59 protein-coding genes and 1 riboswitch (1 of these 60 running past the window's edge) are annotated in these 57,671 nt (G+C 42.4%); of the genes, 20 read left to right on the plus strand and 39 right to left on the minus strand.

What is annotated here, in order from left to right; translation table 11 throughout:
• Positions 1-230 precede the first annotated feature (230 nt).
• The 3 genes from JOC94_RS09650 to JOC94_RS09660 form a co-directional block, all read right to left on the minus strand.
• Positions 231-1,007 (minus strand): enoyl-CoA hydratase-related protein, encoded by a 777-nt coding sequence (locus tag JOC94_RS09650; protein WP_077112325.1) that lies wholly within the window; start codon positions 1,005-1,007, stop codon positions 231-233.
• A 76-nt stretch (positions 1,008-1,083) separates the two neighbouring features.
• Positions 1,084-2,073 (minus strand): lipoate--protein ligase, encoded by a 990-nt coding sequence (locus tag JOC94_RS09655; protein ID WP_077112323.1) that lies wholly within the window; start codon positions 2,071-2,073, stop codon positions 1,084-1,086.
• Between the two features lie 25 nt (positions 2,074-2,098).
• Positions 2,099-2,833: an MBL fold metallo-hydrolase gene (locus JOC94_RS09660; protein WP_077112321.1), complete on the minus strand. Its 735-nt coding sequence runs from the start codon at positions 2,831-2,833 to the stop codon at positions 2,099-2,101.
• 156 nt (positions 2,834-2,989) lie between these two features.
• On the opposite strand from JOC94_RS09660, the gene yhfH reads away from it, so the two are divergent.
• A complete protein-coding gene (gene yhfH, locus JOC94_RS09665; RefSeq protein ID WP_077112319.1) occupies positions 2,990-3,118 on the plus strand; it encodes a protein YhfH in 129 nt (42 codons plus the stop codon).
• An 86-nt stretch (positions 3,119-3,204) separates the two neighbouring features.
• Here yhfH and JOC94_RS09670 read toward each other — a convergent pair whose 3' ends face one another.
• Together JOC94_RS09670 and JOC94_RS09675 are read right to left on the minus strand one after the other, a co-directional pair.
• Complete coding sequence (locus JOC94_RS09670) at positions 3,205-4,197, minus strand: ABC transporter substrate-binding protein (protein WP_077112317.1); 993 nt, start codon at positions 4,195-4,197, stop codon at positions 3,205-3,207.
• Between the two features lie 164 nt (positions 4,198-4,361).
• Complete coding sequence (locus JOC94_RS09675; protein ID WP_077112315.1) at positions 4,362-5,447, minus strand: quinone-dependent dihydroorotate dehydrogenase; 1,086 nt, start codon at positions 5,445-5,447, stop codon at positions 4,362-4,364.
• A gap of 214 nt (positions 5,448-5,661) precedes the next feature.
• On the opposite strand from JOC94_RS09675, the gene JOC94_RS09680 reads away from it, so the two are divergent.
• Positions 5,662-6,204: an SCO family protein gene (locus tag JOC94_RS09680; protein ID WP_236017052.1), complete on the plus strand. Its 543-nt coding sequence runs from the start codon at positions 5,662-5,664 to the stop codon at positions 6,202-6,204.
• Positions 6,205-6,285: 81 nt separating this feature from the next.
• Here the strand turns inward: JOC94_RS09680 and hemY are convergent, their stop codons facing one another.
• From hemY to hemE, 3 genes are read right to left on the minus strand one after another with little or no spacing between them, the layout of a single operon-like run.
• Positions 6,286-7,701, minus strand: coding sequence for a protoporphyrinogen oxidase (gene hemY / locus JOC94_RS09685; protein ID WP_077112311.1), 1,416 nt, complete (start codon positions 7,699-7,701; stop codon positions 6,286-6,288).
• A 24-nt stretch (positions 7,702-7,725) separates the two neighbouring features.
• Positions 7,726-8,664: a ferrochelatase gene (gene hemH / locus JOC94_RS09690; RefSeq protein WP_077112310.1), complete on the minus strand. Its 939-nt coding sequence runs from the start codon at positions 8,662-8,664 to the stop codon at positions 7,726-7,728.
• Between the two features lie 16 nt (positions 8,665-8,680).
• Positions 8,681-9,733: a uroporphyrinogen decarboxylase gene (hemE, locus tag JOC94_RS09695; protein WP_077112308.1), complete on the minus strand. Its 1,053-nt coding sequence runs from the start codon at positions 9,731-9,733 to the stop codon at positions 8,681-8,683.
• 253 nt (positions 9,734-9,986) lie between these two features.
• Here hemE and JOC94_RS09700 point away from each other — a divergent pair, with 253 nt between their 5' ends.
• Both JOC94_RS09700 and JOC94_RS09705 read left to right on the plus strand, forming a co-directional pair.
• A complete protein-coding gene (locus tag JOC94_RS09700; protein ID WP_083717581.1) occupies positions 9,987-10,484 on the plus strand; it encodes an antibiotic biosynthesis monooxygenase family protein in 498 nt (165 codons plus the stop codon).
• A gap of 509 nt (positions 10,485-10,993) precedes the next feature.
• Entirely contained in the window at positions 10,994-12,196 is a 1,203-nt protein-coding gene (locus JOC94_RS09705; protein WP_077112304.1) for a M20 family metallopeptidase, read from the plus strand.
• Positions 12,197-12,812: 616 nt separating this feature from the next.
• Here JOC94_RS09705 and JOC94_RS09710 read toward each other — a convergent pair.
• Positions 12,813-14,036 (minus strand): ABC transporter permease, encoded by a 1,224-nt coding sequence (locus JOC94_RS09710; protein ID WP_077112302.1) that lies wholly within the window; start codon positions 14,034-14,036, stop codon positions 12,813-12,815.
• The gene (locus JOC94_RS09715) at positions 14,023-14,769 is read right to left on the minus strand and encodes an ABC transporter ATP-binding protein (RefSeq protein ID WP_077112300.1); all 747 of its coding nucleotides are present in this window, start codon (positions 14,767-14,769) and stop codon (positions 14,023-14,025) included. Before JOC94_RS09715 ends, JOC94_RS09710 begins: the two co-directional genes overlap by 14 nt.
• 472 nt (positions 14,770-15,241) lie before the next feature.
• Here JOC94_RS09715 and JOC94_RS09720 point away from each other — a divergent pair, with 472 nt between their 5' ends.
• On the plus strand, positions 15,242-15,664 hold the full coding sequence (locus JOC94_RS09720) for an HIT family protein (RefSeq protein WP_077112298.1): 423 nt from the start codon (positions 15,242-15,244) through the stop codon (positions 15,662-15,664).
• A gap of 143 nt (positions 15,665-15,807) precedes the next feature.
• On the plus strand, positions 15,808-16,329 hold the full coding sequence (locus JOC94_RS09725) for a tryptophan transporter (RefSeq protein WP_077112297.1): 522 nt from the start codon (positions 15,808-15,810) through the stop codon (positions 16,327-16,329).
• A 34-nt stretch (positions 16,330-16,363) separates the two neighbouring features.
• Here JOC94_RS09725 and JOC94_RS09730 read toward each other — a convergent pair whose 3' ends face one another.
• On the minus strand, positions 16,364-16,543 hold the full coding sequence (locus tag JOC94_RS09730; protein ID WP_077112293.1) for a hypothetical protein: 180 nt from the start codon (positions 16,541-16,543) through the stop codon (positions 16,364-16,366).
• Positions 16,544-16,682: 139 nt separating this feature from the next.
• Here JOC94_RS09730 and JOC94_RS09735 point away from each other — a divergent pair, with 139 nt between their 5' ends.
• Both JOC94_RS09735 and JOC94_RS09740 read left to right on the plus strand, forming a co-directional pair.
• The gene (locus JOC94_RS09735; protein ID WP_077112291.1) at positions 16,683-17,060 is read left to right on the plus strand and encodes a YtxH domain-containing protein; all 378 of its coding nucleotides are present in this window, start codon (positions 16,683-16,685) and stop codon (positions 17,058-17,060) included.
• A 135-nt stretch (positions 17,061-17,195) separates the two neighbouring features.
• Positions 17,196-17,765 carry an HTH-type transcriptional regulator Hpr gene (locus tag JOC94_RS09740; RefSeq protein WP_077112289.1) on the plus strand — a complete coding sequence of 190 codons (570 nt, stop codon included), beginning with the start codon at positions 17,196-17,198 and terminating at the stop codon, positions 17,763-17,765.
• A gap of 6 nt (positions 17,766-17,771) precedes the next feature.
• Here the strand turns inward: JOC94_RS09740 and JOC94_RS09745 are convergent, their stop codons facing one another.
• The gene (locus JOC94_RS09745; RefSeq protein ID WP_236017051.1) at positions 17,772-18,110 is read right to left on the minus strand and encodes a DUF1878 family protein; all 339 of its coding nucleotides are present in this window, start codon (positions 18,108-18,110) and stop codon (positions 17,772-17,774) included.
• 128 nt (positions 18,111-18,238) lie between these two features.
• On the opposite strand from JOC94_RS09745, the gene JOC94_RS09750 reads away from it, so the two are divergent.
• Positions 18,239-18,781, plus strand: coding sequence for a DUF3267 domain-containing protein (locus JOC94_RS09750; RefSeq protein WP_077112287.1), 543 nt, complete (start codon positions 18,239-18,241; stop codon positions 18,779-18,781).
• An 87-nt stretch (positions 18,782-18,868) separates the two neighbouring features.
• The gene (locus JOC94_RS22915; protein WP_077112285.1) at positions 18,869-19,048 is read left to right on the plus strand and encodes a hypothetical protein; all 180 of its coding nucleotides are present in this window, start codon (positions 18,869-18,871) and stop codon (positions 19,046-19,048) included.
• 89 nt (positions 19,049-19,137) lie between these two features.
• Here the strand turns inward: JOC94_RS22915 and JOC94_RS22685 are convergent, their stop codons facing one another.
• Together JOC94_RS22685 and JOC94_RS09760 are read right to left on the minus strand one after the other, a co-directional pair.
• Complete coding sequence (locus JOC94_RS22685) at positions 19,138-19,230, minus strand: YjcZ family sporulation protein (RefSeq protein ID WP_077112283.1); 93 nt, start codon at positions 19,228-19,230, stop codon at positions 19,138-19,140.
• 86 nt (positions 19,231-19,316) lie between these two features.
• Positions 19,317-19,403 (minus strand): YjcZ family sporulation protein, encoded by an 87-nt coding sequence (locus tag JOC94_RS09760; RefSeq protein WP_077112281.1) that lies wholly within the window; start codon positions 19,401-19,403, stop codon positions 19,317-19,319.
• Positions 19,404-19,578: 175 nt separating this feature from the next.
• On the opposite strand from JOC94_RS09760, the gene JOC94_RS09765 reads away from it, so the two are divergent.
• The gene (locus JOC94_RS09765) at positions 19,579-20,499 is read left to right on the plus strand and encodes a peptidylprolyl isomerase (protein WP_077112279.1); all 921 of its coding nucleotides are present in this window, start codon (positions 19,579-19,581) and stop codon (positions 20,497-20,499) included.
• A 529-nt stretch (positions 20,500-21,028) separates the two neighbouring features.
• Here JOC94_RS09765 and JOC94_RS09770 read toward each other — a convergent pair.
• The 4 genes from JOC94_RS09770 to JOC94_RS09785 all read right to left on the minus strand — a co-directional run bounded on the left by JOC94_RS09770 (position 21,029) and on the right by JOC94_RS09785 (position 26,764).
• Positions 21,029-21,220 (minus strand): sporulation YhaL family protein, encoded by a 192-nt coding sequence (locus tag JOC94_RS09770; protein ID WP_077112277.1) that lies wholly within the window; start codon positions 21,218-21,220, stop codon positions 21,029-21,031.
• Positions 21,221-21,543: 323 nt separating this feature from the next.
• The gene (gene yhaM / locus JOC94_RS09775) at positions 21,544-22,488 is read right to left on the minus strand and encodes a 3'-5' exoribonuclease YhaM (protein ID WP_077112276.1); all 945 of its coding nucleotides are present in this window, start codon (positions 22,486-22,488) and stop codon (positions 21,544-21,546) included.
• Positions 22,489-22,538: 50 nt separating this feature from the next.
• Entirely contained in the window at positions 22,539-25,520 is a 2,982-nt protein-coding gene (locus JOC94_RS09780; protein ID WP_205179242.1) for an ATP-binding protein, read from the minus strand.
• Between the two features lie 14 nt (positions 25,521-25,534).
• Positions 25,535-26,764: a metallophosphoesterase family protein gene (locus tag JOC94_RS09785; protein ID WP_205179244.1), complete on the minus strand. Its 1,230-nt coding sequence runs from the start codon at positions 26,762-26,764 to the stop codon at positions 25,535-25,537.
• A 130-nt stretch (positions 26,765-26,894) separates the two neighbouring features.
• Between JOC94_RS09785 and JOC94_RS09790 the strand changes: the two genes are divergently transcribed.
• Entirely contained in the window at positions 26,895-27,080 is a 186-nt protein-coding gene (locus JOC94_RS09790; protein WP_077112270.1) for a YhzD family protein, read from the plus strand.
• A gap of 56 nt (positions 27,081-27,136) precedes the next feature.
• On the opposite strand, the gene JOC94_RS09795 is transcribed toward JOC94_RS09790, so the two are convergent.
• The 3 genes from JOC94_RS09795 to JOC94_RS09805 all read right to left on the minus strand — a co-directional run bounded on the left by JOC94_RS09795 (position 27,137) and on the right by JOC94_RS09805 (position 30,042).
• Positions 27,137-28,003, minus strand: coding sequence for a Cof-type HAD-IIB family hydrolase (locus tag JOC94_RS09795; RefSeq protein WP_077112268.1), 867 nt, complete (start codon positions 28,001-28,003; stop codon positions 27,137-27,139).
• A gap of 511 nt (positions 28,004-28,514) precedes the next feature.
• Complete coding sequence (locus tag JOC94_RS09800; RefSeq protein ID WP_077112266.1) at positions 28,515-28,868, minus strand: YlbF family regulator; 354 nt, start codon at positions 28,866-28,868, stop codon at positions 28,515-28,517.
• 31 nt (positions 28,869-28,899) lie between these two features.
• A complete protein-coding gene (locus JOC94_RS09805) occupies positions 28,900-30,042 on the minus strand; it encodes a DUF445 domain-containing protein (RefSeq protein WP_205179246.1) in 1,143 nt (380 codons plus the stop codon).
• A 421-nt stretch (positions 30,043-30,463) separates the two neighbouring features.
• Between JOC94_RS09805 and JOC94_RS09810 the strand changes: the two genes are divergently transcribed.
• From JOC94_RS09810 to JOC94_RS09820, 3 genes are all read left to right on the plus strand, one after another.
• Positions 30,464-31,789, plus strand: a complete 1,326-nt coding sequence (locus tag JOC94_RS09810; RefSeq protein ID WP_205179248.1) for a YheC/YheD family protein — start codon at positions 30,464-30,466, stop codon at positions 31,787-31,789.
• Between the two features lie 14 nt (positions 31,790-31,803).
• Positions 31,804-32,019 (plus strand): YheE family protein, encoded by a 216-nt coding sequence (locus tag JOC94_RS09815; RefSeq protein WP_077112260.1) that lies wholly within the window; start codon positions 31,804-31,806, stop codon positions 32,017-32,019.
• A 75-nt stretch (positions 32,020-32,094) separates the two neighbouring features.
• Positions 32,095-32,292 carry a hypothetical protein gene (locus tag JOC94_RS09820; RefSeq protein WP_205179250.1) on the plus strand — a complete coding sequence of 66 codons (198 nt, stop codon included), beginning with the start codon at positions 32,095-32,097 and terminating at the stop codon, positions 32,290-32,292.
• A 25-nt stretch (positions 32,293-32,317) separates the two neighbouring features.
• Here JOC94_RS09820 and JOC94_RS09825 read toward each other — a convergent pair whose 3' ends face one another.
• Entirely contained in the window at positions 32,318-32,563 is a 246-nt protein-coding gene (locus JOC94_RS09825) for a hypothetical protein (RefSeq protein ID WP_205179252.1), read from the minus strand.
• A gap of 215 nt (positions 32,564-32,778) precedes the next feature.
• On the opposite strand from JOC94_RS09825, the gene JOC94_RS09830 reads away from it, so the two are divergent.
• Positions 32,779-32,985: an alpha/beta-type small acid-soluble spore protein gene (locus JOC94_RS09830; protein WP_077112254.1), complete on the plus strand. Its 207-nt coding sequence runs from the start codon at positions 32,779-32,781 to the stop codon at positions 32,983-32,985.
• Between the two features lie 66 nt (positions 32,986-33,051).
• Here the strand turns inward: JOC94_RS09830 and fumC are convergent, their stop codons facing one another.
• The 3 genes from fumC to JOC94_RS09845 all read right to left on the minus strand — a co-directional run bounded on the left by fumC (position 33,052) and on the right by JOC94_RS09845 (position 37,279).
• Positions 33,052-34,437, minus strand: coding sequence for a class II fumarate hydratase (gene fumC, locus JOC94_RS09835; RefSeq protein WP_205179253.1), 1,386 nt, complete (start codon positions 34,435-34,437; stop codon positions 33,052-33,054).
• Positions 34,438-34,540: 103 nt separating this feature from the next.
• Positions 34,541-36,622, minus strand: coding sequence for a transglycosylase domain-containing protein (locus JOC94_RS09840; RefSeq protein ID WP_205179254.1), 2,082 nt, complete (start codon positions 36,620-36,622; stop codon positions 34,541-34,543).
• A 456-nt stretch (positions 36,623-37,078) separates the two neighbouring features.
• Entirely contained in the window at positions 37,079-37,279 is a 201-nt protein-coding gene (locus JOC94_RS09845; RefSeq protein ID WP_205179255.1) for a hypothetical protein, read from the minus strand.
• Between the two features lie 357 nt (positions 37,280-37,636).
• Between JOC94_RS09845 and JOC94_RS09850 the strand changes: the two genes are divergently transcribed.
• Positions 37,637-38,776, plus strand: coding sequence for an ATP-binding protein (locus JOC94_RS09850; protein ID WP_077112248.1), 1,140 nt, complete (start codon positions 37,637-37,639; stop codon positions 38,774-38,776).
• A 106-nt stretch (positions 38,777-38,882) separates the two neighbouring features.
• Here the strand turns inward: JOC94_RS09850 and JOC94_RS09855 are convergent, their stop codons facing one another.
• Entirely contained in the window at positions 38,883-39,005 is a 123-nt protein-coding gene (locus tag JOC94_RS09855) for a YjcZ family sporulation protein (protein ID WP_077112246.1), read from the minus strand.
• Positions 39,006-39,174: 169 nt separating this feature from the next.
• On the opposite strand from JOC94_RS09855, the gene JOC94_RS09860 reads away from it, so the two are divergent.
• On the plus strand, positions 39,175-41,268 hold the full coding sequence (locus tag JOC94_RS09860; RefSeq protein WP_205179256.1) for a DNA topoisomerase III: 2,094 nt from the start codon (positions 39,175-39,177) through the stop codon (positions 41,266-41,268).
• Between the two features lie 95 nt (positions 41,269-41,363).
• Here JOC94_RS09860 and ribH read toward each other — a convergent pair whose 3' ends face one another.
• From ribH to ribD, 4 genes are all read right to left on the minus strand, one after another.
• Positions 41,364-41,834 (minus strand): 6,7-dimethyl-8-ribityllumazine synthase, encoded by a 471-nt coding sequence (gene ribH, locus JOC94_RS09865; RefSeq protein ID WP_077112243.1) that lies wholly within the window; start codon positions 41,832-41,834, stop codon positions 41,364-41,366.
• Positions 41,835-41,852: 18 nt separating this feature from the next.
• Positions 41,853-43,046, minus strand: coding sequence for a bifunctional 3,4-dihydroxy-2-butanone-4-phosphate synthase/GTP cyclohydrolase II (locus JOC94_RS09870; protein WP_205179257.1), 1,194 nt, complete (start codon positions 43,044-43,046; stop codon positions 41,853-41,855).
• 472 nt (positions 43,047-43,518) lie between these two features.
• Positions 43,519-44,163: a riboflavin synthase gene (gene ribE, locus JOC94_RS09875; RefSeq protein WP_205179264.1), complete on the minus strand. Its 645-nt coding sequence runs from the start codon at positions 44,161-44,163 to the stop codon at positions 43,519-43,521.
• Positions 44,144-45,262, minus strand: coding sequence for a bifunctional diaminohydroxyphosphoribosylaminopyrimidine deaminase/5-amino-6-(5-phosphoribosylamino)uracil reductase RibD (gene ribD / locus JOC94_RS09880; RefSeq protein WP_205179258.1), 1,119 nt, complete (start codon positions 45,260-45,262; stop codon positions 44,144-44,146). Before ribD ends, ribE begins: the two co-directional genes overlap by 20 nt.
• A 149-nt stretch (positions 45,263-45,411) precedes the next feature.
• A riboswitch (FMN riboswitch) is annotated at positions 45,412-45,553 on the minus strand.
• 696 nt (positions 45,554-46,249) lie between these two features.
• Between ribD and JOC94_RS09885 the strand changes: the two genes are divergently transcribed.
• Together JOC94_RS09885 and JOC94_RS23535 are read left to right on the plus strand one after the other, a co-directional pair.
• Positions 46,250-47,353 carry a nitric oxide synthase oxygenase gene (locus tag JOC94_RS09885; protein WP_205179260.1) on the plus strand — a complete coding sequence of 368 codons (1,104 nt, stop codon included), beginning with the start codon at positions 46,250-46,252 and terminating at the stop codon, positions 47,351-47,353.
• A 572-nt stretch (positions 47,354-47,925) separates the two neighbouring features.
• Complete coding sequence (locus JOC94_RS23535; RefSeq protein WP_139345660.1) at positions 47,926-48,012, plus strand: putative holin-like toxin; 87 nt, start codon at positions 47,926-47,928, stop codon at positions 48,010-48,012.
• Between the two features lie 234 nt (positions 48,013-48,246).
• Here the strand turns inward: JOC94_RS23535 and aceA are convergent, their stop codons facing one another.
• From aceA to JOC94_RS09930, 9 genes are all read right to left on the minus strand, one after another.
• Positions 48,247-49,521: an isocitrate lyase gene (gene aceA, locus JOC94_RS09890; RefSeq protein ID WP_077112235.1), complete on the minus strand. Its 1,275-nt coding sequence runs from the start codon at positions 49,519-49,521 to the stop codon at positions 48,247-48,249.
• A 135-nt stretch (positions 49,522-49,656) separates the two neighbouring features.
• Complete coding sequence (locus tag JOC94_RS09895) at positions 49,657-49,944, minus strand: hypothetical protein (RefSeq protein WP_077112234.1); 288 nt, start codon at positions 49,942-49,944, stop codon at positions 49,657-49,659.
• A gap of 131 nt (positions 49,945-50,075) precedes the next feature.
• Positions 50,076-52,259, minus strand: coding sequence for a malate synthase G (locus JOC94_RS09900; RefSeq protein ID WP_077112232.1), 2,184 nt, complete (start codon positions 52,257-52,259; stop codon positions 50,076-50,078).
• 223 nt (positions 52,260-52,482) lie between these two features.
• The gene (gene tatC / locus JOC94_RS09905; RefSeq protein WP_077112230.1) at positions 52,483-53,313 is read right to left on the minus strand and encodes a twin-arginine translocase subunit TatC; all 831 of its coding nucleotides are present in this window, start codon (positions 53,311-53,313) and stop codon (positions 52,483-52,485) included.
• Positions 53,314-53,330: 17 nt separating this feature from the next.
• Positions 53,331-53,522, minus strand: a complete 192-nt coding sequence (tatA, locus tag JOC94_RS09910; RefSeq protein WP_077112228.1) for a twin-arginine translocase TatA/TatE family subunit — start codon at positions 53,520-53,522, stop codon at positions 53,331-53,333.
• An 18-nt stretch (positions 53,523-53,540) separates the two neighbouring features.
• On the minus strand, positions 53,541-55,250 hold the full coding sequence (locus JOC94_RS09915; RefSeq protein WP_077112226.1) for a GMC family oxidoreductase: 1,710 nt from the start codon (positions 55,248-55,250) through the stop codon (positions 53,541-53,543).
• Between the two features lie 14 nt (positions 55,251-55,264).
• Complete coding sequence (locus JOC94_RS09920) at positions 55,265-56,011, minus strand: gluconate 2-dehydrogenase subunit 3 family protein (RefSeq protein ID WP_077112225.1); 747 nt, start codon at positions 56,009-56,011, stop codon at positions 55,265-55,267.
• A gap of 128 nt (positions 56,012-56,139) precedes the next feature.
• Positions 56,140-57,078: a dipeptidase gene (locus JOC94_RS09925; protein WP_077112223.1), complete on the minus strand. Its 939-nt coding sequence runs from the start codon at positions 57,076-57,078 to the stop codon at positions 56,140-56,142.
• Between the two features lie 128 nt (positions 57,079-57,206).
• Positions 57,207-57,671 carry the 3' portion of a heavy metal translocating P-type ATPase gene (locus JOC94_RS09930; RefSeq protein ID WP_321189683.1) on the minus strand. Its footprint extends 1,926 nt past the window's final position, so the window shows 465 of its 2,391 coding nt (coding positions 1,927-2,391); the start codon falls outside the window, past its right edge; it ends in the stop codon at positions 57,207-57,209.

Raw genomic sequence — 57,671 nt, forward strand, 5'->3', positions numbered from 1 at the left:
ATTTTACCTTGAACTCTTGGAGTGGGGGCTTACTGCCAGTTAATGCGGGATAAAGTGAAACTTCAATCAGAGGAATTTTTTGTCCGCTGATTGTTAGTTGAACCAATCGGGCGTTTACTGGCAGTTGCTCACCCCGCCACATCTTCGTTTTATTTTTTTGAATCGAGTGTCTTGCTGCCGATTCAGGCGGGAAAGTTGAAACGAGTTACTCGTTCATCCAGTTCAGCTTGTTATTTTCCTTGGTATACAGGCTTTCTTTTTTCACTGAATGCCTGAAGGGCTTCCAGTCTGTCTTCTGTCGGGATCGTCAATTCATAGGCTTTTCTCTCGATTTCAAGCCCGGTGGCAAGATCGGCATTCATCCCCGTTTTAACGGCATATTTCGCCTGCTGGACGGCAATCGGGCCATTAGCCAAAATCGCATTTGCCAATTCTCTTGCGGCTTCCATAACCCTTTCCTTTTCCACCGCTTTCGTTACCACTCCATATGTAACAGCATCTTCACCCGAAAATCTTTTCGCCGTCAAAATTAATTCGAGCGCCTTTGCTTCACCAATCAGACGCGGCAGCCGCTGTGTCCCGCCGGCCCCCGGTATGATGGCAAGGCTTGTTTCCGTCAGACCCATCAACGCCTCTTTGGCAGCGATCCGGAAATCGCAAGCAAGCGCCAGCTCCATCCCTCCGCCAAATGCATGTCCATTCATGGCGGCAATGGTCGGCTGTGGAAGTTGTTCAACCGCCTGAAACACTTTTCCTATTTTATAGACATTGCGGCGCACTTGCTCTTCTGAGAGTGTTTTTCTTTCTTTCAAATCTGCTCCAACGCTGAATGCTTTGTCACCTGCTCCCCGAAACACAATGACTCTGGCGTCCTTGTCCATTCTCAATGATTCAATTGTTTCTTCAAGCTGGCACAGCGTTTCATAATTAAATGCGTTCAAAGAATCCGGCCGGTTAATCGTAATGGTTGCGATAAAGTTCTCCACATGACAAACAATATTTCCCATTTTATTCCTCTCCTTTGGAAGATCTTTTAGCATTTTTTATTTTTAGGAACAAATTTAAAGCATCTATCATCAAAAGCTAATAAATTAAATTGACGATTTCCTCTTTCGTCACATTTCCGAAATAATGGGAGACATCGATCCCCGCCAGCGCTCTTTCGATATCGGCTCGTTCATAGCGTGTTCCGATCAAACGGCTTTCTATTTCGGCTACATCTCCAACACCGAAAAAGTCGCCAAATATTTTACATTGCGAGATGACTCCTTTCGTTACATCGAGGCGGAATTCAACCAGGCCAACCGGGAATCTGCGGGAATGCTGGATATTACACTGAGGGGACTTTCCAAAGTTCCAATCCCAACTCTTGTAGCGTTTTTCAGAGATTTCATGGATCTTTTGCCAGTCATCCTCGGTTAGCTTATATTCCGGAATCTCGTCTACCCCTTCAAAAATATGCCGAAGCAGTAATTGCCTAAACGCTTCAATCGTCATTTCTTCCGTTAAGAACTCAGAGATGTTGGCCACCCGGCTTCGAATCGACTTAATGCCTTTGGATTCTATTTTATCTTTTCTTACTTTTAAAGCCGATACGACGTTTTCAATTTCCGAGTCAAACATAAGCGTTCCATGGCTGAACATCCTGCCCCTGGTTGCGAATTGGGCATTTCCCGAGACTTTTCTCCCCTCAACGAGAATATCATTTCTTCCTTTCATCTCCGCTTTCACCCCGATTTTATCCAGGGCCTGAATGACAGGCTGTACGAACTTTTGAAAGTTCATGAAGCTGTCGCCATCATCTTTTGTAATAAAGCTGAAGTTCAAATTGCCGAGATCGTGGTAAACGGCTCCTCCCCCGGATAGCCTGCGGACGACATGAATACCGTTTTTTTCTACATACTCCGTATTGATTTCCTCGATGGTATTTTGGTTTTTTCCAATAATGATGGAAGGTTCATTGATATAAAATAATAAATATGTATTGTCCGCATCCAAATGCTTGAGCGCATATTCCTCGATTGCCAAATTAATGCGCGGATCCGTAATCCCGTTGTTATCAATAAAAAGCATTTTTTCCTTTCCTTCCTTTCCAATTTTATAACGAAACAGTGAGTCCTTCTTGGGCGATGAGAATGTCCCCCCTGTATTGTTCCCCTGCTTCTGTTTTAAGTTGATTCAAGTTTCCATAGTGCGGAAGATGCGTCAAAATCAGCTTCCCCACTTTTGCCATGTTTGCCACACGTCCTGCCTCTTCACTCGTCATATGCCCCGCGGCTGTTCCATCCATCCCTTTATAAAAATTGGACTCCGCCAATAATACGTCGGCATCCTTGGAAAATTCGGCCAACTCTTCAAAAAATGCGGTGTCCCCCGTGTACACAAGCGTCTTTCCGCCAGCTTCAATCCTCATGCCATAGCAAGGAACAGGGTGCTTCGTTTTAAAGAAGACAATGGAGAAGGGCCCAATATGCAATAGTTGATCCGATTCATAGGGAATGCCTTTCATGACATCTTTATAGGATAGCTTGTCAAATTCGGCCTCATTTTGGCCGTGCCCATAGACGGGAAGGCATCCGTCGTATTGATGAATGAATTTTGCAACGTAAAGTGCATGTTGGGTAACGCCGATATCCGCTATATGATCGGGATGATAGTGTGAAAGTACGATGGCATCCAGTTTCTCTGGCGGAATCATCATTTGCAACTTTGACAGGACGGCACTACCGCAATCAAGCAGCAAGTAATAGTTATCATACTTCAACAAATAGCCGGAGCTTGCTTCCCCCCCTTTCGGATAGCCGCCCCAGCAGCCCAATACAGACAGTTCCAATTGATTCACCACTTTTTTTATTTACCTTAACTATACTTGATTTCGAAAAATTTATCATGACAAAAAATTTTTATTGACAGGAAAAGCGCTGTTATAATACAATATTATTAAAGATGATCAGTTGTATAACAAAATGGAAGGAGAGGGAAACAAGTAATGCTTGATAACGTCGTAGAATTCTTTAAAAACCTGCCTCCAAAAAGATGTACGGAATGTGGAGAAACTGTATCAGAACAGCACGAGTGTTATGGAACAAAATGTGAAAAATGCCTTGATTTTAAATAATGATAGATAAAGAACTTATAAGATTTGATAACAGCAAAAAATCTCCTTTCATGCAGACATGAGATCGGAGATTTTTTTTCGTCCTTCTATTCCTCGTGAATCTCGGCGTTCCACTCCGGCTTGATTTCCATTCCGATTGTTTCAGCCACTTTTTTATTGACCATAAATAATAAGGTTTTGGGCGGCTGAGCCGGTATGTCCCCCGGATTTGCCTCCTCTGTTAATATTTTGACGGCCATTTTTCCTGCTTCATGGCCAACCTCAAAAAAGTCAACACCATATGCGGCAAAAGCACCGCGTGGAACCGAGGCCACATCGGCTGCCAGTAACGGCACTTTTTTATCCGATGTTACGTCAGCAACCGATTCAAAAGCGGAAACGACCGTATTATCCGTGATCACATAAAAAGCATCCACTTGATCGATGATCGACTCGGTTGCCTGTTTGACATCGGCGGTGGTTGAAACCGTCGCCTCCACTAATTCCAACCCGTAATCATCCATTTGTTTGATCAGCTTATCAATTTGGGCCCGCGCATTTTGTTCTCCTGAATTATAAACAGTTCCGATTTTCTTCGCGTTTAATTGTTCTTTAAAAAATGTTAACGTCTCCGGAATCGAATCAGGATGGTGATGGCTCGTCCCTGTTACATTCCCGCCCGGCTTTTCCATTGATTCTACTAATTCGGCGCCGACTGGATCAACGACAGAAGTAAACACAATCGGAATCTCGTTCGTTTTGCTTAATGCAGCCTGTGCGCTCGGCGTTGAATTGGCAAAAATCAGATCTACATTTGCACTGACAAAGTTGGTGGCAATCGTGTCATTGGCTGTGTTGTCGCCTTGGGCATTTTGAATGTCATATTCGACATCCAGTCCCGCTTCTTCCAGGGCTTTTTGAAACCCTTCAGTGGCAAGGTTCAAAGCAGGATGCTCTTGGACTTGTGTAATGCCAATCGTATATGTTTTCCCTTTTTCTTCATCTTTATTGGTATCTGGAGAAGCAGTGTCATTGTTGCACGCCCCTAAAATGAAGATAGCGCTCATAAAAACAAAAGCGCATTTTTTGAATGCGTTCATTTACATCCCCCCATAAACTCCCTTAATAATAACTTTAGAAAAATATTAATTTTCAAAAATTATAATGGAGGGAATATTGACTGTCAACCTATTTTGTGATTTGGTCGATCGCAACAACCAGATATAAATAGAAAGCCATCAAAAAAGACGGCTTTCATGTTTCGTTATTTTACATCGGCCCCAACCACTTCGGAAATATGGTGGATGCCGTCCCGGTCCATCAGTTCAATTAGCCTTGCGTTGATGTTTTTGGCAATGCTTGGCCCCTCATAGATCATTCCGGTATATACTTGAATAAGGCTCGCTCCCGCACGGATTTTTTCGTAAGCGTCCTCCCCGGTAAAAATACCGCCGACTCCAATAATCGGCAGTTCGTCCCCCACCTCTCGATAGATTTCTCTTATCCAGGCGGTTGAACGTTCTTTCAGCGGCAAGCCGCTTAAACCGCCGGCCTCGGAAGCTGTGTCCCGATTTCGCAGGCCTTCCCGCGACAATGTCGTGTTCGTGGCGATAATGCCGGAAAGTCCCTCCTCTTTGGCCAAGCGGATGACATCAGACATCTGTTCATCTGCCATATCAGGGGCGACTTTTAACATAATCGGTTTCTTTTGGGCACCATTGTGTTCCAAATCTCTTTTCTTGTTTTGAATGGACGCGATTAAATGTCGGAGACTCTCTGTTTCCTGCAAGTCCCGCAAGTTCGGCGTATTGGGGGAGCTGACATTGATGACAAAATAATGTCCGTACGGATAGAGGACTTCCAAACATTTTTCATAATCACTTGCCGCGTCTTCGTTCGGGGTAATTTTGTTTTTTCCGATGTTGATTCCAATCGGTATATGAGCTTTCTCAAAATCCCGCAAGTTCTCTTTGATCCGCTCTGCTCCTTCGTTATTAAAGCCCATTCGGTTAATGACTGCTTTGTCATCAGCAAGGCGAAATAAACGAGGTTTGTCATTCCCGGATTGAGCTTTGGGCGTAATCGTCCCTACTTCCACGAATCCGAAACCGAGTGCGGCCAGCCCGCCGTATACTTCCGCATTTTTATCAAAACCGGCAGCAAGCCCGACAGGATTGGGAAAGCTGATCCCCATTACGGTGGATGACAGCCGGTTGTCAGCCGCACCATATATTTTTTTTAGCAGTCCGCCCCCACCCATATTTTCAGCCAGCTTTAGCAGCGCCACCGTCTTATGATGGACATCCTCAGGGTCAAGCCGGAATAAATATTTTTTAATAAGAGGATAAATGGCTGTTCACACCTTTCTATTGTCTCGATGCTATGTACTTGAAGAGATTCTACCATTATACACAAAATTGCTCAATGACCTGTAATTGAATGTCTAAATTGAATAATTTCTGAACTCTTGCGTGACATAATCCTCTTTAAAAGAATCGTAGGTTATAATAAGGATAAGAAGTGCGTAAATGGAGGTATCTTTCTTGAGAAAATCGCTATATATCATGTTCCTGGCTGTGTTGCTCGCATTAGCTGCCTGTTCATCCGAAAAAAAAGGGACGCCGATCGCGGACTTTAACTTTACCGATCAGGATGGGAAGCCTTTCGGCCTGAAAGATTTGGAAGGAAAAGTGTGGGTGGCCGACTTTGTGTTTACAAATTGTACGACCGTTTGTCCGCCCATGAGTATGAATATGAGTGAACTGCAAAAAAGGGTGAAGGAAGAAAAACTGGATGACGTCCATTTTGTTTCTTTCAGTGTGGACCCTGAAGTCGATACGCCCGAAGCATTAAAAAAATACGGAGAATCTTTTAACGCGGACTTTTCCAGGTGGCATTTTTTAACAGGGTATACGCAAAAAGAAATTGAAGATTGGGTTCCGAAAAATTTTAAATCTGTTGTGAAGAAGCCTCGTGACGACAACCAAGTGATACATGGCGTCAGCTTTTACCTGATGAATAAAAATGGAGAAATTATCGGTGAATATCCCGGCGATAAGGATGTTCCATTCGATCAAATTATGAAAGACATTAAAAGAGCCTTGTAGCAGGAAAGGAGGTCCTCCTTCCTGCTTTTTTGAGGACATATATGTAGCACAACAAAAGCGGCCCATTTCCGGCCGCTTTTATTACGAGTTGATATAGGTTAACACTTTGTTCACTACCGCTTTCCCCTGGTCAATACAATCCGGAATCCCGAGTCCTTCAAACGAACTTCCTGCTATATATACCCCCGGCAAATCCTCGCTGACGATTTTGTTCATCTTTCCGACACGCTCTTTGTGCCCTATTGTGTATTGAGGCATCGCCTGTTTCCAGCGGGTAACGATCGTAAATTCGGGTTTGGCTTGTAAATCCATGATCCTTTTTAAATCATCCAATACAATCTGCTCAATTTCTTCATCCGGCAGATCAACAACGGTTTCTTCTCCGGCACGGCCAACATATGACCGTAAAAGCACTTTTCCGGCAGGTGTCGTATGCGGCCATTTCTTATGAGTCCATGTGCAGGCTGTGATCGTGTAATCACTGTTTCTGGAAACGACAAAGCCGGTTCCGTCCATGTGGTCCGCCACGTCATTTGCATCAAAGGCCATCGCCACTGTCGCAACCGACGTGGAAGGAACATGCTTAAAGCTGCCGAAAAAGTCGTATTGTGGAAATAGATCGGCCAATAACATATGCGGTACTGTACAAACGACACTATCCGCTTCTATATTTTTTCCGTTATTTAAATAAACGGTATAACCTTCTTCGTCTACTTTCCTTAAAACTTTCATGACCCGGGTCCCTTTTAGGATACTTGATGCGGGAAGCTTTTCTTCAATGGCACATACAATCGACTGAAGCCCGCCTTTCAGTGTTTGAAAAATCCCCTGGGTTTTCGGGTTCAATGTTTTTTTCGGCGCAGATGGCGTTGTGTTCTTCATCCCCAATATTAAGCTGCGATATTTCTTCTCCACCTCGTAAAATTGGGGAAAGGTGGATTGAAGGCTTAACTGGTCGATATCCCCGGCATAAATGCCCGATAAAAGGGGTTCAATCAGATTTTCAACGACTTCATCACCAAGCCGCCTTCTGAAAAATCTTCCCAAAGACTGGTCTCCCGAAACTTTGGAACGCGGGATGATAAAATCAGCAGCCGCTCTCATTTTTCCTTGAACCGAAAATAAATTAGTAGTGATAAAAGGGGTAATTTGTGTGGGTATCCCCATTACTGCCCCTTTCGGCATGGAATGAAGCTTATCGTTTACAAGCACGAATGACTTTCCCACTGTATTGTTGACAAGCTCTTCTTCCAATCCCACATCTTTTGCGAGTTCAGCGGCACTTTTCTTGCGTTCCAGAAATGAGTCCGGACCGCGTTCGATGATAAAACCGTCCTTATGGACTGTTTGAATTTTTCCTCCAAGCTTGTGGCTTGCTTCAACGAGTTTAATATCTATCGGGAGCTCTTGTTCATCAATAGCCCGCTGTAAATAATACGCTGCTGTCAAACCGGTGATGCCTCCGCCGATTACAACAACTGTTTTATGACTATCCAAAGCTATACCGCCTTCTTTTGCAAATTAATCAACTTGTTCCAGTTTCTTTAACACAACCGTGGCCATGGCATCAATAAAGTCCGGCTGGGCATCCGGCATGGCGGGACGGTAGTATGACGCACCAATCTCATCGGTGACAACCTTACATTCATAATCATTATCGTAAAGGACTTCCAAATGCGTCGAAACAAAACCAACAGGAATATATATATATGCCTTATATCCTTTACGTTTATGCAAATCCCTGGTTAAGTCCTGCACATCGGGGCCAAGCCATGGCTCAGGTGTATTTCCTTCACTTTGCCAGCCCACGGCATACTCTTTCACCCCTGCTCCCTCGGCAATCAAATCGGCTGTTTCTTCCAATTGCTTCGGATAAGGGTCATTCAATTGCAATATTTTCTCCGGGAGGCTATGAGCCGATACAATGAGACACGCCGAATGTTGCTCATCCTCAGGCATGTTTTCCAGTGTCTCTTTAACTTTCTCGACCCAATAATCGATAAACTTAGGTTCGTTGTACCAGCTTTCCACTGACGTAATGGCCGGACCGCCAAGCTTATCGGCTTTTTCTTTCGCGCGGCTGTTGTATGACTTGACGCTGAATGTTGAAAAATGTGGTGCCAATACGATTGAAACAGCTTCCTCAATACCGTCTTCCTTCATTTTTTCAACAGCATCTTCAATGAACGGTTCAATATGCTTAAGTCCAATGTAAGCCTTAAACTCAATATCTTGCTGAACTTCGTTTAACCGCTTCTCCAAACCAAAGGCCTGATCCTCGGTTATTTTGGCAAGAGGTGAAATACCTCCGATGGCCTCGTACCTTCTCCGCAAATCTTCCAATGCTTCTGGAGATGGCGGCCTGCCATGCCGAATATGTGTGTAATATCTTTCAATATCGTCTTCGGTGTATGGAGTGCCATATGCCATTACTAGCAAACCCATTTTTTTTCCTGCCACGTTTTTCGCTCCTTTTTTATTGGGACTGTTTCATTTTCATTGCGCTGTATTCGTGAATAAAAGCTGTCAGTTTTTTGAGTGTTTCCGGTTTTACATCAGGGAACACACCGTGTCCCAGATTAAAGATGAATCCCGGCTTTTCTATACCTTGGTCAATAATGTCTTTTGCCCTTTCTTCAATCATTTCCCACGAGGAAATGAGCAGGGCCGGATCCAGGTTTCCTTGCACGGCCTTTGTGATTCCAAGGTTTCTCGCCTCACGAATCGGAAGCCGCCAATCAAGCCCGATGACATCAAGCGGCAGATCATTCCATTCCAATGCGAGGTGGCTTGCTCCCACGCCATGCATAATGATTGGTGCTTTTTCACTTTTAAGGCCGTAAAAAATCTTTTCCATATGAGGTTTGATATACGTCCGATAGTCTTGACGGCTCAACGCCCCTACCCAGGAATCGAAAAGCTGCACGGCACTTGCACCGGCATTGATCTGTGCTTTTAAATACACAATGGTCATATCGGCCAGCTTATCCATTAAAAGCGCCCAAGTTTCAGGTTCCGAGTACATAAGCGCCTTTGTTTTATGGTAATTTTTTGAAGGTCCGCCTTCAATCATGTATGACGCCAAAGTAAACGGAGCCCCGCCAAAGCCGATCAAAGGAACCGATAACTGCTCGTCTGTTAACAGCTTGATCGTTTCCAATATATAGCTGATGTCTTCTTCAGGAGAAAGCTCCCCGAGTTTTTCCACATCCTCTTTCGATCTGATGGGATTGTCGATTACCGGGCCTACCCCGCTCACAATTTCCACATCAATTCCGAGTGCCGGAAGGGGTGTCATAATATCTTTATATAAAATGGCCGCATCCACATCATACATTTCTACGGGAAGCCTGGTGACATACGCACATAATTCCGGTTGATGTGTAATTTCAAACAAGGAATATTTTTCTTTTAGCTCCCTATATTGTGGCTGTGACCTTCCCGCCTGGCGCATATACCAGACAGGAACATGATTAGTCTGTTCTCCCTTTGCTGCCTTTAAAAAAGAATCGTTTGTTATGTTTTTCATATAAGAAACCGCCCTTCATCATTTTAGACGCATGGATCTAGTATAATTGTAATGGTTGGAACGCACATAATTTATGTTCGCCTTTACTATAGTCTTTTTAGAGCCCAAAGTATAGCCGGGGCGCATGGTTGTCATAAATTTGTGCTTTTTTTGTTCTCATTAGCAACTTTCCGTTCACGGAAAATGGCGTTTTCAATTTCAAAAAAGGGTAAACTACAAATATGAAATAAAAATGGCCAAAGAGGTGCTTTTATTGTACACATATATTACAACTGGTACTTATTATTTTATGAAAAAAATAGCCGACCAATATCCGAATGAAACGATGATTTTGATGGTAAGTCCCGTAACAGTCCAATTATGGCATGAAACAGATGGCGCAACCATTTTCAAGTCTCCCAGAAAATATGAGGTCATCCACTCAAGCGGAACATGGGCAGAAAAAGGGTTTGTAGCCTGTCACCATATTCCTGTACGGGATGAAGGACGCCCTGTTTTTGAATACGACTTCATAGAAAGTGTCAAAAATGTCGAGCAGTTTCCAGGATTAATCGTCATGAGAGTGTTGCGGCCCCTGTCAAGCGATACGTACATTACCATGACGATGTGGAACGATAAAAAAGCATATAATGATTGGAAAGACGACTTGAAACAGCAGATAGATTTAAAAATAGTCAAAAATACCGGCATATTTGCTGGACCATCTTATATTTCCACATTTGCCGTTGGTGAAGAAGAGGATCAAGAGTAAGCAGCTGATCTCATTTGACCGATCAAGCGCTGAGCCAAACACAGCTGGGAATTCGATCACGTATGTGCCGCCAACCAAATCACCTAACACATTCCTGAAAAAGCGATATGTTTACAGCCAGCGTACCCACTTCGTTCTCAAACCCATTTCAAAAAAACAGCCCCAAATAAAAAAAGTGGTATTAAATGGGCACCTACTGGCAGTTAAGGTGGGGAAAAAAGCCCGCTAAAAATAATAACGTTGGAGAATAGGGGTGGAATCTCGCGCCCTCACGATAATCGTGATGGCGTTTTCTCATTTTTAGGCAAGCAATAAACATCCTTATCATCATAATATTTACATCTGGCGGCGTCCATAAACGCGAACCAATGAAAAACGAGAGCAGACTTCGCAAAAAACCCTTGCCGCCACACATTTTTTCGGCAAGTAGAGAAGCCAACTGCCGGCATTCCTTTATTTTTCCATTAATGATATAATTTAATGTGAAAAATGGATGGGTGGTGTTTTATTTGAAACAAGCACTCTTTACAAAACTGGAGCAATATTATGATGAAATGGTTGAAATTCGCCGTTACTTGCATCAATATCCAGAATTGTCTTTCAAAGAAGAAAAGACTCCACAATATATTGCCGATTTTTACAGAAAACTCGGAATAAAAGTCCGTACCGGCGTTGGCGAAAATGGAGTGGTTGCCCGTATCAAAGGAAACAAACCTGGGAAAACGATTGCTTTGAGGGCTGATTTTGACGCGCTGCCAATACAAGAAGAAACGAATTTGCCATTCCAATCCAAAAACCCGGGCGTCATGCACGCTTGCGGACACGATGGCCATACTGCGACATTGTTAATTGTCGGTAAAGTTCTACATGAATTGAAGGAAGAGCTTTCGGGAGAATATGTACTCATTCATCAACATGCCGAAGAATTGGCTCCCGGCGGAGCCATCGCCATGATTAATGATGGGTGTCTTGAGGGTGTAGATGCCATTTTCGGTACCCATCTATGGGCCGAAACTGCATATGGGACTGTCCGTTACAAAACAGGTCCCTTTATGGCGGCTGCCGACCGTTATGAAATTACCATCAAAGGCCGCGGCGGTCATGGAGCCATGCCGCATAAAACGAAAGATGCCATCGTGATTGGCTCCCAACTTGTCATGAACTTGCAGCAAATTGTCAGCAGACAAGTAAATCCTACGGAACCTGCCGTTGTTTCAGTAGGCTCTTTTGTGGCAGAGAATGCGTTTAATGTTATTGCCGATACGGCCAAAATAAGCGGAACCGTTAGAACTTTCAGTGAACAGATACGAGATCAGGTCGAAAAGGAAATGGAAAGAATTGTCCGCGGAACATGTACAGCAGCCGGATGCGAATATGAATTTGAATATGCCCGTGGGTATCCGGCAGTTGTCAACCACCAAGACGAAACTGAATTTTTAATGAAAGTCGCCCACGAAGTGCCTGAAGTATCTGTTGTGGAAGAATCCAACCTTGAAATGAGTGGGGAAGATTTTGCCCATTACCTGCAACACGTAAAAGGGACATACTTTTTTACGGGAGCAAAACCAGATGCGCCCATCACTTATTCACATCATCATCCAAAGTTTGATATCAATGAAAAATCGATGCTGGTGGCAGCCAAGATTCTGGCACTCTCTGCGATCGACTATCAGCACTCGGAAACAAAGTGCAAACAGAAAGCCACAGTGTAAACAAGAAAAGAGTCTGGGAGGCAACTAAATCAGCTGATGAAAAAACGAACAATAAAGTGAAACTTCATTCAGTAGGCGTTTTCTTCCTTCCTCCTACTGAATGTTAGTTGAACCAATCGGGCATTTAGGTACCGTTTTCTCACACTTAGACCTTTTGTATTCACTCAAGATTTTGAAGGGGGAGTCTCTTACGGCACCTTACATGCGGGATAAAGTGAACCTTCATTCAGTAGGCGTTTTCTTCCCTCTCCTACTGAATGTGAGTTGAACCAATCGGGCATTTAGGTGCCGTTTTCTCCCATTTAGACCTTTTGTATTCACTCAAGATTTTGAAGGGGGAGTCTCTTACGGCACCTTACATGCGGGATAAATGGTCCCAGTGTATTATACGCAAGCTTTTAGCGTAGTCAACATATGTAGACTCCTGCGGGAATAGCTCGAGCTGAAGACCCGCAGGAAAGCGACCTTTGCTTTCCGAGGAAGCTGAAGAGACCTGCTTTAAAGCGAAATATGTTGACGTTGCGATGATAGGGATTTTTTAACACAAAAAAACCGAACAATGATAAATGAATTGTTCGGCTTTTGCTATTTCGTATTTGCTTATGTAGCTCCTTTTTTACTCGAATCGTTGCGCCCCCACTTTTTTCGCCGCATACACCTTCACAAACCAGGCTGTAAACGCCGCGCTCGCTCCCCCTATATAGACAGCATTTAAAAAGTTGCCATTCAATAGTTGAATGATCACAAACAAAATAGCCTGTCCCGCCAACACAAACAACAGTAATTTTAAAAAAGCTTTCTTTTTATGATGAGGTGATATTGGATAAAGATGGACCCATACTTTTACATCATTCCGGCGGTAAACCGGAAGCAGCTGGAATCCAGTCAAATATAAAAAGGCCACTGATATGGCAACCGCAATATACGGATTGGCCACAAACCATAAAAGAATCGCCGGTATGACTGATAAGCGCAAGATCAAGCCCGAAAACTCTTTCGTCCGCAGAAGTGTTCTTGAAAACAAGTGTACATATACTTGCTGTTGACCATATGGGATAAAGCGAAAAATCGGATCAAGCCATTTTCTTCTGCCCACACGGCTTTTTAAATGGGGAACGTCTGTGAACATATTGGCCGTGCGATAAAACAGCTGCATTCTTCCAGACTCTTTTTCAATCAGTCTTTCCCATTTAAGCGGCTGCTCCTTGCTCTTGCTTTCTGAGTACAAAGTGTAGGCAACGATAAACAAAGCAACCGCCAACATGATCATGACAGAGGATTGTGTGATCAGAAAAAACAAAAAAAAGCCGTTAAGCAAACTGCGAACTGAAAAGTCAGTGATAAGAGATGCCGTTTTTCCCGACTTCAAGGCATTCCAATGCATCCGTATGTTCCAAATTTTTAACAACAGCAGGCAGGCCAATATAATAAAGAAAGACCTGAAGTCGGCTCCAACCGTTCGATTCAGCAGCGGCATGAGGGCGGCCAAGACAAGCAAAAGCAAATACGACTGCAGGATAAAACTAAGCCGGCCGCCTTTTTGGAAATATCCGGACAGGCGTTTTTCCAAAGGGGAAAGAAAGACGGCATCCGGTTGCTTTAACAGCGTAATAATGGGACTGGCCGCAAGAAATCCCGCCAGCATCACCGCTGCAATTGCCGCACCGGGAAAGTCCGGCCCTATCGTTCTGATCCATTGGGAATAATAATAGATGGCGGCGCCTCCGCCAAAAATAAGAACAAACCTCACATGGTCATTCAGCATATATTTGAAATAACGCCTGATCTCCTTCATAAACGAATGGAGCCGTTCCGGCCATAGCGATTCAATCTGTTTCATTCGTCTCTTCCTTTGTCAGATGAATATATATATCATCAAGCCGAGCATCTCTCATTCCGAACTCTTCCTGCAATTCAGCCAGTGAGCCGTTTGCCCGCACCTCTCCGTTATGCATGATGATAAAACCGTCACAAAATCGCTCTGCAGTCGCCAGGATATGAGTAGACATCAATATTCCGGCTCCCTCTTCTTTTCTCTTGTTCATCAACTCCAGCAAAGATTGGATCCCGAGCGGGTCCAACCCCAAAAAAGGTTCGTCAATGATATAAAGCATTGGTTCCACCAAAAAGGCACACATGATCATGACCTTTTGCTTCATCCCTTTGGAAAAATGTGCCGGGAACCAACTTAATTTTTTATCGAGGCGGAACTCTTTTAATAAGGATTCGATTCTTTCCTTATATGTTTCCTCTTTCAACCCGTATGCCATTGCCGTTAAACGAAGATGTTCCTCTAGCGTCAATTCTTCATATAAAACAGGCGTTTCAGGTATGAAAGAAAACTGCCTTCGATATGTTTCCGTGTTTTCTTTTAAGGTAATGCCGTTTATCGTAACTGTTCCGGATCTTTCTTCCATCAAGCCGGTGATATGCTTAATCGTCGTACTTTTACCGGCGCCATTTAGGCCGATCAGTCCAATCATCTGTCCTTCTTCGACTGAAAAACTGACATTTTTAAGTACAGGATTTTTTGTATAGCCTCCGGTTAGATCTTTGACTTCCAATAAAGCCATCGCAAACGTCCTCTCTTTAAATTGCTTTCATTGTAACATATCAGCCATTTGGATGGTATTCCCACATAATGAATGCCGCCAGGGTCTTCGTACGGATCATATATTTTCCGCTTTTTTCCGGTCATGAAGGCAGTCAATATGGTTACCTTAATGATTGAAAGGGCTGGAAAAGAATATGGGGTGAAGCCGTTGGGCAATATTCTGCTTCAAACGCGCAAGTCGATCAGCATTTAAAGCACGAATCAAACCGTTAAGGGGATGATAGTGTTGGACATGTTATCGGATCATCGCATTTTTCTTTAGCGACAATTCAATTTGTGCGCCCTTTCCTTCAATGAAGTGCAGGGAAGCTTTCCCTGCACTTTTCGTTTTTCATCGGGTTTGGACATGACAAACAGACGCCTCGTGCTTTTGTACACCGTCCTTTCCTATGCTAAAATGTGGGTAACAACAAGGAAAGGTGGAACTAACCATGGGTGCTTGCATTTTTTGTAAAATTATTAACGGAGACCTCCCCTCTGCACAAATTTATGAAGATGAGCATGTATTGGCTTTTCTTGACATCAGCCAGGTAACGAAAGGCCACACGCTTGTCATACCGAAAATACATATCGAAGATATTTTTCAAATGGATTCCGCGACAGCAAAAAACCTATTCTCTCCCGTCCCGGAAATAGCAAATGCGATTAAGGAAGCGTTTCATGCGGAAGGGATGAACCTTTTGAATAATAACGGGGCATTTGCCGGACAGGAAGTTTTCCATTATCATTTGCATCTTATTCCCCGGTATGATCATAAGGATGGTTTTTCCAAAACGTTTATCAGCCATCAGAAGGAATATTCGCCAGCGGACCTGCAAGAAATTGCTGCAACCGTACGCACCAAGCTTCAATAAGCCGATGCAGTCCCTCTTTTCACTTTAAAAAAGGCTTCATTCCAAAAGTTTAGTATGATACAATATTTCTAATCTTTCGCTGGCAGCATCAGAGCATGTCAGGAAAGCAGAAAGCCAGTTTAGTTTAGCAGAGGAGAGTTAGTATGAATACTAGAACGTTGGTCGTGTTATCCCTATTTATCGCCATCGGGGCGGCATTGCATTTCATCATGCCTGGAATTTATTTGGGAATGAAGCCTGATACAATGCTGGCCATGATGTTTTTGGGAGTTGTGTTATTCCCCGGCGTAAAAAATGTGCTCGTGCTTGGAATCGCAACCGGAGTGCTTGCCGGAATGACATCGAGCTTTCCGGGAGGCCAGATTCCAAACATAATCGACAAACCGATTACTGCATTTATCTTTTTCGCCTTATACTTGCTGATCGCCAAAAAATTTACGAACGTTGTCAGTGTATCCATTTTAACAGCAGTTGGCACGCTTGTATCGGGAACTTTATTTCTTACATCCGCATACTTGATCGTCGGTTTGCCGGGACCATTCGCTGCACTTTTTGGCACGGTTGTCATCCCTACCATCGTCATGAATACGATCGTCATGTTTATTTTATACCCGATCGTCAAAACGATTCTCAAACGGACGAACCTTTTACAGACGGCCCAATAGAAGAACCCTTTCGGGGTTCTTTTGTTTTACATACTTACAGCAACAGAGCTATAATGATCATCACTAGACCTGTAAAGCCGAGCAAAGCGGCCCGCTGTTTCAAAACTTTTTTCGGCGGATAAATTCTCGGACGCATGCACGCCATCATGTGGTGCAGCATTCCAAACAGCAGGCATATGCCAATTACGATTGCCAAACCTTTTACGATGTTCAATTCCCGCCACCTCAATCCCCGCAACTTTCTAAATCATATGCTCAAATGCGTGTGGACATGAAAAAGTTGGGGTATAAAGTATATAAGGGAGTCTATTTTTTCACCAAGGAAATGATTATAATGATAGGGGTGATATGAAATGAACAAAAAAATGTTGACTTATGGATTAGTAGTTGGAGGGGTGGTTGGTGCTGCGACAGCACTGCTCTCTGCGCCGCTTTCGGGAAAAGATTTGCGCAAACAGATAAAAGAAGCCAAAAATGAGTGGGTTCGAATCGCCAATGAATTCAAAGAGAATGCTGCCGAAATGAAGCATTCTGTCGCAAAGCTTTCCAAAGAAGGAACTGAAATCATCAAAGAACTGGCAACAGATGTTAAAACAGTTGTCGAAGAATGGCAGCAGGACATCGAACCAACTAAAGAATCACTGCAACAAGAAATTAAAAATATCCAGCAAACAATTGCTGATTTGGAAGACAAGTTGCAAAAAGGAAAAGGGACAAATAATCCAGCCTAAATAAAAAAAGCAAGAGTAAATTTCGACAAAACTCTTGCTTTTTTTATTTTTTACTTAAAAACCATGATTTTCTCGTTGCATCTTTATTTTTTATTTTGCATAATAATGAAAAGACATGCAAAGCGAGGGAATAAAATGCAGAAAGAACATTTCTCAATGAAGGAAGCGATGATTTTCAGCCAACGGATGGCACAACTGAGCAAGGCGTTATGGAAAGCGATAGAAAAGGACTGGCAAAACTGGATCAAGCCATACAATTTGAATATTAACGAACATCATATTTTATGGATTTCCTACCATTTGAAACAAGCATCTATTTCTGATATCGCCAAGTTTGGTGTGATGCATGTATCCACTGCATTTAATTTCTCGAAAAAGCTTGAAAAGCGAGGGTATCTCCAATTTTCCAAAACGGAAGATGACAAACGGAATACGTATATAAGGCTGACGAAAAAAGGAGAGCATTTACTGCTGGATTTAATGGAATGCTATGAGCCTCATAAAAGCATGATTGTCCAAGGAGCATTGCCGCTACAAGACCTGTATGGAAAGTTTCCGGAAGCACCAGAAATCATGGTAATGGTACGTAAAATATATGGCGATGACTTTATGGAAATTTTTGAAAAATCATTCAACAATCTCGAATCCGACTTTACAGAAGACGGACTGGCCATTCATAAAACAAAGGTTGACAATGCGGTTTAGCGCACACTAATCCATATTTTGCAGCAATTTATTCATCAGTTCCACATATATGCCTTGCTTTATGCATGCGGTAATGGTTTCTTTTAGCGATAATTTTTTATTCAATCTTGTTGTAAATTCTTGAAAAAGCGGAGTGTAATAAACAAAATGATCCGCTTTTAGTTTTTTTAAATCTTTGTTAAGCTTTTCACAAAGTTCCAGGAAGCCCTCTACCTCCTGTTCAGATAAATTATATTTTATGACAAGAAGGTCGAAAGCTTTGTCCGTATGCTGGATCATTCCCAACAGCAACCTTTGGTGATATTCCAACTTTTCCACCCTCGCCTTCATCTCTCCCATATCCATGTTTTCCCTTCCCCCCATCGACTCTATATCTTTGTTTTACATTAAGGAAAAAGCATATTGCAATTCAGCATTTTTCATCGTAAAGTATGGAAAGTAACCGATTTTCAAACCACTGGAGGCTGTCCATTATGCATTGTTGGAAAACATATTATTTAAATCGCAAGTACGATTTTTTTCGGCGTTTTTTTATTTCTTCTATTGTTACTCTGCTTGTTTTTATTATATTTTATGTAACAATGCAATCCTTTATGGACCGTCAATTTAACGATGATTACGTGTTTGCTTTTATATTGGCAACCATTCTTCTATACCCGCTTCATAAATTATGCCACCTGCTGCCAATCATTCCATATTATCAGTATATGAAGTGGGAAATCGAGTTTTTTTATCTATTGCCAGTTATTAAAATGAAAGTGGAATATCCCATTCCAAAAAAAAGGTTTCTCTTTGCACTTATTTTACCATTTTTACTGATCAACGCGGTACTAATCACATTCCTATTTCTTTTTCCGAAATATGGACATTACATCGCTATTTTATTTTCTTTACACAGCGGTATGTCCACGTTTGATTTTATTTATATAAGAGCGCTGTTTTCTTCACCCAAAAATACACTCGTTGAGGAAAATGAAGACGGCTACGACCTCCTTGTGGAAGACGAAGAGGACTAATTCACAAGCAATTTCAACATGGCACTGTTATTTTGTTATAAAATTTGCTATCCTTTCTTTATGAGGCAGTGAGGGGGAGGATCATTCTTGGTTTCTTTTTTTATTGTGTATGCAGTTATCATATTATATGTTTTTAATAATTTAACTTACTCCCTCTGTATCCAGAGAGAGATTCCCGAAGAGCGCCATCCCAAAATTTTTCGAACGATCAATATTTTAATTACGATATTGCTATTTTCGTCATATATTGAAATTTTGTTTACGTAAATGCCGGGCTGGTTTAAAGATTGGATAAAAAGAAGGACGGGATGTTGGAATCCCGCCTTTTTTGGCCTATATAAACCGTTATTGGCTTCTTAGTAGCCCCAAGCGGCACCAACGATTACTAACAAAATGAACAAAACGACGATCAGGGCAAAGCCGCCGCCGTATCCAACTCCTGCGCCCACTTTCTACACCTCCTCTATACCATTCACCATTCATCATATTCCCTTATCAGTTTATTGATCAGGTAATTAGCCCACTTTTCAGCAAATTACCAAACAAATGCCGCCCCAACGATCACCAGCAAAATAAACAACACAACGATCAAGGAAAAGCCGCCGCCACGAAAGCCGCCCATTCTTCATGACCTCCTTTACTCACTTACAGCATATGCCATGCAGGGCTATTTGGCTGATACAAACGCCCAATTTGCTTCGATTTTATGGAAACTGTTTTTTTCTGTAATCATCTATGATATAGTAAGTTTTGTGGAATTTCTCCAAAAAGGATAACATTACAGGGAGTTGGCTTATATGAAAAAATGGGTAGTTACCCTTACGATGGCGGCAGGAATCGTCGGTTTAGCAGGTTGCGGCGGCCAAAACAGTGATACAGTAGCAAAAACGAGTGCCGGTAATGTAACAAAAGATGAGCTTTATGAAGCAATGAAAGGAAAAGCCGGTGAACAGGCCCTTCAGCAGCTCGTATTTGAAAAAGTTCTTTCCAAGGAATATAAAGTATCGGATAAAGAAGTTGATAAAAAAATGGACGAGCTAAAAGAGCAGCTCGGACCCCAATTTGAAATGGCGCTGGCTCAAAGCGGTTTTAAAGATGAAGATGATTTCCGCGAGTCTCTCAAAGTAAATCTGCTGCAAGAAAAAGCCGCGGTAAAAGACGTTAAAGTTTCTGAAAAAGAAGTAAAAGAATATTACGATAACAAACAAAAAGAACTCGAAGTTCGCCACATTTTAGTGGAGGACGAAAAAACCGCGAAAGATGTGAAAGCAAAGCTTGATCAGGGCGGAGACTTCGCGGCACTCGCAAAAGAGCATTCTGTCGATACGGCCGCCAATGAACAGGGTGGAAGCCTTGGGACAATTACCATTGATACTCCACAGATGGATCAGACATTTATAAAAGAAGCATTCAAATTAAAGAAAGATCAAATCAGCAACCCTGTGCAAACACAATTTGGCTGGCATATCATTCAAGTAACGAATATTAAAGAGAAACCAAAAAAGGATGTTAAACCATTCGATGAAGTCAAGGATGATTATGCCCATGAATTAAAAGTGGCCAAGCTTGACCCTGAGACCATGCAAGAAGCTTTAACGAAAGAACTGAAAAAAGCAGATATCAAAGTAAATGACAAAGATTTAAAAGAAACCTTTGATGCCATGTTAAATGACAAGCAGGATCAAGGCGACAATAAAAAAGAAGAAGAAAAAAAATAACGCGAGTCTGAGACAGAACACTGTAAAAATGAGTGAACCGCGTGAAATCAAGTTTGAAAACCTTGATTTCACGCGGTTTTATTATCACGATTTTTACGAATATCAATCAGCTTTCAACTTATGTCCACTCCCCTATTTGTGTAAAAAAATCCCTCTCATCGCTACGTCAACATATTTCGCTTTCCGCAGGTCTCTTCAGCTTCCACGGAAAGCGAAGGTCGCTTTCCTGCGGGATCTTCAGCTCGAGCTATTCCCGCATATGTTGACTACGCTAAAAGCTTGCGTATGATACACTGGGACAATTGATCCCGCATGTAAGGTGCCGTAAGACTCCCACTAAATCTTGAGTGAATACAAAAAGTCTAAGTGTGAGAAACGGCACCTACATGCCCGATTGGTTCAACTAACATTCAGTAGGAGATAGAAGAAAACGCCTACTGAATGAAGTTTCACTTTATTGTTCGTTTTTTCATCAGCTGACTTAGTTGTGTCACAGACTCTTTCTATTTTTCATATAAAGCAAAACGCCTTAAGCATTTTCCGCTTCGTTTACTTCCTTTCTTCGCTCTTTCTCTTCTTCCATTCTCTTCATAAATACTTCTCCTTCTTTTTCAATCCATTCTTGCTCCACTTCCCGGTCTTCTCGGGCCGTTTTCACGGCCATAAACGCGCTGACAAAGATTCCTGCAATAACGAAGTATATCCAAATAGGCAGAGACATGTGTGACATCTCCTTTCATAAGCTTGTCCGTTTGTTTTCATCATATGCCGGGATCAAAAAAAAATGCCTCTTAACAAGAGAAACTATCAGATGAAAAGGATGCATACGCTTAACTTTACTTGCGTGATCATTCGCAGGAAAAAACAAAGTGAATACATAGGAAAGCGACACTCCAAATAAAAACCCGTGTCTATATTCAAATGAAAATAACACTCATAAAACCCGCGCCAATATTTATATGAAATCGTTACCATCTTATTTCAAAATAAAACTTGTAGAGAAATGATTCCCTACAAGCTGAATGACTTTAAATGAAAAAGCCATTATGAATGGAATGTCGGCTTGTAAAACGAGCGATTGTCCAGAGGAAATATTTTTTCTGTATATTCCCCGGGTTTTACCCGTTTTAAGGCGCGATCTAACATATTCATTTTTGCATCCAAGTTATCAATCAAATGTAATATTTCCGCTTCTTTGATCATTGGCTGCTTCGGACTTCCCCATTCCATTTTTCCGTGATGGCTTAAGACAAGGTGCTGAAGGACAACTATTTCCTCCCCTTGGATGCCCAACTCCTCAGCGGCTTTTCCAATCTCCTCCACCATGATTGTGATATGGCCGAGCAAGTTGCCTTCGATTGTATAAGCAGCCGCCACCGGGCCTGTCAATTCGATGACTTTGCCCAAGTCATGCAAAATAATTCCTGCATACAGCAAATCCCTGTCTAGAGACGGATATAATTCAGTGATCGACCTGGCAAGATCCAACATGGACACAACATGGAAACCAAGTCCCGATACAAATTCATGATGATTTTTCGTAGCCGCCGGATATTCGAGAAACTGCTCATAATATTTGCGGAGCAGATGTCTCGTAATCCGTTGGATATTGGGATTTTTCATTTCAAATATATATTGTGTCACCTTGCTGGATATTTCTTCTTTTGACAATGGGGCTGTTTCCAGCAAATCTGCAACCGTTATTCCGTCTTGTGGAGCCGATCTTCTAATCTGCTTGATCTTTAATTGCATTCTTCCCCGATAATTATGGACTTCCCCCGCTACTCGCACGATTTTTCCCGGCTGGTATATCTTGACTTCATCATCAGAAGCATCCCATAACTTCGCTTCTATATCCCCCGATCGGTCCTGGAGGATAAGCGTAAGAAATGGTTTTCCGTTGCTCGCAATTCCCCTGACCGCATTTTTGATCAGTAGAAACATATCAACATGTTCGCCCACTTCATATTCCAATAGTTCTTTTAGCATCCAAACGCCTCCATCCCCTTGTTCCAATCAAATTATACCATAACCCTTTCCTATTGAGCCCCGCTCAATTGAAATGATTGCTCATCAAGCTCCAAGACATGTTCTCCGGGAAGGTGTTCGATTACATGCGGATGACACGTAAACAACAATACTTGCGTGTTGGAACTAACTTGTTTGATCAACTGTAACACCCGCTGTGTCCGCTTTTGATCAAAATTGACAAATCCATCATCAATGAAAACCGGAAACGGGAGTTCTTCTCTCAGCACGTGAATCAGTCCCAAGCGAATCGCCGTATATAGCTGTTCACCCGTTCCTTTGCTCATTTCGATAGGTGTAAACACTGTCCGGTCTTTTCTTTCCACAAGCAGATTTCCATCCTCCCGCAAGAAAATGCGCCTGTATTCACCGCCTGTCAATATGGAGAAGCATTCCTCCGCTTTTTGTATTGCCTTTGGAAAGCGTTCTTCTTGATATTTTTGCAATGTTTTTTCAAGTATCGCTTTGGCGGCGGCAAGCTCTGTCCATTTTTTGGCGTCCTCGTTAAAAGTTGAGCGCAAATGATAAAAGTGATGGAGGTGCTCCGTATAAGTTCCTCCGTTTTCAAGGAAGCGGATCTCCTGAGTCAGAGCTGCAAGCTGATTGCGGTAGCGCTCCATCTTCTCCTCATCATTGTTAATAGAATCTTTTAATATGGCCATTTCACCTTTTAACTCCCCGGCAGTTTGGAATTCAGGCACAAGCTGATCGGGATCAATCTGACTTGCTAACAGGTCGAGTCTTTGGCTTAATTTTTCTGTCTCATGAAACAAGTCCGCCTTTTTTCGAAATGCCTCTTCTGTTTCAACCCCCGCCGCTTCCAGTAATGTAGACATATGCGTTCTGATTTCTTTCTGCTCATTTTCATAAAACAGCGCATCCGTTTGTAAATTTTGCAGCTTTTTCTTCAATTCCTGGAATACAATTTGTTTTTTACGTTCCTTATCGAGTAATTCTTTGATCGTAAAAACAGCTTCAGAGGGATCTGTTACTCGTATATCAAGCGCGCTCAAAAAAGTCTTTATACCGGTATGCCATTCTTCCTGTTTTCGGGATAACATACGCCATTGTTTCTTTAGATCATGTATACGCTCTTTCGTCTCCTGCAGTCGTTTCAAGAGTTGAAACGCGTCTTCCAGCTTCAAATTATGGAAACTTTCGTGAAGCCCGAACGCTTTTTTAATCTCATTCAGCTCTTTTTGATTGGCCGACATCGCTGTCCTTATCGTTTCGTACTGGTCCTTTACTTGGTCCACTTTCTCCCGTTGCTGTTCTAATTGATGATAAGCCTGCTTCCACTCCTCACGAAGCTGGAGTTGCCTTTCAAATCGTGAGAAAAGATCCGTTCGTCCGTCGAATTTTGCAATGGTCTCCTCCATTGTTTTTAATTGCTCTTTCTTTATGCGGATGCTTTCATCGTATAACCCATCATTATTTCTCTTCCAAGACAGCATCATAACCGAATACAAGATGGCAGCGATGGAAAACAGTGCAAATATCCATTGGTTGGAAAAAAAGCTCCATATAAAAACAAAAGCAAACAGTGAAACAAACAGGCCGTTTATAATAAAGCTCTGTTTTCTTTTTTGTGCCCTTACCCGCTCTTCACGGCTTTTTTGCTCAAGAAGGCGTTCAATCTCCCTTTCCAAAGTCCGCTTTTCTTGTTCGGCCGACTGGACAGAAGCGTGCATGTCATACTGTTTTTTCCACTTTTGAAATGTTTCTTCATCGATCAGGTTGTGTTCAATGTCCTTACACGTTTCCTCACATTTTTTCAGCAGCACTAGCTCATTGTTCAACATGTCATCCATGTCGCTTATTTTTCCTTCCAAACGGACATATTGTCGAACCTGTTCCTTCAATTTCGCTTTCATGTCCATTCCCAAGTTGAATTCATGCATGGCGGAAAAAATATGCTCGGACAAATTCAATTCCTTCAAAATATAGGCCGTTTCTTTTTCATAATCCTCTATTTCTTTAGCAATCAAGGAAATTTTTTCGTCTGCTTGCTCATATGAGGGCCATCCCTGTACAAGCAACTCAGCCCGGCTTTGTTGAAACCCCGGCATTGGCGCGTGCGCCTCCAGCTCCTCCTTTGTTTCCGCCCATTTTTGTTTGGCTGTTGCCAAAGCACTGCTCACGTGAATCAGTTGATCTTTATATTTTTCAAGCCTGGCAATCCCTTCTGCCGGAAAATCGACAGGACCCACTTGTTCAAGCCGGCTTTTGATCTGTTCGGCCTCCATGATGAGCGGCCAGGACTTATACAAGTTCTCATAGTTTCTTAGCTGTTCCTTTTTCAAACGCAGTAACTCTTCAAGTTCCCTCATGGCTTGTTTTACAGACTCTTTCTTTTGGAGCAACGTTTCATATTGTGCGTTTTCTTGCCTGGCATGTTTAAGAAGCTGTTCCTGCTCACGGAGCTTTTTCATTTGGACATTCATCCGGGGTTTGCGTCCGCCTGGTTTAAAAAGATCATGCATGTTTTTTTGCAGATGCTGTTCCGCTTGGAGTAATAAGTCTGTTCCCACTGTTCCGGCAGCGATTAAATACTTGGCGATATCCTCTTCTTTTAATCGGTGGATTTGCTGCAATCCTTCGAGGCGAAAAGAAAAAATACTTTCAAACATCTGCCTGTCCATTCCGTTTAAAAGTTCGCGTAAAAATGCTTCATCTTTGATCGTTCCGTCTTCCAACACAATTGTTACATCTCCCGCAGCCTTTCCCCTTACTCGTTCGATGACGACTTCACCAAATTTACCGGTTGCCATGACCAATTTACCGCCATAAGAAGAGCCGGTTTTCGGTTCATATCTTGGCTGAGATGTCTGTTGTTTGCCTGGAAATCCGAATAACATGCTTTGGATAAACGACATGATCGTCGATTTGCCCGCTTCATTCTCACCGTAAAAAGTTTGGAAATCCCCCATGTTTTTAATATGGAGATCGTTAAATTTACCATATCCGTATATGTAAATTTCTATAAGCCGCAATGATTCTCCCCCCTTCACTTCATCCTGGAAATCGAGTCAATCACAAGCTTTTGGGCAGAATAAAGTATCTCGTCTAATTCCTGTTCAGTGAAAGCATCCAAATAACGACTTCCATATGTATGGGAGTAAAGATCAGCAATCGCTTCATCTAATCCATCGCTCTTTAATTCCAAAACGATGCTTTCGATAGTGTCGGCCAGTTTTTCATCAATAACACTCGAGGAATGAAGCATCGTGGCATGAATCTTATAAGGCCAAACAAATGCTCCTTCGAAATCAGCATTGTCTTGAAGCATTTCCAGAAACTCTTCATTCTCAATCGTTCGCAAAACGTTATCCAAAAGCAAATCCGCCTGGTGAAGGGTCAAACTGCAAAGGACCCCTTCGGCTTTGTTTGACCGGAGTGATTCCATTTCTTTTATACATTCATTAAAAAGCTGCGTTAGATCCATGCCTTCCCGAATGTGGATGTCGATTGATTCCCAGCGAATATCCGCCGTTTCAATAAATTCCACTTCCGTTTCGCCCGCCTCTTTTAAAACAACAAAATAACAACCTTTTTCCCCATACTCTTTTTGGTGCCTTCCTTGAATGTTTCCCGGATATACGATATACGGATTGGAATGCAGTATTTGTTTTTGATGTATGTGGCCGAGCGCCCAATAATCCATGGTTTTTTTGAGCAATTCATCAACTGAAAAAGGAGCATAAGGCTGATGCGTCCCTCCTTGCCCTTCTTCGCTTCCATGAAGCATGGCAATATGGAAATCGACCCCTTCCACTCTTTTATATTCTGCGATTTTCCGGGAATAGACATGCCGCTTTGGATAACTGAATCCGTACACATAAGCGGAAACCCCGTTTTTCCCAATCCATTTGACGGACTCCACTTTCTCTGAAAAGATCCGAACATTTCCCGGCATGTCAAGCGAGATCCAGCCGCCGTCCAAGTGATCGTGATTCCCGTGTATCATAAAAACGGATATGCCGCTTTCTTCCAATCGCTGCAACTGTTTTCTCAATCGCGCCTGTGCTTTGATGCTGCGGTCTTCCCCGTCATATAAATCACCACATATGAGCACGAAATCAACCTTTTTTTCGATAGCCGCGTCAATTACGTTTTGAAATGCCGTAAATGTACTTTCCCTTAAACGCTGTACCAATGGTTTCGGCAAATGGCCCAAGCCCCGGAAAGGACTGTCCAAATGCAAATCTGCTGTATGTATAAAACGGATTTCTTTCATGATGACAGCCACCCCCCAAACGAATATACGTTCTCATTATTATACTAAAGTTTGGGAGTACATGCCATCACCACCTTTTCATTTTACCGCAAGTATGTAATGATAGTGATAAAAAAAGGAGGTTCATAGAATGGGAACCTATTACTTAACCGCTTTTGAGAAAACAGGGAAAACATTGCTGGATGAAACGTTTGAAGCAAACAATGAAAGCGAGGCCAAAGAGAAAGGGAACGCCATTCTGGCTGAAAAAGGACTGCTTCAACACACACACCGATGCACAACACAAGCGGGACAGCTTGTTTTATTTCACCGCTGACAATGAACAGGCGCCTCCGAGCTTTTACCAAAAGTCGAAGGCGCCTTTCCAAGCGTTTATTTAAGCATATTGTTCTTTTTTAAAAATTCGATTCGATACTGCTTTCGAAAATGTTCTCGAACCATGTAGGCCAAGCCGTTTTCATTATTGGTCCTCGTAATCCAGTCTGCGGAATCTTGAAGCGCAATAGGCGCATTGCCCATGGCAACACCCAAACCCGCCCAACTGACGAGAGGAATATCATCCATGCCTGCTCCGACGGCAACAACTTCGTGCTGCTTGATGCCATAGTGGTTACAAATATACTTGATCCCATTTAACTTTGAAGCCCCCGCCGCCACAATTTCCATCTTTAGTCCATCGGATTCTATGCAATGGACTTCTTCGTACATTTCCTCAATCGCTTTTTTCGCATCTTCCAAATCCTTTTTCGCGAAAAAAACCACTTCCATTTTTGGTGGAGAAACAGGATCATCCAACAGTCGTTCACTTAGAGAATCAACGTACCTTTCTTGGTAGATGAAGCGGCTCGCCGATTGAAAAACAACCTTTGCCAGCATGTTGTTGGGGACCTTCACTTTATTGCCAAGTAAAAATTTTTCATGTACAAGGCGAATTTGGCAAGAAAAAGATTCTAAAAGCGTGACGAGTTCACTTGTAATCTGTTCATTAATTCGATGAACATATATCGGTTTGTTTAATTCTTTGGCGATGAAAGCGCCTTGATGCGTAGCTAAATAGGAGTCAAGCTTTAGCATTTTCGCCACACGTTTGGCTGCCGGAAAGTTCCTCGATGTGGCGATCGTTATATGAATTCCCTTTTGCAGCGCAAAATCCACCGCTTCCCGGGTATGTTTATGAATCTTGCCATTGTCTTGCTCAAGAGTTCCATCGATATTCATGACAAGCATTTTGTATACCATGTTGCATGCTCCCCCTTTACGCAGTCTCTGCCTTTATTTATATATACGAGATGCGCGGGACAATTAGAACAAACTTGACGGATTGGAAAATAGCAAGAAAAACATACTAACCTTAGTATGTTTTGTGTAAAAAAAATCCTATCATCGCTACGTCAACATATTTCGCTTTCCACAGGTCTATTCAGCTTCCTCGGAAAGCAAAGGTCGCTTTCCTGCGGGATCTTCAGTTCGAACTATTCCCGCAGGGAGTCTACCTATTTTGACTACGCTAAAAGCTTGCGTATGATACACCAAGACAATGTTTCCCGCATGTAAGGTGCCGTAAGGCTCCCACTTCAAAATCTTGAGTGAATACAGATGGTCTAAGTGGGAGAAAACGGCACCTAAATGCCCGATTGGTTCAACTAACATTCAGTAGGAGATGGAAGAAAACTCCTACTGAATGAAGTTTCACTGTATTGTTCGTTTTTTCACCAGCTGATTTTGTTATGTTCCAGCCCCTTCGTTCAAATCACCCGAAACTGGGACCATACAGATCATCAAGTGGTTTCAGAATGATTTTATTTAATTCGGCAATGATCATGCTCATCCGTTGTTCTGCATCCATTAACTTCGCCACTTTATGATGTTGCTGCACCCGGTTGGCAATTTCTTGTGCTTTCATTACTTCATCATCAGTAATATGCAGGCCTTCCATTTGTTTGTGCTGAAGCTGCAATTGAACATTCCGAAACTCATCAAACAAGTCACGGGCTGCCGGATCATTGGCGACTGCTTCAAACATTTGCTTCAGGTGGCTGAATTCTGTGCTTCTTCGCACCGCTTTTTCAAGAACATACGCTTGATCATATAAATTGGTACTCATATTAACAACTCCTCCCTCATCGTTTAACATACTATGATGCAACTGTAACAATGATACCCTGTATGATTCCAATTACTCCCCCCAATATCGCTCCGAGATAAGTGATCATGACCAATTCTTTTTTAGCGATTAAAATGACAAGCTCTTCCAATCGTTTCAGGGAGAAAGATTCTATTTCGTTCCGAATAATGTCTTCTATTTGAAAACGTTCCAACACCTCGCCGGATTGTTTCGTCAAGTACTCCCCTGCGATGGACAGAAGATTCGGGAGGACAGATTCCTTTATTTTAGCCCGATAAGGGAGGACAAGTTCACTGATCGGCTTTTGTAAAATGTCATCCACTTTCACCATCTTTGCAGCCGTTTCTTGTAAAAATGAAATAGCTTTTTGATCATTTAAATGTTGCAGAAACTCATGCGCCTTTTTACGTTTAAATTTGGCTGTTTCTTCTTCCATGATGGAGACAAGTACTTGTTTTGTGTTTGGATGATGCAGAAATTTGTTCAACTCAGGCTGCACCTTTTCAGCAAGCTGTTCCTCACCAATAAACATTTGAATCAGGTTCCATATTTTCCCCCGGGTTTTGAAAAAGTTTTCAATCATGACAGTAATTTTCTCTTTGCCTTCCTCACTTGTAAAATACTCGCTCCCCTTTTGAATGATTCGGTCGGCAATAAGGGGAATGTTTTGCTGAAAAACTTCCAACCACTGTTCGGGAACGATCTCCATTAATGATTTGTCTTTATATTGTTGCTTTAATGAATAAAACTTTTTTTCAATTTGGGTATTCATATATACAGATATTTTTTCACCCGGGGCGAATATTTGCATGTGTTCCAACAATTCTTCCAATGTCATCCCTTTGTCAAGCCAATGAGATATCTTGTCATTGATCCAGATTTCCATTTCTTGTTTGAACGTTTCATCTGTCAATTTTTTATTAATGCTGTCGGGCGTGACTAAATGGCTGACGACAAGCCGCCCTATTTGTGCCGCCAGTTCCCCTTGTCTTTTCGGAATTAACCCCGGCGTAAACGGAAGCCTCCATTTCCCGATATAAATTGGATAAAACGGCCGAAACAGCATCCGAATGGCAAGAAAGTTTGTAAAGCCACCGATCACTGCTCCTATCACCATCATAAACAACACTAATATGAACCAATTGTTCATCATGCATCTCCTCCAACTATGCAAAAGCGTATAAACGATATAAACAAGCACTTTGGATTGGCCACGATCAGCATAAGCCTCTTCAACTGCTATAAGCGTGGTAACCCAGTGGTGGCAACGGTTTTTTCAATGACAGCTAGTCCGAAAAAAACTTGCCGGGGTCGATGATCCGCTTTTCCGACTAGCACACAAGCAAAAAATCAAGCAAGATATCTTGCAACTACCGGCGCACAGCATACAATGTCCGGCGCAACCGGATAGTGACCGATATTGTTTAGGCGAATATTCATATTTCTTTTGAACACAGACATTTACACTCACATACGATGATAAGAAAAGCGCCCACAAAAACCGGTCATGACCTGATTATAAAGAATGACCGCATACAAGGGCAAATATGGACGCTCCCAGGGAGGCTTCAGCAATGAAAAGACATTTTAAAATTGAGTTTTTTGAAGAGCCAAAGCTGGAATTGTATTACCCGAAGGATTTCACTTTTAAACAAAAACATCAATATGCGGCATTTGGTTCGGCTTTGGAAGAGGCGGTATTTCTAACACATCCGGATGGAAGGAACGTGGTCAGGATCAGTACAGGGTTGCGCGCTGCCCTTGAACTTCCGGATTTTATTTCCTCCATCAGTCTTTTTGAAAATGGGGAAATCTTATTTTTGGGACCGCTCATCGGTATTTACACGTCAGGCTTCACTCCGAAACAGCTTACACCAATTGGACCAAGATCCGACCTCATTGCAAGTTCAATGTCTGTTCATAGAGCGTTAGGAGCTGTCCCGTTTTTATTCGGGAAAGAGCATATTGACTGGGAAAACGGTTGTATCCACGGGTTTTTCCATACGGAGGAGGGTTGGAAAAAAAGTACGGTCCCTTTTCCAAGCATCGTAATGGATCGTCTGCCAAAAAGGTCCAGCGAAAATCGTCATAAATCAGTGTTATTAAAACAAAAGTTTGAAAATGATTATTTGATCTCCTGGTATCATCCCGGCTTTTTCAGCCAACTTGAACTGTATGAAAAACTTTACAATGATTCGCGGGCAGAGCAGTACTTGCCGGAAACGCATCCGTTCATCTCTTTTTCATCCGTGGGGCGCATGCTCGATGACTATGGCCATGTCTTTTTAAAAGGTGATGATGGCCATGCAGCTTGCCAGCTTCTTTATCACCCGAAAGAACGGTTATATTATTGCCGCTTATTCGATCAAACGAATAAACTTCTGAAATTCAAATCTCTTGAAGGCTTTTCAAGAAGGGTATACGGGAGAAAGCAATTGGAAAAATTCCTCGTTCAACAAGGTATTCGGCTCATTCGAAAAGAAAACAAAGCAGTTGATTTTCATGTTGTTGTAAATCACAATAATACATGGGAAGCGGATACAATCAAAGTAAAATACGCCTATGAACAAAACGGAACAAACGAACTTTCTTTTGAAGACGTATTTCAAGACGAAGAGGAAAGGAATAAAAATCTGGAAAAGCTTAAAAAGGCTGCCAGTGAAATTGCCAGTGCGATCGAGGATAATATCGGAGGAATACTTACAGGAATGAAATTGGAGCTGGGAATAGACCGTGATGGGCGCATTTGGCTGCTTAAAGCGGAGGAAAACTGCGATCCAGCCCTTTTTCCCCATCCGGAATTGGGTCATACAGATTATTTGACGAAACGGCTGGCTGGCGCCTTTTTGCTTCGTTCTAACAAAACACTGGAAAATGAACTGGTATTATCGAAACAATAAAAGGAGCGATACAGATGCTGCAACATTTTCAATACAGTCCGTTGTATCGGAATGAAAACATTCCCGGCTGGAATTTTTCTTTTTATTTTAACGGACAAAAATATGAAGGCATTTACAAGCAAAACGGAGGCATTGATTGGCTTACCCAAGCCCCCGATGCCAAAAGTGTGCAAAATATCGAGAAGTATATACACGATTTAATGCTTTATCATGTTTATGACCAACGCTAGCAGAAAACTGACATTCTTTTCTATGAATGATTTATCACATAGACTGCCGAAACTGTAAAAAAGGAGGTTTATGTGATGGATCAAAAAAACGGCCAATTTTTACCCGATACAAAATATGAAGGAAAAAATCAATCTTTTCTTGATATCGACCGCATGGTGAATGAGGGACTTGCGGGTGGAACAGTGTTTATGAGAAAAGATTATGTAAACATCGAACAGAGTACAGATTTTCCTCCCGAAGAATCGCCGGAAAACAATGAGAGTATGCCATAAAGGGCGCGGATATCCGTGCCCTTTTTTATGGATGATGAACCGTCAATTCTCGTTTGTTACCACAATAAGGGCAGATCAATAAGTGTACGCATTCCGGCTTCTCTGCATTATCCGGAACGCCATCCACGAGTTTATTCCAATCAATTTCCATATAAGGAGAATAATCGTCGTAGTAATCGTACATTTTTCCTTTATCCTTCATTTCCCCCTTACATAAGGAGCATTGATAAGACTCATCGCTCATTCCGTTACATAGTGGACAAACTGACATTTGGAAGCCACCTTTTTGATTACTTTTTGTGGCCGCGCTGAAATCATACATGTTTGATGCCAGGGAAAATTTCCCTTTTATCTACATGTATATTTTTTTCTTATGAAAACAAAATAGAAATACATTGGGTTGAGCTTAGTAGCTAACATGCATGTTTGTCGGTGCAATTCCGACTGACCCAACCAATTTATATCATACAATAAGGAGATGACAACATGGCTAACAATAACAGCTCCAACCAAATTTTAGTACAAGGAGCCGAGCAAGCGATTGATCAAATGAAGTATGAAATCGCTCAAGAGTTTGGCGTGAATCTTGGCGCGGACACTACCTCCCGTGCAAACGGATCTGTTGGTGGTGAAATCACCAAGCGTCTGGTTGCAATGGCGCAGCAGCAACTTGGTGGATTTTCCGGCCGATAACATGATAATAGGATGGATAAAAACCCCCTGGGAATGACCCGGGGGGTTTCAATTATTTTTTGTCCATTATTTCGGAAGGTTGACCATTTTGCTTGGATCAATCCATTCGTCATATTGCTGTTCTGTTACATAACCTGTTTTAATGGCGGCTTCTTTCAACGTTGTTCCTTCTTTAAAAGCCAACTTCGCGATTTCAGCAGCTTTTTCGTAACCGATGTACGGGTTGAGGGCTGTCACGAGCATTAGAGAACGGTTTACATTCTCATTAATGACCTCGATATTAGGCTCCAATCCACGTACACATTTTTCATCAAACGAAACCATGGCATCTGCCAGTAAATGAACGGATTGAAGGAAGTTGTAAATAATGACCGGTTTATAAACGTTCAATTCAAAGTTGCCCTGGCTCGCCGCAAATCCGATCGCGGCATCATTTCCAAACACTTGCACAGCCACCATTGTGAGGGCTTCACTTTGTGTCGGGTTTACCTTTCCAGGCATGATGGAGCTGCCAGGTTCATTCGCCGGAATAGCAATTTCTCCGATGCCGCTCCGTGGACCGCTTGCCAGCCAGCGTACGTCATTGGCGACTTTCGTCAAATCGGCGGCAAGGCCTTTTAGCGCACCGTGAACAAAAACAATTTCATCATGGCTTGTCAAGGCATGAAATTTATTGTCGGAAGATACGAATTCATATCCTGTTTGTTTGCTGATCTGGTTCGCGACTTTGTCCCCAAATTCGGGCTCCGCATTAATTCCCGTTCCGACAGCAGTTCCGCCAATCGCCAAGTTAAGCAAATGTTCCGCGCTTTCTCGAATCATTTTTTCACTTTTCTCTAACATGGCGCGCCAACCGCTGATTTCCTGTCCCAATGTAAGCGGCGTAGCGTCCTGTAAATGTGTACGGCCAATTTTGATAATGTCCATATACGCTTCTTCCTTTTCAAGAAGCGTCTGCTTTAATTGTTCCAATGCCGGAAGCAGTTCTTGATAAATGGCATGATAGGCCGCGATGTGCATGGCCGTTGGAAAAGTGTCGTTCGAGCTTTGTGACATGTTAATATCATCGTTTGGATGGACTTTCTCATCCGATCCCTCGCTCAACCACTCGTTGGCACGGCGCGCAAGCACTTCGTTAACATTCATGTTAGATTGGGTGCCGCTCCCTGTCTGCCACACAACAAGTGGAAAATGCTCGTCAAACTTTCCTTCCAATACCTCATCACAAGCTTTGAGGATAGCTTCTTTTTTTGTATCGGACAACTTGCCGAGCTTATTGTTCGCAATGGCAGCAGCTTTCTTCAATTGGACAAATGCCTTAATGACTTCCAGCGGCATTTTTTCATGGCCAATTTTAAAGTTCTCCTTGCTTCTCTGTGTTTGTGCTCCCCAATACTTGTCCGCAGGAACTTTCATTTCACCAATTGTATCCCGCTCAATCCGGAATTCCATCTTGTACATGCCTCCTCGTGTTCTTTAACAACATGTATTCTCTCATAAAACGCCAAAAATTTCATCTTCCGTGTTTAAAGCAGAAAAACTGGACTTGAAACGTTTATTGTTCTTTCAGCCGCCGGTACGTATCCCTTAGTTTTTCTTCAAGTTTTTCCAGATGACCTTTTCCTTTTTCCAGATGCTCCTTCCATTTTTTGGCTTCTTCCTTCATTTTTTCGTCAAACTGATCAAGCTTTTCCTTTACGGATTGTTCCTCTTTTCGTTTTTCTTCTTCTAACCGCTCATTAACAGAAGGTATATCAAATTCTTCTTGTTCCACATGGGGAAGCGCATTTGCCATCATTTCCCGGAAAATAGGAACAACAGTTTGGCTGCTCGATCCCTTTAGATAATGGTTTCTGTCAGTAATATCATATCCGAGCCAAACAGCTCCAACTAGATTAGGGCTGTACCCCACGAACCACTGGTCTTTTGTGCCGTTTCTAATTTCTGGATATGGCAGCTGGGTTGATCCGGTTTTTCCGGCAATCGAGTAGCCTTCTACTTTTGCATTTCTGCCCGTTCCGGTTTCTACAACATTCTGTAAAATGGCCGTCATTTGTTTAGCCGTTTTTCTGCTTGTCACACGGGTTGTTTTTGGTTTGAATTCAGCTTCAACATTGCCGGTGGGACCGACAATTTTTGTAATGATGTGGCTTTCCATCCTTTTTCCGTCATTGGCAAATACAGAATATGCTTCAGCCATTTGGCGCGGTGAATATCCCGTAGTCGTTCCCCCCAACGCGAGACTTAAGTTTTTATCCTCTTCTTTGATCGTCAAGCCAAACTTTCGGGCTGCTTCTACCCCTTTTTCCAGGCCAATTTCATTTAAAAGCCAAACCGCCGGAACATTTAATGATTGCTCAACGGCTGTATAGAGGGGAACTTCACCTGCATATTGGCCGTTAAAGTTTTTCGGTGTGTATCCGTTAAATGACATACCCTCTTCATCTTTCAACATTGATTCGGCCGTATACCCTTCTTCAAGCGCCGGCGTATATACGGCCAGCGGCTTCATGACAGATCCAGGCTGCGCCTTTAGTTGAGTAGCACGATTATAAGCCCTGAACGTATGCTTGCCGCGCCCCCCGACAAGCGCCCGGATACCGCCTGAATTCGGGTCAAGAAGGATGGACCCGCTCTGAGCCAATGTTCCATCGGAACTCGACGGGAAGATGGCATGATTGGCATACACCTTTTCCAAGCTGGCTTGGAGGTTTTGATCCATTTGCGTATAGATTTTATATCCCCTCGTCAAAATCTCGTCTTGGGTCAATCCATATTTGTTGATCGCTTCATTGAGAACAGCATCCACATAATATGGATACTTTCCTTTCAATGGATCTCCTCCCTTATCATCCAACACAATCTTTTCTTTACGGGCTTTTTGATAATCTGACTTAGAAATCATTTCAAATTCGAGCATTTGTTTTAATACTAGATTTCTTCGTTCTATCGCCCCATCAAAGTTTTTATAGGGATCAAGGGCGGTTGGTCTGTTTACAATGCCAGCCAGCATGGCCGCTTCACTTAAGGTGATGTCATCCACATCTTTTCCAAAATATTTTTTCGATGCGTTTTGCACACCCCAGGCACCGCTGCCAAAATACACTTGATTCAAATACATTTCCAATATTTCATCTTTCGTATATTTCTTTTCGATTTCAATCGCCAGAAATACTTCTTCCAATTTTCTTTTATAGGTTCTTTCAGGTGACAAGAGAGCGTTTTTCGTCAACTGCTGTGTTAACGTACTTCCTCCCGCCCGGATTCGGCCGGACAATAAATTTTGGAAAAAGGCGCGCATAATTCCCCGGACATCAAACCCTCTATGATCATAGAAGCGGTGGTCCTCAATGGCGACTATCGCGTCTTTCAAATGATCGGGCACTTTACCGATTGATACGCCTTCTGTCCGATTGGCGGATATTTTGCTGGCCTCATCGCTATCTTTGTCATAAATCACGGTAGCTTGAGCCAACCCTTGCTTTAAAGACTCGACATTCGCCGTGTTGGCCAAATACGCAAAATAAGATAATCCTATCAATATGAATAATGATACGAGCAATAATATAATTTGGTTTAAATGGGCTTTTTTCCATAGTTTTTTAACTGCAGCCCATAGTTTGTGAAAAAGTTGCATTCTTTTATCCCTTCTTTCTTCCACACCCATGCTACAGTAACCCATCTTCTAATATAAAGTTTTTTTATTTGAAAAGCCATTCCTTTTTTGTTGGCTAATCAGCAATATTTAGGAAAATACAACAAGTAAAAGAGGCGTACCCAATTTATTCCATTAGATACGCTCAAGGCGCAAGTCTACGCGCAAGAAGGACAAAACTCATTGCAAGCCGGTCTTTTCAACCACCTGAGCATTGTCGGCTTTGGATATGTTTTTCGGAAACTACTCCAAGCTCGCAGCAATTTCCGCTATCGCACTTTTCAATTTCTGTCGCTTCGCCGGCCATCGCCAGGCAAGCAGCCTTGTTACTTCACATGCACACCAATCTTCCTGTTTAATGAAGCTGGGGTGAATTACACATCGTCGGCATAAAAGCGGTTTGACTTTATATTATGTAACAATAAAAAAACAATCGGATCACCGATTGTCTACAGAATTTATAAGTTGGTCAACTTGAAGGTTTTGTTTCTTCAACCTTTCAATTTCTTCATCCATTGACTTCATATACATATACACAATTTGCCTTGTCTTATCATTAGCTCCGATGATATCCAAATGCTTCATACATTTTCGAATGGCTGGATGCTGCCGTCTGTTAGGTTCATGTTCATTTTTCATGACCGGTTTCACCCCGCGTGACAAGATTGTGCCTTGTCCAATTTTATACTGTGGCTGATCCGAGCATTCGACACCATCATGATTTTACTTGCATAAAAATTAAGCAAATTGGCTGGGAAACGTTGATACCATTATTATAAATGACTTGGGAAAATTAATATATAGGCATATATCCCTGCTTTATAAAATGATACAATGGACATGGAATCCTGTTCTTTATAAAGAAAAAACTTGCAACATTTTGTATGAAGAATGAATATTTTGCCGAATAACGAATAATAGTCTTATAAAGTATTATTTTTTTGATAGAGCTTTTTATTTTCTAGTTGTTATAATAGTAGAGAGGTGAGTGAGGCTATGGATCAGCTAAAGGATGATGTGATATCTTATCTCCAAGAGAAAAAGACGACAATCCTCGAAAGATGGGATAAAAAAGCAATGCATCCGCCCGATCAGACCGGATCAGGACAATTAAGCACAAATAGCGTAGGGCGATTTATTTTAAAGGTAGCTTTGCATGGTCTGTCACTATCCAAAGCTGAACTGGAAAATTATTTGCAAGCCAACGCTTATAAATTGGCCAAGATTAAAATTAAGGATAATTTAGGGATTGAAACACTCGTATATAATGTCAATATGGCAAGAAACATGCTCGTGGATGAGCTATACAATTATCCTGCCCATCTAAAAAAGTTGGAACATATCTTTTCACAATTATTAAATATCATTGATCGATTCACATTTCATTTGATTTCCCACTACTGTGCCATAAAAAATCAAATGAATGAAGAGAAAAATCGCCATATTAATTCAAGTCACGAAGATCGCCTGACGTTACTCGGCCAGATGACATCCAGTTTTGTTCATGAATTCAGGAATCCGCTTACAACTGTTCAAGGATTCGTTCAACTATTGCGTGCCGAATACCCGGATCTCCCGTATATGGACATTATTTCGGCGGAGTTGGACCAACTAAAGTTCAGAATTACACAATTTCTTATGCTTTCCAAAAAGCAAGTGGTTGATCAAGAAAAAGTGGTCTTTTCCTTAAACGATTTAATGGATCAAATTTCTGCATTTGTTTATCCCAGGCTGCTCGAACTAAATGTTTCCTTAAAGCAAGAACTGGAACAAAATCTATTTGTAAAAGGGGTTCAAGAAGAAATTCGCCAAGTCATCATCAATATTATTTTCAATGCCATTGAGGTGATGGCGGCAGAGAGCTCCGAAGCAGTGATCCATATAAAAGGGTACAGAAAAGACGGGAAAATTGTTCTGGAAACATCCAATACAGGGCCTAAAATACCGGATCACCTGATTAAAAGCATTTTTGAGCCGTTTGTGACGACTAAGAAAACAGGAACTGGCCTTGGGCTTTATGTATCCAAAGAAATTATCGAAAAACATAACGGAAAATTATTTTGCCGGTCAAACGATGATTGGACTACTTTTACTATTATTCTCAATGCATATGATAAACAAGAAGGGTTTGACTAAACTTGGCAAAAGTGCAGACTGCCCCATACCTGCTGGGAAGTGAGGCAGTCTTTTTCCGGCAAATTATTTTATGAAGACAGTGCGGTAAACCGTCTCCACTTATATTTTAGTAACCCCAAGCAGCGCCGACAATAATCAACAAGATAAATAATACGACGATCAACGCGAAGCCTCCGCCGTAGCCAAAGCCATAGCCTCCAAAGCCATAACCGCATCCCCAGAAGCCCATGATCTTCACCTCCTGATTCGGGAATAAGGGAAAACCCCCTACACCATAAGCTATTCAAAAGCTTAGCTTTTGGATTGGGCGCTTCATTTATATACCATCAACTATTTTATCTTTCGTCTATTGATCGTTATACTAAGATATGAACCTTAAGTTCGAAGGGAGCACCATAATGAAATCACTCATACTAGCGGAAAAGCCCAGCGTAGCACGCGATTTGGCGCGTATTCTGGGCTGTAAAACAAAACAAAAGCATTATATAGAAGGAGAAAAGTTTGTCATTACTTGGGCACTAGGACATTTAGTGGAATTGAAGATGCCTGAAGACTATGATACAAAATATAAAACTTGGCGCATGGAAGACTTGCCCATTATCCCAGAGAAAATGGGCTTAAAAGTCATCAGACAAACAACAGCCCAGTTTAAAGGCATTGAGAGGCTCGCGAAAAGAAAAGACATGAAAGAACTGATTATCGCCACGGATGCCGGACGCGAAGGTGAACTTGTCGCCCGCTGGATTATCGAAAGAATCCGGTGGAATAAACCAATTAAAAGATTATGGATATCGTCCTATACAGACCGGGCGGTCAAAGAAGGCTTTCGCCGGTTGAAGCCCGCAAAACAATATGATTCACTATACAAATCAGCGGTTTGTCGTGCCGAAGCCGATTGGCTCATCGGCTTAAACGCAACCCGGGCCTTGACGACAAAATATGAAGATCCGTTATCCGCCGGTCGGGTACAAACACCAACATTGGCCATGATCTTAGACCGCGAAAAAGAGATCCAATCTTTTATTCCCAAACCATATTGGACCATTCACGCCCATGTCGGGACCTTAACAGCAATATGGGAAACAAATGGCAACAAAAACATTTTTTCAGAACAACAGGCCAAACAAATTTTCGAGAAAATAAAAGGCAAGCAGGCTCTCGTGAAAACGATCGAACGAAAAGAAAAAACAGAGCCGCAGCCCCTTCCCTATGATTTGACAGAATTGCAAAGGGATGCCAACAGACGGTATGGATTTTCCGCCAAAAAAACGTCCAACGTCTTGCAAAGCCTTTATGAGCAGCATAAACTCGTAACGTATCCACGAACTGATTCTCGTTATCTAACGACGGATTTGGCCGGTACTATGTCAGAAAGGCTCTCCGCTCTTTCATCCGTTTATAAAGAAGAAGTGCGTCATGCAAGGAAACATAGTGGGAGCGTATTGGCGAAACGGGTTTTTAATAACGAAAAAGTAACCGACCATCACGCTATCATACCGACAGAAGAAAGACCTTCCATGAATGATCTTTCTGTGGATGAGAAAAAGTTGTACGGACTAATTGCCACAAGATTTTTGACTCTTTTTTATCCAATCTGCCGATTCGAATCGGTGCGGGCAGTATTTGATATTGAAGGGGAATTCTTTACAGTCCAAGAAACCATTGCGGTTGATCCCGGCTTTAAAGTGATTTTGCAAGGCAATGAACCTACGGAAGCTTCCAACAGTTTGGCAGTCCTCAAACCTGGTAAGAAAATCTCTGTACGCGACGCCATGTTGAAGGAAAATATGACAGAAGCACCTCCCCGGTTTAACGAATCGGACTTACTTGCCCGAATGGAGAAATACGGTTTGGGGACACCGGCAACAAGAGCCGACATTATCGAAAAGCTTTTAAGTTCCGAAGTCATTGACCGCCAAAATAACCGGTTGTATCCAACTCCAAAGGGCAAACAGCTGATTGATTTGGTGAATGACGAATTGAAATCACCCGAATTGACGTCTAAGTGGGAGGCCGAGCTTGAGGCCATTGCACGCGGAAAAGGCAATCCAGGCGAATTTTTACAAAAAATAAGAAACCAAACGAAACGAATCGTAACAGAAATAAAACAAAGCGAAAAAAAATATAAAGCACATAACTTGACAGGGACAAAATGTCCGGAATGCGGCTCTCTTATGAAAGAAGTGAAAAGAAAAGACGGCCGGATGCTCGTTTGCTCGGACATCTCGTGCGGCTTTCGAAAACGGAAAGACCCAAAACTGTCAAATCGCCGCTGTCCGCAATGCCGCAAAAAAATGGAAATCCACCAGGGGAAGGCGGGTGCCTATTTTCAATGCCGCCGCTGTAATATTGTAGAAAAGCTGGAAAAACAGAAAAAAGCCGTGTCAAAAAGAGAGGAGCGGCAGCTTTTAAAAAAATATTCAAATGACGAATCGTTTGGGAACAGTTTGGCGGATGCGTTAAAGTCAGCCATGGAAGAGAAAGATGAATGAGATCACTGTCAAGCTCCTTGTCCGTAATTTTGGAGCTGACAAATCTTCTCATCTAAAAAAAGGCGGTGCCGCGCGGCACTGCCTTTTTTCAAATTCTACATGTCCATCGAGCTGTAGAGATTAGCCATTTCAATAGCGCTGACAGCCGCTTCCCATCCTTTGTTTCCCGCTTTTGTCCCGGCACGCTCTATAGCCTGTTCAATCGTGTCAGTCGTCAATACCCCAAAAATAACAGGTGTACCAGATTCCATTGCGGCGTTAGCAACTCCTTTTGCCGCTTCTGCACTTACATAATCAAAATGGGGTGTCGCCCCGCGAATTACTGTGCCAAGCGTAATAATGGCATCATAATCATTTGTCTTGGCCATTTTTTTGGCCGTTAAGGGAATTTCAAATGCACCGGGGACCCAAGCAATGGAAACATCGCCTTCGGAAACCCCGTGCCGTTTGAGCGCGTCCAATGCACCGGAAAGAAGTTTTCCCGTAATAAATTCGTTGAACCTGCCTGTCACAATGCCTATCTTCAAACCTGTCCCAACAAGATTTCCTTCAAAAACTTTACTCATTTAAGCCTCTCCCTTTTCTTAGAATAGCAACATATGACCCAATTTCTCAGCTTTTGTTTTTAAATATCTTTCGTTCTCTCTTTTCGTTGGCAACTGTATCGGTATTCTCTCAACAATGTCCAAACCCAATCCTCGCAAGCTCGATATCTTTCTTGGATTATTCGTTAATAACCGCACCTGCTTGACGCCAAGATCCTTTAAAATATGCGCTCCTATGGAAAAGTCACGCATGTCGGCGGGGAAACCGAGCTTTTCATTCGCCTGTACCGTATCATACCCTTCATCCTGCAATTGGTAGGCTTTTAATTTATTGACAAGCCCGATCCCTCTTCCTTCTTGGCGCAAATAAAGCAGTACACCGTTTTCCTCTTCAGAAATCCGTTCTAGGGCAGCCTCTAGTTGAGGGCCGCAGTCGCAGCGGCATGAACCGAACACATCCCCTGTTAAACATTCAGAATGCAAGCGGACAATAATAGGCCAATCGGAAGAAACATCCCCTTTTACAAGTGCCACATGTTCTTTCCCGTCCGTTTTATCTACATAACCGATCATCTTAAAATCTCCGTACTTCGTAGGGAGTTTCGTCTCCGCTTCCCGGCTCATCTCCGATTCTGAAAAAAGCCTGTACATGATTAAATCTTTTATTGTAATCATGACCAAGCCAAATTGGCCGGCCAACTTTTCAAGATCTGTAAGACGTGCCATCGTTCCATCGTCATTCATAATTTCACAAATAACGCCCGCCGGCTTTGCACCACATAATACAGCAAGATCCACCGCAGCTTCCGTATGTCCCGGCCGCTTTAATACTCCCCCGTCCACAGCTACGAGGGGAAATACGTGGCCCGGTCTGTTAAAATCAGCAGGTCTTGCGCCGTCTTCAAGCATTTTTAATATCGTTGTAGAGCGCTCAAATGCGCTGATACCTGTATGGGTGGAAATATGATCTATGCTGACAGTAAAGGCCGTTCCGAGCGGATCTGTATGTTCAAGCACCATTTTCGGCAAATTCAAATCGACCGCCAACTCTTTTGTAATCGGTGTACAGATAAGACCTCGCCCCTGTTTCGCCATAAAATTAATCACTTCCGGGGTCGCTTTTTCGGCGAGAGCAACAAAATCCCCTTCATTTTCCCGATCCTCATCATCAACAACGATAATCATTTTTCCTTTTTTCAATTCTTCCAATGCAGTTTCAATATCAGCAAACATATTTTCACCTCCATACTTTCTCCATTCAGAACTGATCAAATAAAGTGAAACTTCATTCAGTAGGGCTCCTACTGAATGTTAGTTGAACCAATCGGGCATTTAGGTGCCGTTTGCTCCCACTTAGACCTTTTGTATTCACTCAAGATTTTGAAAGGGGAGTCTTACGGCACCTTACATGCACACATGCTACAAATCGGAATACTAGCAACTTTTTTAAAATCCTTGCGACCTTTTTGGAATACTAGCTACTTGACTTCTTTTACTTTCGACTTTTACGAAATAGTAGCGGCTTGACTCTAATTACTAGCAACTTTCTGAAATAGTAGCGGCTTGACTCATTTACTTTCAACTTTTACGAAATAGTAACGGCTTGGCTCTAATTACCAGCAACTTTCTGAAATAGTAGCGGCTTGACTTACATAACTAGTCACTTGTCCAGATTACTAGCGACTTTCCCCTTGAAATACGGAATTTATAAAAAACCATTGTTGACAAGGGTTTCCATTGTGACACCCCTGTTTGATTGGCCTGTTTTGTTGAGCATATGAAAGACATATTTTGCAAGCATGTCACATTCTATATTTACTGGATCTCCAACCGCTTTTTCGGCCAGAATGGTTGCTGTTTGTGTATGCGGAATGAGGGAAATAGTAATGTTGTTTCCCTTCACGCCAAACACGGTCAATGAGGTTCCATCAATGGCAATCGAACCTTTATCATGAATAAAGGAATGACATGTATCGGGTACTTGAATCGTTACATACAACGCGTTCTCACTGCGCTTTTTCTCTATAATGGTACCTGTGCCGTCGACGTGGCCGCTCACAAAATGTCCTCCGAATCTGCCATCGGCTCTCATTGCCCGTTCAAGGTTGACAACCGAACCAGTCCGCAATTTTTTCAAGGCGGTGGCCATATACGTTTCAGGCATGATGTCGGCCGCAAAGGAATTGGCATCAAACTTAGAAACTGTAAGACATACACCATTGACAGCGATACTGTCTCCTAAATGAACATCTTGCAACACTGTTTTGGCTGCAATCATGATCGTAAAGGATGTAGAACCGTGTACCACCTTCGAAACAGTTCCAATTTCTTCAACAATCCCGGTAAATATCGTCTTCTCCCCCTTCCTTTGGCACAGCAATAATCTTAATGTCGGGACCTACTTTTTCAACCGCTTGGAACGCGATGGGGGTTCCTTCTTTTATCAGCTCTTTTGGCGTTCCGCCAAACACTGGGCGGCCTTTATCATCAGATAATATCCTTGGCGCCATATACATGATTATTTCTTGAAATGCCTGAGCCTGAATAAAAGAAGAATGGACCGTACTTCCTCCTTCAACAAACAATGAAGTAATTTGTTCTTCTCCCAGCCACGTAAGCAGTGAATCAATATGAATCATGTCTGATGGCATTCTTTTTACTTGTACACCCAGTTGTTCAAGAGCAACCTGTCTGCTTTGTTGAGCACCTTTCCCGCACACAACAATGACTGGGGCGACACTATCATGAAGCATATTGGCTTGCAAAGGTATGGTTAAAAGGGTATCTAACACAATTCGAATGGGATGTATTCCACCTTGGGGCAATCGAGTGGTGAGATGGGGGTTATCGGCCAGGACTGTGTTCACACCAATTAAAATCGCATCGTGGCGATGGCGATATTCATGAACATCCATCCGCGCCTCTTTTGAAGTAATCCATTTGCTGTTCCCGCTCGCAGCTGCTGTTTTTCCGTCGAAGGTAACAGCTGTTTTCAATGTGACGAACGGCTTTTTTGTTTTGATAAAATGAAAATAGTGTTTATACAAAGTTCGGGAAACATCTTCACATATTCCCGCCTCAACAAAAATTCCGGCATCGCGCAATTTGTCTGCGCCTTTTCCCCCAACAAGCGGGTTCGGATCAACACTCGCGATATAGACATTTCTAATCTTTTTGCGAATGATCAGGTTTGCGCATGGCGGCGTTTTCCCCGTATGTGAACAAGGTTCAAGCGTAACATACAGATCGGCTCCTTCAGCCTTGTCTCCCGCCTGCATAAGCGCATTTACTTCTGCATGCGGCTCTCCGGCTTTCATATGCGCTCCCATACCGATGATCCGGCCGTCTTTTACAACGACACAACCAACGGGCGGGTTCGGGCTTGTTTGTCCGATAACAGACTCGGCAAGCTGCAATGCCAATTTCATATAAAATTCTTTATCAGGCATGGCTCCTCCTTTCAAAATGACCATGATCTCGACGGAAAAGCCCCGAAACGATTTGTTTCGGGGCTTAAAAGAACAGCAAAGTTAACGTTTGGACAAAGCTTTTCCATAGAAAAATAAGCATGCTTACAAGCATGTTTTGTCCTAACGCCAGTTTCCTTCTCCCATCCAGACTATCACTGTCGGCTTTGGAATTTCACCAAATCCACCGTCTTGACACAAGACGGGTCACGGGCTAAGAGAGATCATCTCATCACCGCCGGTAGGGATTTTCACCCTGCCCCGAAGGAAAACTTATTCGAATTTTTATGATCACTGGTTTCTCCCTTTACTCGAAAGTGTTTATTATAAACATTTATGCGTTAGAAAAACGACCAAATGTCTACCAGTGATTTTACACTTTCGATTGGTTAAATTCTATCAGCATAAAAAAATAAAAGCAAGAGCTTTCTTGTCGGGGGTTTTCCGACAGCCTGTAAAAGCAAGAGCTTTCTTTCTCTTACTTCCCACCAAACCATTCAAAGAACGATTTTTTTGAAGCTTTATAAGACGTCCCACTTTAGCCACACTGAGTAGTTCATATATCAGGCGCCTATCACTGTTGAGGATGCTTCGGTTCTAACGCTTCTGGTAATTAAACAATTGCAATAGATAATCCATCTTAACATCAATTCTCATGAAATTCACCTTTATGAACACACACATTACCGTTCTGAAGTTCTTAAACCTTTTCTTTTAACCGTGCGTGATCGTCGTGTGCTCATTAAAAACATGTATAAATCACATAAAAAGCAAGTGAACGATTTTTAAGGCCTTGAACTGACGCCCCATTATGAATCGTAATAATACATAACTTTGCACTTTATTTATGTAAAAAAGGATCTTCCCAGTCATATCTATCGAATAAAAAGTTCACTAAATATGCATGTTATTTAAGTACTGCAATCATGTATTAGTGATAAACTAACTAGATGTATGGAGTTGATATGAATGATTCAGCATGTGAAAACACATCAATTACTCATGGAAGCAGCCCACTTTATAAATAATTGTTACAGTGAACTTGGGATTTCTAAAGAAAAGCAATTGAAACGAATTGAGGAAATAAAAAATGAAATAAACGCTACCGGAACTTATGTTCACAAGACTTTTGAATTAGAACACGGAGCCAAAATGGCGTGGCGAAATAGTAATCGCTGTATAGGGCGATTGCTCTGGAATAGGCTGCATGTTTTTGATGCGCGGCATGTACAAACAGCAGACGACGCCTATAAAACATTAATAAAACATATTGAATATGCTACAAATAATGGGAAAATCAGGCCTACTATCACGATCTTTGCGCCCCGAAAAAACGGAAAAAATCCAATCAGAGTTTGGAACCATCAATTAATACGTTATGCCGGATACAAAGAAGGCGATCAAGTAATTGGAGATTCAACGTCTATCAAATTGACCAACATGTGCGTAAAAATGGGGTGGCGAGGAAACAAAACCCCCTTCGATATTCTTCCGCTTGTCGTTCAAGAATATGGGGAAGAACCAAAGCTATATGAGATTCCCAAGGAAATGGTGAAAGAAGTTCCTATAACTCACCCGGAGCTTACTGGTTTTAGCAAGCTGGATATAAGGTGGTACGCTGTTCCCATTATTTCAGATATGCGTTTAGAGATAGGCGGAATTGATTATCCGCTGGCTCCGTTTAATGGTTGGTATATGGGGACCGAAATTGGAGCAAGAAACTTGGCGGATGAAGACCGTTATCATTTACTGCCAAAAGTGGCGGAAATCATGGGCTTGGATATTCAGTCCAACCGATCATTATGGATGGACAAAGCTTTAATTGAATTAAATATCGCGGTGTTGCATTCTTATGAAAAAGCGGGTGTCACGATTGTCGACCATCATACGGCAGCCAAGCAATTGAAACAATTTGAAGAAAACGAAATAAAAAGCGGACGCCCGGTCACCGGGGATTGGACATGGCTTATTCCACCAATATCTCCAGCAACAACTCATATTTTTCATAAACCTTATAACAACGAAATTTTAACCCCTAACTACTTTTATCAAGAAGATCCTCAAGAAAGCTAAACAGTCAATTTCCAACAATGAGTTGATTGAAACAGTTTGGGCTTTCCTATTTATTGTTGCTTTGAGAATTGTTTTTGACATGTGAAAATAATTGTGAATGAAAGGCCAGAAAGAATGGACGCTTTTTTAACGTGATGGTTCATGTGCCAAATGCTTTTTTTCAGTTGCCCATCCGCAATTTTCTAGATAACCCTTTTCAAAACATCCATAATCCCTCTAAGGACACATGTAGCAGGCAATGCCAAGTATACCCTAATGGGTGTGTGTCCTTATTTGGGGCTTCTTAAAAAAATGTTGGGGATGATTCTGTACGTTACGATTGCATTTACGGCAAGATTGGATTTATTCCCTGTAAAACAGGCTGAAATAACTGCTTCGGAAGCACCGCCTCTTTTTACAATTTATCCGAAGAACTCCTGTCTACATGCTGTTTATTGTTCAGCCGGATTTTTCAAAAACGAAATATTCACAAAAATGATTCTTCATGAGCAGAAGCTATGATATACTTTGATTGTACAATAGAAGAAGGCTCTCTCAAGGGTGGTCTGGCTCACTCCCGGTGAAAGGGGGTGATGCCATTGACGGTATTTGAAGCGCTGTCACTTATGATTGCTTTCGGCGCTTTGATCGCGATACTGTCCGAAGACAAAAAGAAATAGACCTCCCTTGAGCCCTCGACAAGTTTAGGGGATCGGTCTATTTCATGTAGACAATCTGAGCCGGCCGCTCTTGAAAGGGCGGCTATTGTACGAGGCCGCAAGTGTCGGCAACACTTGCGGTCCTTTTTATTTTACTTATGTCGTACCCTTTTTATAACATATTATTTTATCGATTACAATAAACAATATGCCCCGGCAGGAACAATCCTTGCCAAGGCATATGCATTTTCTTTACTAAAATTGCGCGGCTTCTGTCGATCCAGCCAACGCTGTTGTGGAAGACTTTCCGCCCGAAATGACGAGAGATACTTCATCGAAATAACCTGTTCCGACTTCACGCTGATGGCGAGTTGCCGTATATCCGTCAGATTCGGAAGCAAATTCGGCCTGTTGCAGTTTGGAGTATGCAGCCATTCCTGTTTCTTTATATCCTTTGGCAAGCTCAAACATGCTGTGGTTAAGAGAGTGAAACCCGGCCAGCGTAACAAATTGGAATTTGTAACCCATTTTACCCAACTCTTGCTGGAAGCTGGCAATTTCCTTATCCGTTAGCTTGCTCTTCCAGTTAAATGATGGTGAGCAGTTGTACGCGAGAAGTTTTCCGGGATACTTTTCATGGATCGCTTCGGCAAATCGTCTTGCTTCATCCATATCAGGTTCGGCCGTTTCACACCAAATAAGATCGGCGTATGGAGCATACGCAAGTCCCCTGGAAATGGCCTGATCCAGCCCCGGTTTCGTATAGTAAAACCCTTCTGGACTCCTTTCTCCTGTTAAAAATGGATGATCGTAAGGATCAACATCACTTGTCAGCAAGTTCGCTGCATTGGCGTCTGTGCGTGCAACTATGACAGTAGGGATATCCATGATATCTGCAGCAAGTCTTGCGGCAATCAAATGCTTGATGGCTGTTTGGGTGGGCTGAAGCACTTTTCCTCCAAGATGGCCGCATTTCTTTTCGGATGCAAGCTGGTCTTCAAGGTGAACGCCTCCCGCACCGGCTTCAATCATTGCTTTGGTCAATTCGAATACATTTAACGGCCCGCCAAAACCTGCCTCCATATCCGCGACTATCGGCGCAAACCAGTATGTGTCTCCCTTCCCTTCCGCTTGCTGGATTTGATCGGCACGCTGCAATGTTTGATTAATGCGTTTGACAACCTGCGGCACGCTGTTGGCGGGATATAAGCTTTGGTCCGGATACATATGGCCAGCCAAGTTCGCATCTGCGGCCACTTGCCATCCGCTTAAGTAAATGGCTTTCAAACCCGCTTTTACCTGCTGCATCGCCTGATTTCCTGTTAATGCGCCAAGTGCGTTGATGTAGTCCTCTTCATTAATGAGTTTCCACAACCTCTCTGCTCCCATGCGCGCCAATGTATGTTCCACAACGACCGAGCCGCGAAGCTTTACAACATCGGCTGCCGAATACGGCCGTTCAATCCCTCTCCAGCGATCCGTTTTCCAACTTTCTTCGATTTGGCGAATTTGTTCCTCTCTTGTGGACATTCTTTTCTCTCCCATTCAATTCATATTTTTTTATCATGAGTAGATTGGCTTTAAGCCAATCTATCAATCACTCAACCTGTTGTATATCTGAATTCTAATAACACAATATGTTATATAACACTATAAGCAAAAAAATTAATCAATATCAGCGCAGCATTGCAAGGATTCCTTAAAAGAAGAGTATTCTGTTCCACACTTGGGACAAATCTCAACTTCTGTATGTGGTTTTTCCAAAACGACCACCTCCGGCGCTTTTTGCGGTACGACCACAAACGAACCATCAGCCTTTTTCTTGAGTGTTAATAATTCGTTTCCATATATAAATGTAGTTCCGTTCATATCTTCGATTGATTTTCCCATGACTAATCTTTCCATCACCCATTCGTCAATAAAGATTCTTCCAGCTGATTGGTTTGTTTGCATATTGTCACCTTCTTATGATTTGTTGTTATTAATATATAACAGACACAAATATTTATCAAGTGTTATATAACAATTATTTTGAAAAATTTTCTCTTTTACTCAATATAGCAAAATGAGCTTGACTGCTTGCCTTATGCCCTGTTCAAAGCCCGTTTCTTCTTGAATTCCAATCGGCGCCGATGCAAGATTGGTTCCGTATAGCCGTTTGGCTGATGTTTACCTTCTAATACGAGTTCACAAGCCGCTTGAAATGCGACGGATTCGTCATAGTTTTCGGACATCGGTATATAGTTTGGATCGCCAGCATTTTGTTCATCAACCACTTTTGCCATTCGTTTCATTGTTTCCAACACTTGCTCTTTCGTACAGATGCCATGATGAAGCCAGTTGGCCATATGTTGGCTTGAAATTCTCAAGGTGGCCCGGTCTTCCATTAGGCCGATATTATGAATATCAGGTACTTTGGAACAGCCCACGCCTTGTTCAACCCAGCGGACAACATACCCCAGTATGCCTTGGGCGTTATTGTCCAGTTCTTCCTGAATTTCTTCATTGCTCCAGTTTGGTATGTGCTGCAAAGGAATTTTCAATAAATCATCTTTCATATCCGCTGTTTTCTTGTAAAGCTTCTTTTGTACTTCTTTTACATTTGCTTGATGATAATGGAGCGCATGCAATGTCGCCGCTGTCGGTGAAGGCACCCACGCCGTATTTGCCCCGGCTTTGACATGGGCAATTTTTTGTTCAAGCATATCTTTCATTTTGTCAGGCATTGCCCACATGCCTTTTCCAATTTGAGCTTTGCCTGGAAGTCCAGTTGCAAGCCCTATCAAAACATTTGATTTTTCATATGCACTCAGCCATGTGGAGTGTTTCATGTCATTTTTCCGGATCATGACCCCAGCTTCCATGGAAGTATGGATTTCATCGCCTGTTCTGTCAAGAAACCCGGTATTGATAAAGACGATACGGTCACGCACCTGTTTAATACAGGCTTTTAGATTTAACGATGTCCGTCTTTCTTCGTCCATTACGCCCATTTTTATAGAGTTTCGTTCTAAACCAAGAAGATCCTCGACGCGGTCAAACAATGTATTGGCGAAAGCAACTTCCTCAGATCCATGCATTTTCGGCTTAACGATGTATATCGAGCCTTTTTCTGAATTTTTCTTTACTGTATTGCCAAGTAAATCATGCTTCGCAATTAAACTCGTTACAATCGTATCAAGAATGCCTTCCGGAACTTCTTCCCCGTTTTCATCAAGAATCGCGGGTGTTGTCATTAAATGGCCAACGTTGCGAATGAGCTGCAATGAGCGGCCTTTCAAGCGAATGTTTGTACCCTCAGATGATGTATATGTTCGATCATCACTAAGTGAACGCTGGACGGTTTTTCCATTTTTTGAAAAAGTGGAAGTGAGTGTTCCTTTCATCAGGCCAAGCCAGTTTCTGTAGACAAGCACTTTATCTTTTGCATCCACTGCAGCAACTGAATCTTCACAATCCATAATAGTGGACAGAGCCGATTCCAAAATCAAGTCTTTGACACCGGCATCATCCGTTTTTCCGATCGGATCATCATGGTCAATTTGTATTTCTACATGCAGCCCGTTATTTTTTAATAAAATTGCCTCTGGTTGTTCCATGTTACCACGGAAGCCGAAAAATTGACTTGCATCTTGCAGTCGTGCTTTGCCGCCATTTTTTAGTCGGACAATAAGCTCGCCTTCGTCCACAACATATTTTACCGCCTCCTGATGAGAGGATTTAGCCAGGGGGAACACGTGATCCAAAAATGCCTTTCCATACGCGATTACTCTTTGTCCCCTAATCGGATTGTAAGTGTCGGTCCGCTCCGCACCGTTAGATTCATCGATCGCATCTGTACCATATAATGCATCATACAAACTCCCCCACCTTGCATTGGCCGCATTAATGGCATATCTCGCGTTATTGATAGGTACAACGAGCTGCGGTCCTGCCTGTACGGCAATTTCGTCATCAACACTGTCAGTTGTGATGTGAAAATCTTCCACCTCAGGCTCCAGGTACCCAATTTCCTTCAAAAACTTCTTATAATCTTCTAACCTGAAAGAATTGACATGCTGTTGATGCCATTCATCTATTTTGCTTTGCAAGGTTTCACGTTTTTTGAGTAATTGTTTGTTTACGGGGGCAAGATCGCGAAAAATATGGTCCATTCCTTTCCAAAATGCTCCATGGTCTACACCCGTCTGGGGCAAAGCCTCTTGTTCAATGAAATCATAAAGAACCGAAGCAACCTGCATTCCGCCTACTTTTACATATTTCTCCATTCCCTCTCCTCCTAAAAAACAGCATTGTTATATATCAGATTTAATGAAATCGTATTTATTATATAACAACATTTTTGGAAATGAAAGAGTTTTTTAGCAAATCAGACCATAAATCTGGAAATTTATGAAGCAAAAGCTTCAAAAGTCTCTTTTTTTTAAAAGCCAAAAGTGCCGGCAGCTTCTTGCCAAAAAAAAAAGAATCCACTCTTTGTAAAAGGGATTCCTAAATGGATTCAACATGCTCGCGGCTTCTTTTTGCCTCCATTTTTCCAACGATATAAATGCTTGCTTCATACAGAAGCGCCATGGGAACGAGAACCATTAATTGGCTGACAAAATCGGGCGGCGTTATTAGCGCCGAAACAATGGCGATCACTAAATAAGCCCATTTTCTGGCTATTTTCATCCTCTCTTTCGTTAATACACCGATGGATGACAAAAACATGGCAATGATCGGCAATTCGAATAAAAATCCAAGCGGAATCGTTGTCATAATCAGAAAATGAATATATTCCTGAGCTGAAACGATGACATCAAAATTTATGGCCCCAACCTTCATCAGAAAATGATAGCTTAAAGGATTCACAATAAAATATCCGAAAGCTACCCCGCCGATAAACAGGAAAAACATGGCAGGTGAATAAAGGCCGAGAAATCTGATTTCCTTTGGCTTCAATCCCGGCTTGACAAACTGCCATAAAAAATGAACAAGAAAAGGAAGAGAGAGCCCGAGTGCCAGTGTTACACAAATGGAGGTGTAAAATTTCACGACTTGAAACGGGCCAAACACAACTAGCTCATTCTCTTTTGTTACGTACGGAAACCACCAGTTGATTGTTGAGAATACAGCCATCAAAAACAACATAAATACGATGCCGCTTTTTATGAATTGCTTGCGGAGATCACTAAGGTGTTCCACAAGCGAATCTGTATTCTTTTTTGCCTCCATGCCCCCTCCAGAGGATTGATCCAGTTGTTCCGTCCCTTTAGGTGAAACCGCCTGCTTATCCAAGGGACTGAGGAATCTTCGTTTTTGTTTGACTACTGGTCCCATAAAAAACACCTTCTACATCATAGTTGCTTTTTCTTATCCTGTTTCGGGGTCTCGTTCTCATCCATGATTTCCCGCGTCGACTTTTTAAATTCGGAAAGTGTTTTTCCCATCGCTCCGCCAATTTCAGGTAGTTTTTTTGGGCCAAAAATGATGAGAACGATCACCAAAATAATGATAAGGCCGGGTATGCCAATTTGTGCTACTCCCATTAAAGCCACCTCCTAACGTTATACTAGGCTTCCTCCGTTTTTACTGTATTTGATAACGCCTTCCGCACAGCGATAAGCCAGTGCGCCAACTGTCCCTGTCGGATTATATCCGCTATTATGCGGAAAATTGCCGGCACCGACAACAAACAGATTATCCGCATCCCAATGTTGCAAATAATTATTGACGACACTCGTATCAGGATCAGAACCCATGATCGTTCCGCCTGTATTATGCGTCGTTTGATAAGGAACGATGTCATAATCGGAAATCGCATTTGAAGGAACAACTTCCTTCGCGCCCATTTCCTTTATAATTTCTGCGGACCGATCCGTCGCAAATTGATGGAGCGCGCGATCCTGGTCCGTAAAATTATAAGTCATCTGCAATAATGGCAGGCCAAAGGCATCCTTGTACGTCGTGTCCAATGATAGATAATTTTCCCGGTGGGGAAGCGTTGCTCCCTGACCGCCGACAAACAGTGTCCTCGTGTAATAATGGATCGAGGCTTTTTTGAACTCCTCTCCCCACAAGGGAACATCCGGCGGAACCGGGTTGCTGGATATGGGTCTTGTGCCCGATTGTACAATCCAAATTCCCGCCCCGTGCAAAAAGTCTTCTTTTGAATGGTCAAAATTATCGCCATTAAAGTCATCCATATACATGCCCAGCGCTCCGGCTCCCATAAACGTGTTCATTTGTTCATCGAAAAATCCGGTTGCACCCGCGTTGATCTGATAACAATAATTTTTTCCAAGTGTCCCCCTTCCCGTATCCGGATCATATGGGGTCCCGATATCAGATATCATGAGAAGCTTCGCATTGTTAAGCACATAACTTGTCAGTACAACCGTTTCGGCTGGCTGGATAAACTCTTCCTTTGTCAAAGTATCGATATATCTGACACCCGTCACTTTATCCCCTTGTTTCAAAACTTCCACAACATTGGAATTTGTCCTTACTTCAAAATTTCCTGTCTTTACGGCTGTTGGAACAACCGTTACTTCCGGAGTGGATTTCGCGCCGTATTCACATCCAAACCTTTCACAAAAACCGCAATATTGGCATGCATAGATGGTCTCGCCATCCGGGTTTTTATAAGTCTCCGACAAATTTCCCGATGGCATCATGTACGGATTATATCCTTTATCTGTTGTCGCTTTTTTAAATTTCTCCAGAATTGGCGTCATTTTCATCGGTGGTGTCGGGTATTCATTTTTCCTTTTTCCTCCAAGTGGATTGGCTTCACCCGAAATGCCGGCAGTCTTTTCAAATTGATCGTAATATGGTTCAATTTCGTCATATGTAATGCCCCAATCCTGAAGCTGAAAGCCTTCCTTAATCTTGTTTTTTCCGTACTTCTTTTCCGTCTGTGACTTAATTTCAAAGTCGTATGGAAGGAATCTGAACGTCCAGCCGTTCCAGTGAGTGCCAGAACCGCCAAGCCCTTCACCAAGCAGAAATGAACCCATTTGCCGCATTGGAAGCGCACGCTCTTTACGAGTGTTTCTAAACGTAATTGTTTCCTTCGACAAATCTTGCATTAATTCATAACGGATCGCATATCTATATTCATCATGTATTCGCAAATAATCTTCCGTTCCTCTTTTTCGTCCTCTTTCCAGACCGACAACTTTTAATCCCGCTTTCGCACATTCTGCTGCGACAATACCTCCGGTCCAACCGACACCGACCGTCACAACGTCCACTTTATCCAGTGTTTTAGCCATGATTTACATCTCCTTTAATGATCCATGCTTGACAATGATTGTGGCTTGATCTTTTGAAATTTGTCACTCTCAATGACATTTATGTATGCGGCCTGATGACCCGGAAAGTTTTTCATTTTCCAACCATCCATATTGTTATTTCCGCCATAGATCGGGTCGGAGTATGCCCCCTCCAATGTGGCAGACCTAAGAAGGGTAAAGAAAAAGCTTGAGGTGACTCCATTCAATTTCACTTCCCCTTTTTGAAAAGCCGTTAAAATCTCATCCATTTGACCGCCTTCCAGATCCGTGAAGCTTTTTTTAAATCGCTTCTGAGCCTCATTGTCTAAGGCAGCGATGCCGACAGAAAAAATTTCCGCCCTTGTTAAGGGACTCTGATACCCTTGCGTCTCCTTTCCCACAAAAAACGGTCCTTGCATATATTCTCTGGAATTCATTCCATAAGCGCCCGCAAGCTGGTTGTCTATGAAATAGGGCACACCCAATTCGATGGCCCCCGGCCCCAAATCATCCTTGGGAAATATCCTTTCCGTTGCTTGGGACAGTATTTTAAAGTCTGCATCCCTCGTAAAAAACTTTCTGCCTTTCGGACTGATCTGTCTGGCTTTTTCACGGGTTTCTTCCGGGGATGTTTCCGTATTATTTCTGGCATTGTAGCCAATGACGCCTCCCAGTAAGCCGCCTCCGACCAATGTGCCAGTAACAATGCCGGACCTTTTTAAAAAGTCCCGGCGAGAAAGTCCTTTATCCTTTTCTGTCATAATGAACCCTCCTGCACTGTAAGTAAATGATCCAAACAATGAATGGATCTTTTTAAAAAAATAAAAAAACAACCGCTTAAGACTTTTATTGCACTTTAGCGGCTGTTTTAAACTCTGTAAGTGAAAAATTATTCATTTTTACTATTATTTGGTAGATGATGGAAGAAATTCTTCCATGCAAATCCTTTGACCTGTTCTTCAGAATAATATTTAAGCAATTCATTTATGAGATTTTGGTATTTAGAAGCATCTTCCAAACCGATGATATGCTCGTCGATGCCGTCAAAGTCGGAACCAAATCCGATGTGCTTGACGCCCCCCAATGAACAAAAATGATCAATGTGTTTGATGAGATCTGAAATATATACTTTTTCCTTATTGGCCGTAAAGTGCGGATAAAACACTACATGAATCATGGCGTTTTTCATAAAAAGTGTTTTTGCCTGGTCGTCGGTCAAGTTCCTCTGATGGCCACAAACTGCTTTGGCGTTTGAATGGCTGGCGATTGGATAGTTTGCTAGTTCAACCACTTCCCAAAAAGCGCGTTCACTTAAGTGGGATACGTCGGTAAACAGGTGGTGGTTGTTATGGAACTGAACAACCTGTTTTCCGAATGCAGTCAGACCTGCTCCCCGCGGCTCTTCTATTCCATCAGCCGCAAGATTGGCGTTATTCCAAGTAAGCCCGACCAGCCTTACACCAAGGCGATACAAGATACTAAGCTTTTGCGGATCACTGCCAATGCAATCAACCCCTTCAAGGGAAAGAATGGCTCCGATTTCATCTTCCCCCAATGTAAGCAAATCCGACCATTGCTTAATATGCTTCATCCCATTCTTTTCAACGATGTTTGAATAAAAATAATGCACTTGATCAAGGGCGGCTTGAAATTTTGCCTCTTCTTTCACTTCGGGAGGGACAAAAATGGCGAAACATTGGACTTTAACCTTCCCTAGTTTCATTTTTTCCCTATTGACATCCAGTTTCGGGGAATGCTCAAAATCCAATTTCCCGCTGCTGTTCCACATTTTCCACAATACGTCACAATGAAGATCCACAATATTCATGTCTTTCCCACCTGTTCTGTGTTTTTAATAAAATGATCAGTGTTCAACCAAAGAGAAGCAAAAAACTTGAAAAGGATCAGCGCTACTTTCATTTGGCTTCAAAAAAAGAAACTATTGGCAATAGGCAGTTATAGATGTATTCTTTTTAAACGCAAAGCATTTGCCACAACAGAAACCGAACTGAATGCCATGGCCGCACCCGCAATCCATGGAGCCAGCAATCCCGATGCCGCAATGGGAATTCCGGCTGTATTATATGCCAATGCCCAAAACAAATTTTGTTTGACATTTTTCATGGTAGCTTTACTGAGCTGGAATGCCTTTGATACAAGCCTTAAATCCCCACCCAAAATTGTTATATCCGCGGCTTCAATCGCCACATCGGTTCCAGTATCAATGGCAATCCCAATGTCCGCCACGGCAAGGGCTGGCGCGTCATTCATACCATCTCCAACCATCGCTACGATTTTTCCATTCTTTTGCAATTCCTGAACCATTTCCGCCTTTTGCTCTGGCAGCACTTCCGCGTATACTTGATCAATTCCCACTGTGCTGGCAATCGTATGAGCAGTCCTTTCATTATCACCTGTAAG

It is taken from the genome of Siminovitchia thermophila, from assembly GCF_016909185.1.
GTDB classification, from domain to species: domain Bacteria; phylum Bacillota; class Bacilli; order Bacillales; family Bacillaceae_C; genus Siminovitchia; species Siminovitchia thermophila.

Coding starts and splice junctions, on each gene's coding strand:
- JOC94_RS09650 (WP_077112325.1), bottom strand. CDS start 1,007: ATGGGAAATATTGTTTGTCATGTGGAGAACTTTATCGCAACCATTACG.
- JOC94_RS09655 (WP_077112323.1), bottom strand. CDS start 2,073: ATGCTTTTTATTGATAACAACGGGATTACGGATCCGCGCATTAATTTG.
- yhfH (WP_077112319.1), top strand. CDS start 2,990: ATGCTTGATAACGTCGTAGAATTCTTTAAAAACCTGCCTCCAAAAAGA.
- JOC94_RS09670 (WP_077112317.1), bottom strand. CDS start 4,197: ATGAACGCATTCAAAAAATGCGCTTTTGTTTTTATGAGCGCTATCTTC.
- JOC94_RS09680 (WP_236017052.1), top strand. CDS start 5,662: ATGTTCCTGGCTGTGTTGCTCGCATTAGCTGCCTGTTCATCCGAAAAA.
- hemE (WP_077112308.1), bottom strand. CDS start 9,733: ATGAAAAACATAACAAACGATTCTTTTTTAAAGGCAGCAAAGGGAGAA.
- JOC94_RS09710 (WP_077112302.1), bottom strand. CDS start 14,036: ATGAAACAGATTGAATCGCTATGGCCGGAACGGCTCCATTCGTTTATG.
- JOC94_RS09715 (WP_077112300.1), bottom strand. CDS start 14,769: ATGGCTTTATTGGAAGTCAAAGATCTAACCGGAGGCTATACAAAAAAT.
- JOC94_RS09720 (WP_077112298.1), top strand. CDS start 15,242: ATGGGTGCTTGCATTTTTTGTAAAATTATTAACGGAGACCTCCCCTCT.
- JOC94_RS09725 (WP_077112297.1), top strand. CDS start 15,808: ATGAATACTAGAACGTTGGTCGTGTTATCCCTATTTATCGCCATCGGG.
- JOC94_RS09735 (WP_077112291.1), top strand. CDS start 16,683: ATGAACAAAAAAATGTTGACTTATGGATTAGTAGTTGGAGGGGTGGTT.
- JOC94_RS09740 (WP_077112289.1), top strand. CDS start 17,196: ATGCAGAAAGAACATTTCTCAATGAAGGAAGCGATGATTTTCAGCCAA.
- JOC94_RS09745 (WP_236017051.1), bottom strand. CDS start 18,110: ATGGATATGGGAGAGATGAAGGCGAGGGTGGAAAAGTTGGAATATCAC.
- JOC94_RS09750 (WP_077112287.1), top strand. CDS start 18,239: ATGCATTGTTGGAAAACATATTATTTAAATCGCAAGTACGATTTTTTT.
- JOC94_RS09760 (WP_077112281.1), bottom strand. CDS start 19,403: ATGGGCGGCTTTCGTGGCGGCGGCTTTTCCTTGATCGTTGTGTTGTTT.
- JOC94_RS09765 (WP_077112279.1), top strand. CDS start 19,579: ATGAAAAAATGGGTAGTTACCCTTACGATGGCGGCAGGAATCGTCGGT.
- JOC94_RS09770 (WP_077112277.1), bottom strand. CDS start 21,220: ATGTCTCTGCCTATTTGGATATACTTCGTTATTGCAGGAATCTTTGTC.
- yhaM (WP_077112276.1), bottom strand. CDS start 22,488: ATGCTAAAAGAACTATTGGAATATGAAGTGGGCGAACATGTTGATATG.
- JOC94_RS09785 (WP_205179244.1), bottom strand. CDS start 26,764: ATGAAAGAAATCCGTTTTATACATACAGCAGATTTGCATTTGGACAGT.
- JOC94_RS09790 (WP_077112270.1), top strand. CDS start 26,895: ATGGGAACCTATTACTTAACCGCTTTTGAGAAAACAGGGAAAACATTG.
- JOC94_RS09795 (WP_077112268.1), bottom strand. CDS start 28,003: ATGGTATACAAAATGCTTGTCATGAATATCGATGGAACTCTTGAGCAA.
- JOC94_RS09800 (WP_077112266.1), bottom strand. CDS start 28,868: ATGAGTACCAATTTATATGATCAAGCGTATGTTCTTGAAAAAGCGGTG.
- JOC94_RS09805 (WP_205179246.1), bottom strand. CDS start 30,042: ATGATGAACAATTGGTTCATATTAGTGTTGTTTATGATGGTGATAGGA.
- JOC94_RS09810 (WP_205179248.1), top strand. CDS start 30,464: ATGAAAAGACATTTTAAAATTGAGTTTTTTGAAGAGCCAAAGCTGGAA.
- JOC94_RS09815 (WP_077112260.1), top strand. CDS start 31,804: ATGCTGCAACATTTTCAATACAGTCCGTTGTATCGGAATGAAAACATT.
- JOC94_RS09820 (WP_205179250.1), top strand. CDS start 32,095: ATGGATCAAAAAAACGGCCAATTTTTACCCGATACAAAATATGAAGGA.
- JOC94_RS09825 (WP_205179252.1), bottom strand. CDS start 32,563: ATGTCAGTTTGTCCACTATGTAACGGAATGAGCGATGAGTCTTATCAA.
- JOC94_RS09830 (WP_077112254.1), top strand. CDS start 32,779: ATGGCTAACAATAACAGCTCCAACCAAATTTTAGTACAAGGAGCCGAG.
- fumC (WP_205179253.1), bottom strand. CDS start 34,437: ATGGAATTCCGGATTGAGCGGGATACAATTGGTGAAATGAAAGTTCCT.
- JOC94_RS09840 (WP_205179254.1), bottom strand. CDS start 36,622: ATGCAACTTTTTCACAAACTATGGGCTGCAGTTAAAAAACTATGGAAA.
- JOC94_RS09845 (WP_205179255.1), bottom strand. CDS start 37,279: ATGAAAAATGAACATGAACCTAACAGACGGCAGCATCCAGCCATTCGA.
- JOC94_RS09850 (WP_077112248.1), top strand. CDS start 37,637: ATGGATCAGCTAAAGGATGATGTGATATCTTATCTCCAAGAGAAAAAG.
- JOC94_RS09855 (WP_077112246.1), bottom strand. CDS start 39,005: ATGGGCTTCTGGGGATGCGGTTATGGCTTTGGAGGCTATGGCTTTGGC.
- JOC94_RS09860 (WP_205179256.1), top strand. CDS start 39,175: ATGAAATCACTCATACTAGCGGAAAAGCCCAGCGTAGCACGCGATTTG.
- ribH (WP_077112243.1), bottom strand. CDS start 41,834: ATGAGTAAAGTTTTTGAAGGAAATCTTGTTGGGACAGGTTTGAAGATA.
- JOC94_RS09870 (WP_205179257.1), bottom strand. CDS start 43,046: ATGTTTGCTGATATTGAAACTGCATTGGAAGAATTGAAAAAAGGAAAA.
- ribD (WP_205179258.1), bottom strand. CDS start 45,262: ATGCCTGATAAAGAATTTTATATGAAATTGGCATTGCAGCTTGCCGAG.
- JOC94_RS09885 (WP_205179260.1), top strand. CDS start 46,250: ATGATTCAGCATGTGAAAACACATCAATTACTCATGGAAGCAGCCCAC.
- JOC94_RS23535 (WP_139345660.1), top strand. CDS start 47,926: ATGCCATTGACGGTATTTGAAGCGCTGTCACTTATGATTGCTTTCGGC.
- aceA (WP_077112235.1), bottom strand. CDS start 49,521: ATGTCCACAAGAGAGGAACAAATTCGCCAAATCGAAGAAAGTTGGAAA.
- JOC94_RS09895 (WP_077112234.1), bottom strand. CDS start 49,944: ATGCAAACAAACCAATCAGCTGGAAGAATCTTTATTGACGAATGGGTG.
- JOC94_RS09900 (WP_077112232.1), bottom strand. CDS start 52,259: ATGGAGAAATATGTAAAAGTAGGCGGAATGCAGGTTGCTTCGGTTCTT.
- tatC (WP_077112230.1), bottom strand. CDS start 53,313: ATGGGACCAGTAGTCAAACAAAAACGAAGATTCCTCAGTCCCTTGGAT.
- tatA (WP_077112228.1), bottom strand. CDS start 53,522: ATGGGAGTAGCACAAATTGGCATACCCGGCCTTATCATTATTTTGGTG.
- JOC94_RS09915 (WP_077112226.1), bottom strand. CDS start 55,250: ATGGCTAAAACACTGGATAAAGTGGACGTTGTGACGGTCGGTGTCGGT.
- JOC94_RS09920 (WP_077112225.1), bottom strand. CDS start 56,011: ATGACAGAAAAGGATAAAGGACTTTCTCGCCGGGACTTTTTAAAAAGG.
- JOC94_RS09925 (WP_077112223.1), bottom strand. CDS start 57,078: ATGAATATTGTGGATCTTCATTGTGACGTATTGTGGAAAATGTGGAAC.